At 68.9% G+C, this 54,531-nt stretch carries 71 protein-coding genes (2 of these 71 only partly in view); 6 read left to right on the top strand and 65 right to left on the bottom strand.

The window, feature by feature from the left end; all coding sequences use genetic code 11:
• The 3 genes in view from P3X83_RS29115 to P3X83_RS29105 are tightly spaced (each overlapping or abutting the next) and all read right to left on the bottom strand, a layout consistent with a single transcriptional unit that may run on beyond the window.
• Positions 1-613: the 5' portion of a CHAP domain-containing protein gene (locus P3X83_RS29115; RefSeq protein WP_277308456.1), read on the bottom strand. 113 nt of this gene lie to the left of the window's left edge; 613 of the gene's 726 nt are visible here — the first part of the coding sequence; its start codon is at positions 611-613; its stop codon lies off the left edge, out of view.
• Positions 594-839, bottom strand: a complete 246-nt coding sequence (locus tag P3X83_RS29110; protein ID WP_277308455.1) for a hypothetical protein — start codon at positions 837-839, stop codon at positions 594-596. Before P3X83_RS29110 ends, P3X83_RS29115 begins: the two co-directional genes overlap by 20 nt.
• Positions 836-961, bottom strand: a complete 126-nt coding sequence (locus P3X83_RS29105) for a hypothetical protein (protein ID WP_277308454.1) — start codon at positions 959-961, stop codon at positions 836-838. Before P3X83_RS29105 ends, P3X83_RS29110 begins: the two co-directional genes overlap by 4 nt.
• 222 nt (positions 962-1,183) lie before the next feature.
• On the opposite strand from P3X83_RS29105, the gene P3X83_RS29100 reads away from it, so the two are divergent.
• The gene (locus P3X83_RS29100; RefSeq protein WP_277308453.1) at positions 1,184-1,366 is read left to right on the top strand and encodes a hypothetical protein; all 183 of its coding nucleotides are present in this window, start codon (positions 1,184-1,186) and stop codon (positions 1,364-1,366) included.
• 1 nt (position 1,367) lies between these two features.
• Here the strand turns inward: P3X83_RS29100 and P3X83_RS29095 are convergent, their stop codons facing one another.
• From P3X83_RS29095 to P3X83_RS28910, 38 genes are all read right to left on the bottom strand, one after another.
• Positions 1,368-1,676: a hypothetical protein gene (locus tag P3X83_RS29095; protein WP_277308452.1), complete on the bottom strand. Its 309-nt coding sequence runs from the start codon at positions 1,674-1,676 to the stop codon at positions 1,368-1,370.
• Entirely contained in the window at positions 1,673-2,359 is a 687-nt protein-coding gene (locus tag P3X83_RS29090) for a hypothetical protein (RefSeq protein ID WP_277308451.1), read from the bottom strand. Before P3X83_RS29090 ends, P3X83_RS29095 begins: the two co-directional genes overlap by 4 nt.
• A 36-nt stretch (positions 2,360-2,395) precedes the next feature.
• Positions 2,396-5,191: a fibronectin type III domain-containing protein gene (locus P3X83_RS29085; protein WP_277308450.1), complete on the bottom strand. Its 2,796-nt coding sequence runs from the start codon at positions 5,189-5,191 to the stop codon at positions 2,396-2,398.
• Positions 5,166-5,342, bottom strand: coding sequence for a hypothetical protein (locus P3X83_RS29080; RefSeq protein ID WP_277308449.1), 177 nt, complete (start codon positions 5,340-5,342; stop codon positions 5,166-5,168). The genes P3X83_RS29085 and P3X83_RS29080 overlap by 26 nt, the downstream gene beginning before the upstream one ends.
• Positions 5,339-5,827, bottom strand: coding sequence for a hypothetical protein (locus tag P3X83_RS29075; RefSeq protein ID WP_277308448.1), 489 nt, complete (start codon positions 5,825-5,827; stop codon positions 5,339-5,341). The genes P3X83_RS29080 and P3X83_RS29075 overlap by 4 nt, the downstream gene beginning before the upstream one ends.
• Positions 5,828-5,840: 13 nt before the next feature.
• Positions 5,841-8,678: a fibronectin type III domain-containing protein gene (locus tag P3X83_RS29070; RefSeq protein WP_277308447.1), complete on the bottom strand. Its 2,838-nt coding sequence runs from the start codon at positions 8,676-8,678 to the stop codon at positions 5,841-5,843.
• 829 nt (positions 8,679-9,507) lie between these two features.
• Complete coding sequence (locus P3X83_RS29065) at positions 9,508-10,377, bottom strand: hypothetical protein (RefSeq protein ID WP_277308446.1); 870 nt, start codon at positions 10,375-10,377, stop codon at positions 9,508-9,510.
• Positions 10,377-12,461: a hypothetical protein gene (locus P3X83_RS29060; RefSeq protein WP_277308445.1), complete on the bottom strand. Its 2,085-nt coding sequence runs from the start codon at positions 12,459-12,461 to the stop codon at positions 10,377-10,379. The genes P3X83_RS29065 and P3X83_RS29060 overlap by 1 nt, the downstream gene beginning before the upstream one ends.
• Positions 12,462-12,506: 45 nt before the next feature.
• Entirely contained in the window at positions 12,507-14,489 is a 1,983-nt protein-coding gene (locus P3X83_RS29055; protein ID WP_277308444.1) for a hypothetical protein, read from the bottom strand.
• A gap of 6 nt (positions 14,490-14,495) precedes the next feature.
• A complete protein-coding gene (locus tag P3X83_RS29050) occupies positions 14,496-14,717 on the bottom strand; it encodes a hypothetical protein (protein ID WP_277308443.1) in 222 nt (73 codons plus the stop codon).
• Positions 14,718-14,773: 56 nt separating this feature from the next.
• Positions 14,774-15,163, bottom strand: coding sequence for a hypothetical protein (locus tag P3X83_RS29045; RefSeq protein ID WP_277308442.1), 390 nt, complete (start codon positions 15,161-15,163; stop codon positions 14,774-14,776).
• On the bottom strand, positions 15,163-15,633 hold the full coding sequence (locus P3X83_RS29040) for a phage tail tube protein (RefSeq protein WP_277308441.1): 471 nt from the start codon (positions 15,631-15,633) through the stop codon (positions 15,163-15,165). Before P3X83_RS29040 ends, P3X83_RS29045 begins: the two co-directional genes overlap by 1 nt.
• 70 nt (positions 15,634-15,703) lie before the next feature.
• Positions 15,704-16,147 (bottom strand): minor capsid protein, encoded by a 444-nt coding sequence (locus tag P3X83_RS29035; RefSeq protein ID WP_277308440.1) that lies wholly within the window; start codon positions 16,145-16,147, stop codon positions 15,704-15,706.
• 13 nt (positions 16,148-16,160) lie between these two features.
• A complete protein-coding gene (locus P3X83_RS29030; RefSeq protein WP_277308439.1) occupies positions 16,161-16,517 on the bottom strand; it encodes a hypothetical protein in 357 nt (118 codons plus the stop codon).
• Entirely contained in the window at positions 16,517-16,831 is a 315-nt protein-coding gene (locus P3X83_RS29025) for a hypothetical protein (protein WP_277308438.1), read from the bottom strand. The genes P3X83_RS29030 and P3X83_RS29025 overlap by 1 nt, the downstream gene beginning before the upstream one ends.
• A gap of 41 nt (positions 16,832-16,872) precedes the next feature.
• Positions 16,873-17,265: a hypothetical protein gene (locus P3X83_RS29020; RefSeq protein WP_277308437.1), complete on the bottom strand. Its 393-nt coding sequence runs from the start codon at positions 17,263-17,265 to the stop codon at positions 16,873-16,875.
• Between the two features lie 9 nt (positions 17,266-17,274).
• The gene (locus P3X83_RS29015; RefSeq protein ID WP_277308436.1) at positions 17,275-17,619 is read right to left on the bottom strand and encodes a hypothetical protein; all 345 of its coding nucleotides are present in this window, start codon (positions 17,617-17,619) and stop codon (positions 17,275-17,277) included.
• Positions 17,606-17,917, bottom strand: a complete 312-nt coding sequence (locus P3X83_RS29010) for a hypothetical protein (RefSeq protein ID WP_277308435.1) — start codon at positions 17,915-17,917, stop codon at positions 17,606-17,608. Before P3X83_RS29010 ends, P3X83_RS29015 begins: the two co-directional genes overlap by 14 nt.
• Positions 17,917-18,270 (bottom strand): hypothetical protein, encoded by a 354-nt coding sequence (locus P3X83_RS29005; protein ID WP_277308434.1) that lies wholly within the window; start codon positions 18,268-18,270, stop codon positions 17,917-17,919. Before P3X83_RS29005 ends, P3X83_RS29010 begins: the two co-directional genes overlap by 1 nt.
• Before the next feature lie 85 nt (positions 18,271-18,355).
• Positions 18,356-19,279: a P22 phage major capsid protein family protein gene (locus P3X83_RS29000; RefSeq protein WP_277308433.1), complete on the bottom strand. Its 924-nt coding sequence runs from the start codon at positions 19,277-19,279 to the stop codon at positions 18,356-18,358.
• Between the two features lie 10 nt (positions 19,280-19,289).
• Positions 19,290-20,060: a hypothetical protein gene (locus P3X83_RS28995; protein ID WP_277308432.1), complete on the bottom strand. Its 771-nt coding sequence runs from the start codon at positions 20,058-20,060 to the stop codon at positions 19,290-19,292.
• Positions 20,061-20,191: 131 nt separating this feature from the next.
• Positions 20,192-20,479, bottom strand: coding sequence for a hypothetical protein (locus P3X83_RS28990; RefSeq protein WP_277308431.1), 288 nt, complete (start codon positions 20,477-20,479; stop codon positions 20,192-20,194).
• Entirely contained in the window at positions 20,479-23,136 is a 2,658-nt protein-coding gene (locus tag P3X83_RS28985) for a phage minor capsid protein (protein ID WP_277308430.1), read from the bottom strand. Before P3X83_RS28985 ends, P3X83_RS28990 begins: the two co-directional genes overlap by 1 nt.
• A gap of 15 nt (positions 23,137-23,151) precedes the next feature.
• Positions 23,152-24,726: a phage portal protein gene (locus P3X83_RS28980; protein ID WP_277308429.1), complete on the bottom strand. Its 1,575-nt coding sequence runs from the start codon at positions 24,724-24,726 to the stop codon at positions 23,152-23,154.
• A 6-nt stretch (positions 24,727-24,732) separates the two neighbouring features.
• Complete coding sequence (locus P3X83_RS28975; protein WP_277308428.1) at positions 24,733-24,882, bottom strand: hypothetical protein; 150 nt, start codon at positions 24,880-24,882, stop codon at positions 24,733-24,735.
• Positions 24,879-25,169 carry a hypothetical protein gene (locus P3X83_RS28970; RefSeq protein ID WP_277308427.1) on the bottom strand — a complete coding sequence of 97 codons (291 nt, stop codon included), beginning with the start codon at positions 25,167-25,169 and terminating at the stop codon, positions 24,879-24,881. The genes P3X83_RS28975 and P3X83_RS28970 overlap by 4 nt, the downstream gene beginning before the upstream one ends.
• 11 nt (positions 25,170-25,180) lie before the next feature.
• Positions 25,181-25,957: a hypothetical protein gene (locus P3X83_RS28965; RefSeq protein WP_277308426.1), complete on the bottom strand. Its 777-nt coding sequence runs from the start codon at positions 25,955-25,957 to the stop codon at positions 25,181-25,183.
• 13 nt (positions 25,958-25,970) lie between these two features.
• Positions 25,971-27,074, bottom strand: a complete 1,104-nt coding sequence (locus tag P3X83_RS28960; RefSeq protein ID WP_277308425.1) for a hypothetical protein — start codon at positions 27,072-27,074, stop codon at positions 25,971-25,973.
• A 20-nt stretch (positions 27,075-27,094) separates the two neighbouring features.
• Positions 27,095-27,565: a hypothetical protein gene (locus tag P3X83_RS28955; RefSeq protein WP_277308424.1), complete on the bottom strand. Its 471-nt coding sequence runs from the start codon at positions 27,563-27,565 to the stop codon at positions 27,095-27,097.
• A 1-nt stretch (position 27,566) separates the two neighbouring features.
• Positions 27,567-28,037 (bottom strand): hypothetical protein, encoded by a 471-nt coding sequence (locus tag P3X83_RS28950; RefSeq protein WP_277308423.1) that lies wholly within the window; start codon positions 28,035-28,037, stop codon positions 27,567-27,569.
• Positions 28,038-28,234: 197 nt separating this feature from the next.
• Positions 28,235-29,596 (bottom strand): PBSX family phage terminase large subunit, encoded by a 1,362-nt coding sequence (locus tag P3X83_RS28945; protein ID WP_277308421.1) that lies wholly within the window; start codon positions 29,594-29,596, stop codon positions 28,235-28,237.
• Positions 29,593-30,084, bottom strand: coding sequence for a hypothetical protein (locus P3X83_RS28940; protein WP_277308420.1), 492 nt, complete (start codon positions 30,082-30,084; stop codon positions 29,593-29,595). The genes P3X83_RS28945 and P3X83_RS28940 overlap by 4 nt, the downstream gene beginning before the upstream one ends.
• A gap of 53 nt (positions 30,085-30,137) precedes the next feature.
• Positions 30,138-30,719 (bottom strand): GTP cyclohydrolase I, encoded by a 582-nt coding sequence (folE, locus tag P3X83_RS28935; protein ID WP_277308419.1) that lies wholly within the window; start codon positions 30,717-30,719, stop codon positions 30,138-30,140.
• Entirely contained in the window at positions 30,720-31,448 is a 729-nt protein-coding gene (locus P3X83_RS28930) for a 7-carboxy-7-deazaguanine synthase QueE (protein WP_277308418.1), read from the bottom strand.
• Complete coding sequence (locus P3X83_RS28925) at positions 31,436-31,861, bottom strand: 6-carboxytetrahydropterin synthase (RefSeq protein WP_277308417.1); 426 nt, start codon at positions 31,859-31,861, stop codon at positions 31,436-31,438. Before P3X83_RS28925 ends, P3X83_RS28930 begins: the two co-directional genes overlap by 13 nt.
• Positions 31,861-32,259 (bottom strand): hypothetical protein, encoded by a 399-nt coding sequence (locus P3X83_RS28920; protein WP_277308416.1) that lies wholly within the window; start codon positions 32,257-32,259, stop codon positions 31,861-31,863. Before P3X83_RS28920 ends, P3X83_RS28925 begins: the two co-directional genes overlap by 1 nt.
• A complete protein-coding gene (locus P3X83_RS28915) occupies positions 32,256-33,140 on the bottom strand; it encodes a hypothetical protein (protein ID WP_277308415.1) in 885 nt (294 codons plus the stop codon). Before P3X83_RS28915 ends, P3X83_RS28920 begins: the two co-directional genes overlap by 4 nt.
• Positions 33,137-33,739 (bottom strand): ParB N-terminal domain-containing protein, encoded by a 603-nt coding sequence (locus P3X83_RS28910; protein ID WP_277308414.1) that lies wholly within the window; start codon positions 33,737-33,739, stop codon positions 33,137-33,139. The genes P3X83_RS28915 and P3X83_RS28910 overlap by 4 nt, the downstream gene beginning before the upstream one ends.
• 238 nt (positions 33,740-33,977) lie before the next feature.
• Between P3X83_RS28910 and P3X83_RS28905 the strand changes: the two genes are divergently transcribed.
• Together P3X83_RS28905 and P3X83_RS28900 are read left to right on the top strand one after the other, a co-directional pair.
• Positions 33,978-34,778: a hypothetical protein gene (locus tag P3X83_RS28905; RefSeq protein ID WP_277308413.1), complete on the top strand. Its 801-nt coding sequence runs from the start codon at positions 33,978-33,980 to the stop codon at positions 34,776-34,778.
• A gap of 56 nt (positions 34,779-34,834) precedes the next feature.
• Entirely contained in the window at positions 34,835-35,245 is a 411-nt protein-coding gene (locus P3X83_RS28900) for a hypothetical protein (RefSeq protein ID WP_277308412.1), read from the top strand.
• 4 nt (positions 35,246-35,249) lie between these two features.
• On the opposite strand, the gene P3X83_RS28895 is transcribed toward P3X83_RS28900, so the two are convergent.
• Positions 35,250-35,468, bottom strand: a complete 219-nt coding sequence (locus P3X83_RS28895) for a hypothetical protein (RefSeq protein WP_277308411.1) — start codon at positions 35,466-35,468, stop codon at positions 35,250-35,252.
• Positions 35,469-35,541: 73 nt separating this feature from the next.
• Positions 35,542-36,096 (bottom strand): HNH endonuclease family protein, encoded by a 555-nt coding sequence (locus P3X83_RS28890; RefSeq protein WP_277308410.1) that lies wholly within the window; start codon positions 36,094-36,096, stop codon positions 35,542-35,544.
• Positions 36,097-36,472: 376 nt separating this feature from the next.
• Here P3X83_RS28890 and P3X83_RS28885 point away from each other — a divergent pair, with 376 nt between their 5' ends.
• Positions 36,473-36,784 carry a PadR family transcriptional regulator gene (locus tag P3X83_RS28885; protein WP_346742758.1) on the top strand — a complete coding sequence of 104 codons (312 nt, stop codon included), beginning with the start codon at positions 36,473-36,475 and terminating at the stop codon, positions 36,782-36,784.
• Between the two features lie 227 nt (positions 36,785-37,011).
• Complete coding sequence (locus tag P3X83_RS28880; RefSeq protein ID WP_277308409.1) at positions 37,012-37,689, top strand: hypothetical protein; 678 nt, start codon at positions 37,012-37,014, stop codon at positions 37,687-37,689.
• 55 nt (positions 37,690-37,744) lie between these two features.
• Here P3X83_RS28880 and P3X83_RS28875 read toward each other — a convergent pair whose 3' ends face one another.
• From P3X83_RS28875 to P3X83_RS28850, 6 genes are all read right to left on the bottom strand, one after another.
• Positions 37,745-38,008, bottom strand: coding sequence for a hypothetical protein (locus tag P3X83_RS28875; protein ID WP_277308408.1), 264 nt, complete (start codon positions 38,006-38,008; stop codon positions 37,745-37,747).
• 246 nt (positions 38,009-38,254) lie between these two features.
• A complete protein-coding gene (locus tag P3X83_RS28870; protein WP_277308407.1) occupies positions 38,255-38,668 on the bottom strand; it encodes a recombinase family protein in 414 nt (137 codons plus the stop codon).
• 43 nt (positions 38,669-38,711) lie between these two features.
• Positions 38,712-39,179 (bottom strand): hypothetical protein, encoded by a 468-nt coding sequence (locus P3X83_RS28865; protein WP_277308406.1) that lies wholly within the window; start codon positions 39,177-39,179, stop codon positions 38,712-38,714.
• Positions 39,180-39,338: 159 nt separating this feature from the next.
• Positions 39,339-39,740: a hypothetical protein gene (locus tag P3X83_RS28860; RefSeq protein ID WP_277308405.1), complete on the bottom strand. Its 402-nt coding sequence runs from the start codon at positions 39,738-39,740 to the stop codon at positions 39,339-39,341.
• An 80-nt stretch (positions 39,741-39,820) separates the two neighbouring features.
• Complete coding sequence (locus P3X83_RS28855; RefSeq protein ID WP_277308404.1) at positions 39,821-40,432, bottom strand: hypothetical protein; 612 nt, start codon at positions 40,430-40,432, stop codon at positions 39,821-39,823.
• Positions 40,433-40,500: 68 nt separating this feature from the next.
• Positions 40,501-41,124, bottom strand: coding sequence for a hypothetical protein (locus P3X83_RS28850; protein WP_277308403.1), 624 nt, complete (start codon positions 41,122-41,124; stop codon positions 40,501-40,503).
• A 139-nt stretch (positions 41,125-41,263) separates the two neighbouring features.
• Here P3X83_RS28850 and P3X83_RS28845 point away from each other — a divergent pair, with 139 nt between their 5' ends.
• Positions 41,264-41,509, top strand: a complete 246-nt coding sequence (locus P3X83_RS28845) for a hypothetical protein (RefSeq protein ID WP_277308402.1) — start codon at positions 41,264-41,266, stop codon at positions 41,507-41,509.
• Between the two features lie 1,182 nt (positions 41,510-42,691).
• Here P3X83_RS28845 and P3X83_RS28840 read toward each other — a convergent pair.
• From P3X83_RS28840 to P3X83_RS28765, 16 genes are all read right to left on the bottom strand, one after another.
• Entirely contained in the window at positions 42,692-43,150 is a 459-nt protein-coding gene (locus P3X83_RS28840; RefSeq protein ID WP_277308401.1) for a hypothetical protein, read from the bottom strand.
• A gap of 213 nt (positions 43,151-43,363) precedes the next feature.
• The gene (locus P3X83_RS28835; RefSeq protein ID WP_277308400.1) at positions 43,364-46,351 is read right to left on the bottom strand and encodes a YfjI family protein; all 2,988 of its coding nucleotides are present in this window, start codon (positions 46,349-46,351) and stop codon (positions 43,364-43,366) included.
• A gap of 194 nt (positions 46,352-46,545) precedes the next feature.
• Positions 46,546-46,962, bottom strand: a complete 417-nt coding sequence (locus tag P3X83_RS28830) for a hypothetical protein (RefSeq protein ID WP_277308399.1) — start codon at positions 46,960-46,962, stop codon at positions 46,546-46,548.
• Between the two features lie 92 nt (positions 46,963-47,054).
• The gene (locus P3X83_RS28825; protein WP_277308398.1) at positions 47,055-47,495 is read right to left on the bottom strand and encodes a hypothetical protein; all 441 of its coding nucleotides are present in this window, start codon (positions 47,493-47,495) and stop codon (positions 47,055-47,057) included.
• On the bottom strand, positions 47,492-48,652 hold the full coding sequence (locus tag P3X83_RS28820; protein WP_277308397.1) for a hypothetical protein: 1,161 nt from the start codon (positions 48,650-48,652) through the stop codon (positions 47,492-47,494). Before P3X83_RS28820 ends, P3X83_RS28825 begins: the two co-directional genes overlap by 4 nt.
• Positions 48,649-49,119 carry an SLOG family protein gene (locus P3X83_RS28815; RefSeq protein WP_277308396.1) on the bottom strand — a complete coding sequence of 157 codons (471 nt, stop codon included), beginning with the start codon at positions 49,117-49,119 and terminating at the stop codon, positions 48,649-48,651. The genes P3X83_RS28820 and P3X83_RS28815 overlap by 4 nt, the downstream gene beginning before the upstream one ends.
• The gene (locus tag P3X83_RS28810) at positions 49,112-49,831 is read right to left on the bottom strand and encodes a 3'-5' exoribonuclease (protein WP_277308395.1); all 720 of its coding nucleotides are present in this window, start codon (positions 49,829-49,831) and stop codon (positions 49,112-49,114) included. The genes P3X83_RS28815 and P3X83_RS28810 overlap by 8 nt, the downstream gene beginning before the upstream one ends.
• Before the next feature lie 3 nt (positions 49,832-49,834).
• Complete coding sequence (locus P3X83_RS28805; RefSeq protein WP_277308394.1) at positions 49,835-50,053, bottom strand: hypothetical protein; 219 nt, start codon at positions 50,051-50,053, stop codon at positions 49,835-49,837.
• The gene (gene dnaN, locus P3X83_RS28800; RefSeq protein WP_277308393.1) at positions 50,050-51,219 is read right to left on the bottom strand and encodes a DNA polymerase III subunit beta; all 1,170 of its coding nucleotides are present in this window, start codon (positions 51,217-51,219) and stop codon (positions 50,050-50,052) included. Before dnaN ends, P3X83_RS28805 begins: the two co-directional genes overlap by 4 nt.
• On the bottom strand, positions 51,216-51,575 hold the full coding sequence (locus P3X83_RS28795; protein ID WP_277308392.1) for a hypothetical protein: 360 nt from the start codon (positions 51,573-51,575) through the stop codon (positions 51,216-51,218). Before P3X83_RS28795 ends, dnaN begins: the two co-directional genes overlap by 4 nt.
• An 86-nt stretch (positions 51,576-51,661) precedes the next feature.
• Entirely contained in the window at positions 51,662-51,886 is a 225-nt protein-coding gene (locus P3X83_RS28790) for a helix-turn-helix domain-containing protein (RefSeq protein ID WP_277308391.1), read from the bottom strand.
• A 32-nt stretch (positions 51,887-51,918) separates the two neighbouring features.
• Complete coding sequence (locus P3X83_RS28785) at positions 51,919-52,191, bottom strand: hypothetical protein (protein WP_277308390.1); 273 nt, start codon at positions 52,189-52,191, stop codon at positions 51,919-51,921.
• 5 nt (positions 52,192-52,196) lie between these two features.
• The gene (locus tag P3X83_RS28780; RefSeq protein ID WP_277308389.1) at positions 52,197-52,613 is read right to left on the bottom strand and encodes a hypothetical protein; all 417 of its coding nucleotides are present in this window, start codon (positions 52,611-52,613) and stop codon (positions 52,197-52,199) included.
• 294 nt (positions 52,614-52,907) lie between these two features.
• Positions 52,908-53,717 (bottom strand): hypothetical protein, encoded by an 810-nt coding sequence (locus tag P3X83_RS28775; protein ID WP_277308388.1) that lies wholly within the window; start codon positions 53,715-53,717, stop codon positions 52,908-52,910.
• Entirely contained in the window at positions 53,714-54,163 is a 450-nt protein-coding gene (locus tag P3X83_RS28770) for a hypothetical protein (protein ID WP_277308387.1), read from the bottom strand. The genes P3X83_RS28775 and P3X83_RS28770 overlap by 4 nt, the downstream gene beginning before the upstream one ends.
• Before the next feature lie 43 nt (positions 54,164-54,206).
• On the bottom strand, positions 54,207-54,531 hold the 3' portion of the coding sequence (locus P3X83_RS28765; RefSeq protein WP_277308386.1) for a hypothetical protein. The gene runs 227 nt beyond the window's last position; 325 of the gene's 552 nt are visible here — the last part of the coding sequence; its start codon lies off the right edge, out of view; the stop codon is at positions 54,207-54,209.

Here is a 54,531-nt window from a genome sequence, read left to right as displayed (position 1 = left end):
GTGTGTCGTCGATGCCGTCGTTCAGGCCGTGGTCCCGCGCGTGCAGCAGGTAGAAGACGGTCTTGACGTCCCAGCCGGTCGCGCCCTTGTGCAGCGTCGGCAGCTTCTTCACGATCTGCTCCGTCCGGGACGGCGGCGCAACGGGCGCCGTGGCGGTGACGTAGGCGGGGTAGCCGAATCCGGCGATGGTGGTCTGGGAGCGGGCGCGGCGCATGACCTTGTTGGCGGTGTTGCCCTCGATGGTGATCACCGTTTCGCCGCGCACGGCCTCGACGAGGCCGACGTGGTCGATGGCCGCGATGTTGCGGCTGCCTGCCCAGTCGAAGAAGACGACGGCCCCGCGCTTGGGCGTGTGCCCCCACCGGCCGCGCTGCCTGAACCAGCTCGCATGCGATGGCGTGTAAGCGAAGTCCCCTACGTCGGCCAGCAGGCCCACCTGATCCGCGCACCAGGCCAGGAACATGTCGCACCACGGCTGCTTGGCCCACCAGTCGGGCTTGCCGTGCCGGTCTGCCCACCAGTCGCCGTACCGGGTCCAGCCGTCCTGGCGCTCGGCTCGGCCCAGTTCGCCGCGTGCCACGGTGAGCAGACGGTCAAGCGGCCCGGACGGCATCGTCTTCCTTCGGGTCGATCCAGACCACGCGGGTCGCCCCACCGTGGCCGTGAACGGCGATTGCGTCCTCGAAGCGATCCCAGTGCACGGTGGAGGGCCGGGGGCCGCGCCAGCGCACGGTCGCCGAGCCGTCCGGCCACAACACGCCATCGGTGACGTGGCCGGTGCCGGAGATCCCGCTGATATCGATGTCGCGTTGCAGGTAGAAGCGCCGGGCGAACCTCATGCCGCCTCGCTCTCGTCCTCGACCGCTGAGCCGGGCTCCTGCGGCAGGTCGTCCTGGCTCGGGTCGTCGCCGATCAGGCCCGCCCCGCCGTAGGGCAGGGGCGGTAGGTCGTCCTCGGGCATAGATGTCCTCCAAGGGGGTGGTGGGCAGGTCGAGCCACTCGGCGACGGTGAGCTTCAGAGCCGCTTCGGACACGTGGATGGGCAGCACGGCGGGCACCATGAGCACGCCGTCGCGAACGGGCAGTACCAAGCCCTTCAATCCGTCACCAGGGCGGATGACTCCCGTCGAGTCGTCGAGGGGGGATAATTGGAGGAGGTAGTCACTGACGATCGGGGGACGTCATGACCAAGAGCAGCAGCGGAAAAGGCGGCGGTGGCAAGGACGGTCGTTCGACGCCCATGACAGGCAAGGCCGCCTCGCGCGTGCAGAGCGCGGGAGACAAGAACCCGTCCGGTAAGACGGGGGCCAGCGGGTTCGGTCCGCAGGCCCAGTCGGCCGCAGCCAAGAACGGTGGCAAGAAGTAGGTCAGCTGCGCGTCAGGGAGATCAGCGCGATCACCACGCCGGCGATGGTCACCAGGACGCTGACGACGCCGACGATCTGCCGGGTGCGCTCGGCGAGCTGCGCTCGGGTGACCGTGTTGCGCTCCAGCTCGGCCAGCCGGTCGCGGGTCTCCTCAACTTCATGAGCAAGCTCGGCGTGGCGGCCGTCCACCTGATCAAGGCGTTGCAGGATCAGCGTGATGGAGCCATTGACCTTCTCGAAGCCGACCTCGACCAGGCTGCGCAGCTTCTCCAGCATCAGCTCCAGGTTGGGCGAGCGCTCCTCACTCACGCGGCCCATCCCTCCTGCTGGGCGGCCTTGACGGGGGACACGAACGTGGCCGGGGGCTTGGCCTGGAACGCCAACGACCCGCCGTGGTCGCTGGAGCGCTGCCAGTCCACGGCGAGCTTGCGACTGGCCACCCGCACCGGATCGAGCCTGGTCTGCGTGCGGATCGGGTCCAGGGGGTCGGCCGGTGCAACGCGGCGAGCCCCGACGAAGTCCAAGGCGCCCTGCCGGTCGGCACGCGCGATCGTCTTCAACCCCACGGCATGCTGCTTGACGTGACGGATCCGCTCCAGGTGCGCCGCCAGCCGGTCGGCGTCGGACACGCCGGGTGTCCAGCAGGTCGGTAGACCACGCGTCGCCTTCAGCACGGTGGCCGCTGCCGGGTCGTCCCAGGCCAGGGAGTCACTCGGGTCCGGGATGTAAGGCTCGTGCAAGATCACGTCCAGCAGCGTCTCCAGATCATCCGGGTCGATCCCGTACTCGGCGGCCCTCCATTCGAACGTGGAGTGCGGGAACATGTGGATCCCGTGGCCGCCATCGGCCGGGTTGACGAGGTAGACGCCCCACAGCGGCTCCGCGCCGTCCGGGCGGACCGGCTGGGCTGGGCGTGCCTGCACCTGCTCGGCGAGTGTGGTGTGGTTATAGGCCAGCTCCGTATCCCAGATGTTCAGGATGGTCGCGGGCATGTCGCCTCCCGTGTGCCGTCAGCGATAGGGCCTGCCTCAGTGGCGATGCGCCCACCAATAGAGGGCGAAGGAAGAGTTCGCGGCGAGGTTGACCTGGAAGCCGGTGACGGAGCTGTAGCTCACGGACCAGGCCCGTGGAGTGAAGGAGTTGCCACTGGTGTTGCCCGCGCCGCCGTCTCGCAGCGCAACGACCGGCCCCATGTTGGTGGCCATCGTCGGGCCGTAGCTCAATAAGCCCCAGTTCGGTGGCCCGCCTCCAGATACCGTGACCGATCCCGCATGGATCGCATCGCGGGAGTCGGCGAAGGAGAAGTCCCAGAACCGGCCCCGGATGTAATAGCGGCCATCTCCCTGACAGTGGATGTACGTCTCAGTGTTCGCGCCGCCGTTGTAGAAGCCGTACCTGCCGTAATCCTCGGCGATGTCGAGCACGCCGCCGTTGTCGCCGGAGCCGGACGCACCCCGGATGCGCAGCCTGATCAGACCTGCTGCCACCTGGAACTCGGCACGGGCCGAGCTGAACTGGTTGGTACCGCTGGTGATGAACGTGGTCGTCTCGCCGGGATACAGCCCGTCCACCGCGTACATGCGGGTGTAGTTGCTGGTGCCTGCCGGATAGAACCGCAGGTCGAGCGTGGAGCTGTCCAGCACGAAGCGCTGGCCGGTCGCAGAGCTGCGCACGACCGAGCCGGTAATCGTCTTGCCAGTGATCGCGGTGGCAGCGATGGCATCGGCGGTAACCGCGTTCGCGGCGATATTGCCCGCCGTCACGGCGGCGACGGCCAGGTGCCCGGCCTGGATGGCTCCGGCGGCGATGTTGTCGGTCTCGATCGCATTGGCCGCGACGTGCGCGGCTTGGACAGCATTGGCCTGGATCAAGGCACCGGTGATCGTGCCTGCGGTGATCTTCGCATCGGCCGGCAAAGACCCGTCAATGATGTGTGTCGCACCGTTGATCACCTGGCCGATGAGATCGGTGTCCACTAATGGGGCCGTGGCGATGGTCGCTGTGGTCGAGCGTGCCGATTCGTTGCCGGAGCGGTCGATCGCAGTGAAGGCAAACTCGCGGTCGGTCTCGTACGGCAAGCCCGGCACCACGATGGAGCCCGCGGCCGTCAGGTGGCCGATCTCGGCCCAGCCTGGGGCGAGCGGGTCCTGCATCCAGATGCGCAGCCGCTCCACGTCGGACGGCATCGGGATGGCGCTGGCGCCGAGCCCGTCCCAGGCGACGTGCACCACACTGAGTCGCGTGGTGAGTTGGGGTGTGGTCGGCACTGGCGGCGGGGTGGCGTCGTCCGGCACTGGCTCGATCGCCTGGGCGGAGAACTCGCCCTTGACCCCGTTGTTGGTCGCGCGGGCCTTGAACGCGTAGGTCCAGCCGACCACGAGGGGGCTGATGGTCGCCGTGGTGTCGGAGGCATCGGTCTGGGCGACCAGCATCCACAGCTCGCCGGCTTCGTTGCGGCGGGCGTAGACCTCGTAGCCGTCGATGTCGACGGCTACGCCGTTCACGTCGGCGGTCACGGGGGACCACGTCAGCGTCGCCTGCCCCCGCGCGTAGCCGTGCTCGTCCAGGTACGCCTGGGCGTCGGCGAGCAACCCCACCGGTGCGGCGGGCACCCGGCCTTCGGCCTCGGGGGAGGGCTCACCACCGCTTCCGCCGGTGGAGACGCCTCCGTCGAGGATGCCTGCGCTCCTGCGGGCGAGCTTGATGTCCCTTTCCAGGAACCGGTCATTCAAGAGCAGATTGCCGCCGAGCCTGCCGTCGCCGTCGCACGACAGGGTGATCTGGCGAATACGCACGTCCTGCATGCCCGCCTGGTCGCCGGGGGCGAGCACGTGGTCACCAGGCCGATAGCCGGTCAGCGGCAGCCAGCGCGAAGCATGGCTGATCACGAGCTGGCGGGTGAGCTGCACCTGTTCGCGACCTGCACGTTCCAGCGCGTGCTGGCCCAGCAGGGTGGCCGTGCCCTCATCGCTCACGCCGCCCTGGCTCTGGTAGGTCTCCCACCGTCCCCACGGCGCGGTCGCCGCCGGGTTGGTGACCTCGACCGACAAGCCGTTCTCTCCGGCGATCAAGATGGCGCTGGAGGCGTCCTCCAACGTGGCCTCGTCCGGTGCCGAGTCGATATCGCGGCCCAGGCGCAGATCGACAGGGGCGGGCCCACTCGCGAGATCGCGGCCGAGCACCGTGCCCTCGTTGTAGACCCGCAGCGTGCGGCCTTGCATCTCCCAGTCGATCACGCCCTGTTCGCTCAGGTTGATCAGCGCGGCGAGTAGATCGGTGCCGGGCTCCAAGGCGAGCGTGAGCGTGGCCGTCCATGGCTGGCCGCCGCTGTCCAAGGACGTGGTGAAGTCGATCGCCAGTCCCGGCACCGATCCCCTGGCCTGGCCTTCTGTGACGAGGGTTCGCAGGATCGCGCCGGGGCTGACGGCGTCGAACGGCCGCTTGCCCTCGACCATCGCGCCGTTGGGGTACAGCACGACCTTGCGCAACTGCCAGGCCCAGCCCGGCATGTCGAACGACCAGGCCCTCGCCGCGTCGGCGTCGTCGCCCGAGCGCTTGATGCGCAGGAACCGCGCGTTCGCGGGCTCGATCCACCCGCCGCCGATGGAGTACTCGACGGCCACCTCGCATGGCGCGGCCAGCCAGGAAGCGCCGGGCGCATGCCCCGAGTAGCCCAGCTTGAGCGAGGGGACGTCGCCGAGCGGAAGGGCCGCTTCCCACCCCAGGTGAGAGGTGAGCACACCGAGTCGCGCCCCGTTCGGCTCGTAGGCGGCCAGCCGCAGGCCGTACCGCATCGGCTCACCGGGAATGATCACCTGCGGCACCGCGTCCCCCGCCCTGTTCGTTGACGCGTGCTTGAAGCTGGTCCACGGCGGCGGACAGCACGGCGTTCTCGTAGGTCAGCGCATCGATGCGGCGGCGCAGCACGTTCACCACGGCGGTCAGGTCCACGTGCAGGTCGCCAGGCTGGGTCACGCGCCGCCTTCGTGTGCGGCCAGCAAGCCGTCGATCTCCACGCGCAGACCGGCGACCCGCACCGGGTCGATGCGCACGCTTTCGCGCAGCGCCCGCAACGGATCGGCGGGCGGGCTCGTGCGCCGAGCATGCGCACTGGTCTCCATCGGCTCGGTGATCACCTGGCCGTAGCGCTGGCGACATGCCTCGATCTGGTCGAGCAGGCGTGCGCGGGCACTCGGTGCGTCGCCTTCCAGTCGCACCTGCACATCCGGATCGCCTTCGGCGTACATCCAGGTCAGCAGCGGCTCATACAGCAGGGCCTCGATCACCTCATCGACATCTTTGAGCCCGTGCTCGGCGGCGCGGATCTCGAAGGCGACTTTCGGGATGCTCACCGCGACCGTGCCAGGGTGTTCGTGGCCGTCGCCGACCGGCTCGTACAGGATCGTCCATGTCTGCCCGTCGTCGTTGGCGCGCACGATGCGCCAGGCGCGCATGGCCATTCGTCCGTTCCTTTCAGGCCACGCCGTGCTGCCGCCAGATCCAGCAGTACAGCAAGGTGATGAAGGTGGTCCCGCCGCCGGTCAGGTGACTGCGCAGGGTGAAGCCGGTTGTGCTGGGTGAGGCCACATGGAAGATCAGGTTCGATGGGCTGGGATTGTCGGCGGTGATGACCAGCCGTGGCGTGGACTGAAGGGTGACGTTGAACGCCACGAAGTGCGAGGATGCGGGGGTCGTCAGATTGCGGGCGAACATCGCCAGCCCCGCGCCAGTGTCGTAATGGAAGGTGCCCCGGAACTGCGTGTAGCCCGTGCCGCTGGACAGTTCACTGCCTTTGGCGAACAGCCACCTGTTCAACCGGCCGCCGATGTCGTTGTAGCCGACCTCCAGCCGTTCGGGCTGGGCGAACATGTAGCCGCCGCCCGCCAGGCCGTCGCTGCTCTGCACCATGTGCATGCGCCACTCGTCGCCGCGCTGGATGACCTCGCTACGGCGGGTGCCGTCTGGGCTGGTGCCCGAGTACAGCCGGATCGCGGCGTCGGTGTCGGTCCAGATGCGGGCGTAGTTCACGCCGGATCCGGGATAGAACCTGACCTCCGGGTCGGCCGCGCCCGCCGGGTTGACCACGATGCGCCGGCCAATGGTGCCGGTGGCAAGCTGGCCGATGATGGTGACCGCGCCGGACGCTGATGAGATGGAGACGGTCTGCATGCCCCCGCCGTCGAAGGCCGCAAGACCGGTGTCGCGCAGCTCGACGCGTGCACCGGAGGGGTTGCCCGCGACCAGGCGGGTGGTGAGCGTCAGCACGGCTTCGAGCTTGGCCGCCGTCACGGCGTTCGCAGCGATGTGCGACGCCTCGACCGCTCCGGCAGCGATCTTCGACGCGGTGACCGCGTTCGCCACCAGGTTGCCGGTGGCGATCGAGGAGTTCGCGGCGTCCCCGAGCACGAGCGGCGCGGTGGCGATGGTCGCCGTCACCGATTGGGCCGAGGCATTGCCGCTGCGGTCGATGGCGGTGAAGGAGAACTCCCTGTCCTGCCCGTACGGCAAGCCCGGTACCACGATGCTTCCGGCCGCTTCCAAATAACCGATCTCCGACCAGCCCGGTGCGAGCGGGTCCTGCATCTCGACCACGACGCGGTGGAAGTCGGTCGGCATCGGGGCGGCCCCGGCGCCCATGCCGTCCCATTCGACATGCACCACGCCCAACCGGGTGGCGAGCACGGGCGCAGTGGGCACCGGCGGCGCGTCCGTGTCGTCGGGGACGGTCACCGCGACCGAGCCGGAGAACGGCCCGCGCTTGCCCAGGTTCACGGCGCGTACCTTGAACTGATACTGCTGGCCGATCACCAGGGGGCTGAAGGTGACGCTGAGGTCGTCGGCCTCGGTGACGGCAACAAGGAACCACAGCGCGCCGACCTCGTTGACGCGCATGAACAGCTCGTAGCCGCCCACGTCGAGTGCCACGCCGTTGACGTCAGCGGTCACCACGCCCCAGGCCGCGGTGATCTGGCCACGTGGGAAGCCGGCCTCGTCGATGTAGGGGGTCGGATCGACGATCAAACCGCCGGGCGCGGCGGGCGTGCGCGGCGCGGGTGCTTCGGGCGCGGGCTGCGCACCTGACCCGCCAGTGGCGGTCGAGCCGCCGACGATGCCCGAAGTGCGGCGGGCCAGCCGGATCTCGCGCTCCAGCAGGCGATCGTTCAGCACCAGGCTTCCGCCGAGCACGCCGCGCTGATCGCGGGTGAGCGTCATTTGACGCACACGCATGCTCGCCATGCCGCCCTCGCCGGGGGCGAGGATGCGGTCGCCTGGCCGGTAGTCCCGCCACGGCAGCCAGCGGGTGCCTGGTGTGATCGTGATACCGCAGGTGCGTTGCACCCGCTCCGCCCCAGCTCTGGCCAGGGCAGACTCGGCGAGCAGGGCGGCGGTGCCCGGATCGCTCACCCCGCCGTGCCCGATATAGGTTTCCCATCGTCCCCACGGCCCGTGCGCTGGCGAGGTGTACTCCTCGCGGAAGCCGTTGTCACCGACGACCAGGACCGCGCTGGCGCGATCTTCCAAGGTGCCGGTCTGCGGCGCCTCGACCACGTCGCGCCCGAGGCGCAGGTCCACCGGCGCGGGGACGGTGGCCAGGTCGCGGCCCAGTTCGGTGTCGGGGTTGAACACCTGGACCGTGCGACCGAGCGTGCGGAAATCGCACACGCCCTGCTCGTGCAGGTTGATCAGCACGGTCAGGGTGTCCATACCGGGCTGGTAGGAGATCGTGAGGATCTTCGCCCAGGGATCGCCGTTGCTGTCGATGGTCGGTGTGAAGTCCCACACCACACCGGGCACCGCTCCCCTGGTCTGCGCCTCGGACAGCATTGTTTGAAGGATCGCGCCTGGCGTGGCGCTCAGGAACGCGCGCTTGCCGCCCACCAGCGGCGCGTCACCGGGGTACAGGACGGCCTTGCGGAGCTGCCAGATCCAGCCCGGCAGCTCGAACCGGGAGACGGCAGCGCGGTCGGCTCCGTCTTTGCGGCGCTTGATCAGGAGGAATCGGCTATCGGGGGCCTCAGTCCAGGCGGCGCCGTCCTGCGACCACTCGACCGCCACCTCACAGGGCTCGGAGAGCAGGTCGCCGCCTGCGGCTATGCCGCTGGAGGTGAGCTTGAGGGCGGGCACATCGCCGAGCGGCCAGCCTGCCTCGAAGGCCAGGGGATGCGGCAGGGGGCCAAGGCGGTCACCGCTGGGCACGTGGACGGCAAGGCGCAGCTCGAACATGGCACCCCCATGGCGGAGCCGTTTCTTCGGGTCGTGCACAGGCTTCGCAAAGTGGATTAATCTGCACATAGTGACAGTTGCACGCAAGTCAATGCATTAAAAGCATTGATGTCGCTACGGCGCTAAAGTAGGACAAGTTACGCAGCCCTAGAATCCACGCTGGCGCACGAATATGCCGACCCGAATGTGAAGGGATGCGTCCGAGACTCCGCCCCGCAGAGCGGCGCTCAGGGCTTTACGTATTGTCGATCATGGTTGGCCTGTTGTTCTAGCGGCCGGCTTCGAGTAATTGCGCGGAAAAACTGGCCGGAGTCGCCATGAAGACCACGCCGGGAATCGCCGGGCTGTAAACTGAGGCGAGATTCGAGTGATACTCCGCTTTGTCGGTCGCCCGGGGGGCGACCGGTAACCGAGGTCGTTCTCTGGCTCCTCGCCCGAGGGGTCGGTCCGCCACGGGAAGGGGAGATATGGCCGAGTCGCCGGAGGACCTGAGTCGGGAGGAGTTGCTGTTGCTTATGCAACTGCTTCTTATGATCCTGGATTGGGTGTTCCGGAGCTAGGGCCGGGTGGCAGTGCCACCCGAACCCCAGTCCGCGCAGGACCCGCACGAGTTAGCAGCCATAGCGGGTCACAGACCTCCGGCGGTGTTCCACCGCCGGAGGTTTCCTGCTTAAGTACATGCTACAACCTAGTGGGACCCAGGGCTCACGGTTCTTATTTTTCGATCGTTTTTTTCGACTAGTTTTATAGTTCTCGGCATATCAGAAATTTTCGCTAATTATCTCTTCTCGAATCGTTGATATAGCTTCCGTCGTAGCCTATAAGTTGCCGGAACTGGTTGCTATCCACTCTGCAGATCGGCGGCTTGTTCTCTCTTCGGTACGTTGGGACGCAGCCGCACGGAGATAATCCCAGCTCAGAGGAATGATCGCCGCGCTCTGATCTCCAGCGCCGACGCAACGCTGGTTGAGCTGGCGGTTGAGGTGACCAGCACCGCCCGCGAGTGTGGATCCCCCAGCGCGACCGCCGACGTCAGGTGAAGCCACCGGAACGCGCTACCCGGCCCCGTCGCCTGGATCTCCCCCGTCACGTTGTCACCCGCCTCCAGGTCCCAGGTGTCGCTGTCCACAAGAGCGGCCCGCATGGCGGCACAGTCGATCAGCAGCCGCTCACCGGCAAGCACACCGGAGGCCCGCGAGATGGTGCCGCCGCTGGCCACGTCCTTCACGGACGGGTTCACCACAGGACCGGTGATCCGTACCAGCGCATCGACGATCGGCCCTGTTGAGCCCGCCAGTGGCGTCACCACCTGAGCGGCGGCGTTCGCGCTGCCCGCCCACGTGGCCGTCACCTCATCGCGCCACAGCACACCGGGGATGGTGAGCATGGCCGTGAACCGGGCTATGGCCGCACCGACGTTGACCTCGGGCTCGGAGACCGCCTCCACCATCACTTCGGCCACGCGGACGATCGCTCCCGCTTCGTACCGCAGGAGCATCAGCCGGTTTCGCTCCCCCAGCAGTGCGCCGAGCGCTTCCAGGTTGTGTTCCATCTGCTCGTGGCCGCCGTCCGCGCCTGCGGGGGTGCGGCCATAGACGGCACAGGCCAGCGGCAGTGTCGTGGTCTCCAGGTCCAGGCCGTAGACAGGGATCTGACCGTGGCGGCCGGGAACCACGACCGACACGGCGCGAACGCCCGGAAGGGGACGACGCTTGGTGCCGACCTTGAGCCGCCAGCAGCCCGCAGGGTGGGTCAGAGGCACGCCGTCGAGCGTGTACGTCGGCACTACAACACCCCCAGGAGTCCGGCATAGGCGAGGCCCCGATTGACGACTTCGCTGGTTGGCTCGGCCACCGGGTTGATCGTGGTGACCTGGATGTTCACCGGGCTGCCGCCCCGGCCTGCGCCGATGGCGGCCTGGCCGGTCGAGCCCAGATCGACGCCCAGCTCGGGTGCGAACGCGCCGCTCAGCCGGTGCGCGATGCGACGTGCGTCGGCGAGCACCCGCTTGGACTGACCGAGCATGCCGGTGCTCATGCCGAGCATCGTCTGACGGCCGATTTCCATGAACACCCTGCTGGGCGAGCTGATGCCGAGAGCCTGGCGCACCCAGTCGGGCATGATCGAGCGGAAGAAGTTGTAGATCACGTCGCGGAACCACAACTCGGCCGACTGGATGCCATGCCACAGTCCGTTCAGTAGCTCCCAGCCGAGATTGCCGACCACCGACAAGAAGCCGAGGATCGCGCGGCCGGCCGCGTCGAGTGCGCCGATGAAGTCGCCGCGCAGCAGCCGGGACACCGCCTCCACCAGGGCGGTGAGCGGAGGCAGCAGGTCGCGCACCAGCGTGATCAGCGGCGGCAGGATCGGCACGATCTGCGGCAGCAGGCCGGCGAAGCTCGTGATCAGTGATCCCAGGTGTGGTGCGAGCTGGATGAGCGCGTTCACCAGGTCGCCGCCGGTCTGCTGCACGATCTGCTGCACCGCATCGGCGAGCACGGTCGCCAGCAGAGCGGCGAGCTGGCCGACCACCGGGATCAGTGGAGAGATGGCGATCATGACGGCGCTGATCGCGTGGCCGAGTGGCACCAGCGCAGGGGCCAGGGCGATCACCGCCTGGCCGAGTGCCGCGAAGACGGCGCTCAGGCCGGGAAACAGGGCGGCCAGCGCCGGGACCAGCGCGTTGATGGCGTCGGTCAGGATGGGGCCGATCTGCACGGCCAGCGCTCCGATGAGCGGTGCGAGAGCGCCGATACCCGCACCGAGCGCGGCCAGGACCGGACCGAGCGCCCGCGCGGCCTGGGCCATTGCCACGAACACCGCCGTCAGCGCCCCCTGCCCGGCCGGGCTGTTCACCCAGGCGTTGAGCCGGTCGAGCACGATGCCGATCGCGCCGAGCGCATCGCCGCCCGCGCCGCGCATGGCGGTGAAGATCCCGCCGAGGATGCCCCACACGTCACGGGCGATGGCGGCGAGCTGCACGAACACCTGCACCGCGCCCCGCATCCATCCCAGTGCCCGCCCCGAGGTGACAGCGGCACTCAGCCATTCGCCGAACCGGGCGGCGACCTGAGCGACGGCGGGGGCGAGCGACGCGGCGAACAGAGCGCCCAAGGCGACGAGCCGAGCCAGGCCGCTGCCGAGCGGCACGATCGCCGCCGACAGGGAGTCGATGATCGAGCGAGTAGCGGCGAACACCGTGCCCACGGCGGAGACCGCCAGCGCGCTGCGAGCGAACTCCGCCGCTCGCGCCGCCGCCCGGCCGAGAGCGTCCGCGACGGCGGCCATGCCCGAGGTAAGCGGTCCCGCCAGCACCGCAGCGAGCGCCGTGAGGTGCCCGGCGAGCGGTGCGAACAGGGCTTCTTGAACGGTGACGCGGATCGCGCCGATGAGCGGCTTGAGCGCCCGCAGTTCCCACGCCGCCGATTGGGCGGCCGGGGACAACCGGGCGAGCGCTTCGCCGAACTTGACCAGGTCGTCGCCGAGCGCCGCCGCGATGGCGTCTTTCACGCCGATGAGTGCGAAGCTCAACGTGCTCAGGGCGACTGCGCCGACTGCCGCCACTCCGGGCAGTACGAGCAGTGCTCCGGCCAGTGGGGCGAGGGCCGCACCGAGCGACGTCACTCCGCTGATCGCTCCCGAGGCGGCGGCGCCGAGCACCGATACCCGAGCGGCGGCGGTGACCAGCGCGATGCCGTACCGCGAAAGATCGCCGAGCATCGAGCCGACCGATGTGGTCAGCCGGGAGGCGGTGCGCTCCAGGGTGTCGCCGTCGCGATTCAGGCTCTCCACGGCCTGGCGCAGGGCGTGCGTGAACTGCCGGTCGCGCAGGTCCAGGGTGACGAACAGCTCGCCCACATTGATCGCCACCGCACACCTCCGTGGGTCGTGCGGCAGCGGCGCAGGTCGGATGGCTTACAGGCCGAGCGCGGCGGCGTACTGCAAGCTGCGGTTCACCGTCGCGCTGGTCGCTTCGGCGCGCGGATAGTTGTTGGTGACGTTGACCGTGATCGGTCCACGGCCGCCCGGTTGCGCGCTCGCGCTCGGCGCGACCGGCAGGGCGCGGTGGGCGTAGGCGATCCCCGCCACCGCGTTGTCGAGCACGACCGGCTTGGCGCGCAGCTTGCTCGCCGCGCCGAGGAGCGGGCCGAGGAACTTCATCTGCCGCAGGGCGAGCTTGCGCAGGGTGGCGTCCTTCTGGCGGTCGAGGTAGCGGTCGACCAGGTCCCGGTCGATGCCCGAGCGGAAGGCGGCGGTCACGGCGTCACCGATCCGGCCCGCAGTGGCTAGGACCGCCCGCTCCTGGGCGAGCATCCCGGCACCAAAGCCCGCCATGGTCTGTTCGCCGATCGCGGCGAAGACGGTGGAGGGCGACTTGATGCCGAGCATGTCCTTGACCCAGTCGGGCAGCAGGTTGCCGAAGAACTCGCCGATCTTGCCGAGAAACCACGTGACCTTGCCCTTGATGCCCTCCCACAGGCCGGACAGCAGGTTCGTCCCCGCCTCGATGATCTTCATGAAGGCTTCCTTGACGACCTTGCCAGCGTTGCCGAAGGCGTCCTGCACGACCTTCAAAGCGCCTCGGAAATCGCCCTGGAACAGCTTCACAACGGCTTGGACCAAGGACAGCAACGGCGGCAGCAGGGCGGTGACGATCTGCACCAGGGGTGCGATGAACGGGGTGAGCGCGCCGACGACCTTGGAGAAGACCCCGGCCAGCATGGTCAAAATCGGTGTGAGCGCTTTGACCAGCGTCACCACGACGGGAAGCAGGCTAGTGATCAACTGGGAGATCGGCGGGAGGATCGGCAGCAGGGCCGTGATGACCTGGCCGAACACCTGCGCCAGCGCGCCAAGCACAGGCTGGAGCGCGACCAGGATCGGCTGGAGCGCTGCGGCCAGCGCCTGGACGATCTGCGTCAGCACGGGCATCAGCGCGCCAGCCAGGGTGGCGACGAGCTGAAGGATCGGCGGTACCAGCGGGATGATCGCCACGATGATCTGCGCGAACTGGCCGATGAGCTGGCCGATCAGTGGTCCGAGCTGCACGAGCACCGGTCCGAGCTGCGCGGACAGGGTCTGGCCCACGAGAGTCAGTCCTGTGGTGAGCGGCCCGACGACCTGCCCGGCGAGCTGCACGAACGCGGCGAGCAGCGGTCCGAGAGCGGCCAGAACCCCGCCGATGCCGGTCACCAGCGTGGCCAGTAGCCCGCTGTTGGCCGCCAACGCGGCCGAGATCGGGGCGAGGAACGTCGCGATCTGCCCGCCGAACGTGCCCAAGGAACCGGCGAGTTGGCCGAGCATGGGGGCGACCGCGCCGACGATGCCCTGGATGGCGGGCAGCAGCGGGGTGAGCATCTGCCCGAGCCCGCCGGTGAACTGGCCGATCAGCGGAGCGAGCTGGGTGAACATCCCCTGCAAGGCGGGCGCGACCTGCGCAGAGAAAATCGTCTTGAGCTGACCCGCCGCCGCGATGAGCGGCCCCTGAAACACGCTCGCCGCGTCGGCCAGGTCAGCCTGGACGCTCGACTTCAGCCCAGCGAACGCGGCCTTGACCTGCGGTGCGGACATCGCGGCCTGGATGCCGATCTTCGCGATGCCCGCCGTGATCCCGGCGAAGACGCCGGCCAGAACGCCACCGACCGCGACACCGGCCACGCCGATGCCCGATAGGAGTCCGGCGCTCTTGGTGCCCGCTGAGGCCAGGGAGGTCGCTGCGGATGCGGCCCCACCGGCGATGGCCGACGACATGCGACCGGCGGCCATTCCGGCACCGACCAGCGCCACCTGCACTCCGGTGGCCCGTACCTGGATTCCGGCGACGAGCTTGCCGAGTGGCCCGCTCGCCTGGTCACGGAGGGAGAACGTGGCGTACAACTCGCCGACGTTCAGCGCCATCGCCGCTCACCTCCGCAACCGGGGTCGGGACGGTCGCTGGCGTTCGGCGTCGGGGGCCAGAGCGCGGCAGACGCGGGTGTCGGCGCTCAGCAGGCCGAGGATGCGGGTGCGCAGCCAGCGCCAGGTGCGGGAGGTCAGCAGGCCGGGCTCGTCGAGGTCGATGCCGAATTCGGCATGCAGATCGGCCTCGACCAGCGCCCAGCGCTCCAGCAGCGCCGCCCAGGTCACCGACGAGCCGCCCGCGCGCGGGACGTCGTCGGCGTCGTACCAGTCGCGAAGCCCCGTCAGGTCGTCGAGCGGGCCGCCCGCGTCGCTGCCGGGGCCACGCCTTCCGGGCCGCGCTCCCAGTACGCCTGCGCCGCCTGCTCGTTGCCGATCACCCACATGAACGCGGTGATCCCGACGTGCTTGATGCGGGTCCAGGAGACGCCGTCAGCGATCAGCTCGTCGTAGACCGGCCCGAGCACGCGGCGGTACAGGTCGAGTTCGCGGGCGTCGTCCAGGTCGGCGTCCGGTGCCTGGTCGCCCTTCGCCGCCGCCTGGCCCGCCTCGGCGAGCCGCTGGCAGTACAGGCCCGTCTCGGCGGACGGCGGGGGGACGCGGTAGGTCTTGCCCGCGACCGGCAGCTCCAGACCGTCGTCGAAGAAGTCATCGAGATCGGCGAACGTGGCCATCAGGGCGCCGCCGGGTTGTCGATCGGCTCGGGCTTGCCCTGACCCAGCAGCTCGACCTCGAACGGCTCCAGGTCGGTCGTCTCGCCTCCGCCGCCGCTGTACTGCACGCCTGCGATGCCCTCGAACGCGTCGGGAGCACCATCGCGCCGGTACCACCTGACGTGCACCGACGCGCCCAGCCCGACGACCAGACCGGCCTGGCGCAAATACTCCTGTCCCGCGTCGGGAACGAAGCCGGCCGAAGAGGTGTCACGCTTGCGGCGGCCCTCGCATTCCAGGGTCCAGCTCCGCTGGGTGATGACCTCGCTGGCCCAGCCGTCGCTCTCGAAGTCGGCGTCGTCCTCGGTCTCGTTGTCGAGGGCGAACTCCATCGACGTCAGTCCCCGGACGGGCGTCCACACCGGAGCGCCCTCCGTACCGGTGTTGACCTCCAGAACCCAGTCCTTGGCGAGCAGGCTTCGCAGCGCCATGTGGTGCCTCCTTGCGACAGAGAAGCGCCGCAAGCCATTGCGCTTACGGCAGATGAAGGTCAGGCGGGATTCAGCGCCGATGCGAGCTGGGCCGCAGCACCGACAGCTCGTAGCTGTCGGCCCTCCCCCAGCGCCCGGAGGAGTCACGGTCGAGTGGCGCGACGATGCGGCGCTGCGCCTGGTACAGCCAGATTCCGGTCGGCAGCTCGACCTCGGACAGCCCGTGCAGCCGGTCGAAGACGGCGTCGGCGAGATCGTCGGTGAGACGCGGGTCGGTGCCACCGCGGATGCGGGCCTGGACCTGCATGACGCTGTCGGCCTGCGTGGCATGGTCACCCTCGCGGCCGGCGCCGTACACCGCGAGGCTGATCGCCCGGTCCGGGGACGGGGGCAGCCCGCCGATGGTCAGCGCCACCTGGCCGGAGGCGTAGTAGCCGTCCTCGTTCCAGTCGGCCACATCGTGGGCGGCCAGGAACTCGGCCAGGCCGGTCAGCAGGTCACGGGAGAACGCCACCACGCACCCCCGATCACTTGCGGAACGCCCGGCGCAGCTCGGCGGCCACCAGGGCGCGCATGACCTCGGCTTCCTCATGAGCCGGGTTTTCCAGGTACTTCCAAGTGCGGCCGGGGTCGTGGTCGAGTTCCTCGACTTCGTGCTGGTACACGGCGTACGGCGTCGAGTAGCTCACCACGCCTTGCAGTGCCGATTCGTCCACGCCCGCCCATGCCGTGTCGTGCAGGTCGTAGTTGTCCACGGGCACCCGGCCCTGTGAGACGGTGCGCAGATGCTCTACCGCCTTGGTGAGCCCGTGTACGGCTGCCCGCTTCGACTTCGCCTCCAGCGCGGCGGGCGAGAGCTTCGCGTCGAACCCGGACTTGGCCATCACTGGCACACCGCCTCGACATGATCCGGTGTCGGCAGGCCGCCACCGTCGCGCACGTAGGAGCCGATCACCGTGGTGCTGCGGCCGTTCACGGTGACGCGCGATCCCGCCGGGCACACCACGCCCGGCATCAGATACAAGGTCAGCTCGGAGACGACCTCGGACCCTTCGGCGTCGCGCACCATCTTTCGCTCGTCATCGGCGAGGCAAGGGTGCACGGCGGCGGGGCCGAACACCGGGCCATAGGCGCCGTCCCCCAGATAGGGCTCGATGATCACCCGGTGGCGCAGCAGCCAGGCAGGGAGCACCGTCACCGGACCACCTCCGCTCGATGTCGTCCGGTGGCCGGTCAGTGCTAGGCCGAGGCATCGATGATGGAGCCGGGCAACAGGCCGGCGGTGCGCAGGATCGACAGCGCGTCCTGTGCGTAGCGCTGAGCGCCCGTGCTCGTGGAGGCTTCCCGGTCCAGCTTGACCGAGCCGATCGACACGGACTTGAACGCACTGGCCACGCCATAGGGGTCGCCCACCGTGACCTGCCAGGCGGCCTGCGCGCAGGTGGCGCGCATCAGGGCTTCCCGCACGTCGTCTTCGACCGGCCGCCCGTCCTCATCGGTCGGGTACACCGCGCCCAGCAGCAGTTCGTCGATCCGCTCACTGGCGCGGGCCAGTTCCTGGTCGACGCCGGAGGGGGCGCTCTGCCCGGTGTAGGCGGTGTAGTCGGACGCGGTCGCGTAGACCAGTACCACGACGACCTCCTACGGCAGCTCGTACACGGCGACCGTGACGTCCGCCGTGGCGGTGTAGTCCAGCCACACCATGCCGTCACTACGCCGGTAGACGGCGGGCAGCGGGGGGATGAGCACATCTCCCGTGCTGGCCGGGATCACGTAGGCGCGGTCGGGCAGCGGCTGGCCGTCCACCTCACCTGGGATCTGGAAGGTGATGGTCCGCGAAGAGGCATTGGTGTTCTTGATCCGGATTTGCCGCTTGTCGGACCAGGTGAACATGTGGCCGTCCGCGTTCGCCGCGTTCGGCAGCGCGGCGGCCAGCGACAGCCCGGCGCGCGGCACGGGCGTGATGGTCAGCTCAGTGCGCGCCATCGCCGTCCTCCGCGTCGATGTTGTTGCACTCCTCGATCAGCGCGGGCTTGCTGAGGCTGAGCGCGTCGGCCTCGGCGATGCCACGCGCGATCGCGTACGTCACCCACTGCGGCTTGGAGGCGTTGTCGGCCGGGCGGAGCGGCTTGGTCGCGACCTGGACGGGCGGTGCACCCTCGGGCTGCGGCGGCGAGGCGATCAGCAGCCAGTTGTCCAGATGATCGAACCGCACCGACCGCTCGTCGAGTTCGATCGTCTGGCCGGTGCGGCCGTTGCGGTACACCCACTTGGTGGCGTTCATCAGTAGCTTGCGTCCTTGCGGATGTCGATCTGGATGGCAAGGTCGGTCGGGCTACCGGCGGCGCTGACCACCTCGGCCGTGAGCGTGTCGCCTTCGGCCAGGCGCAGCGCCGCCGGAGCGGCGAGGGTGCCCGACATCCAGGTGGCGGCGGAGCTGACCGACAGGTCGGCCGAGCACAGGTCGGTGCCGTTCTTCGCGGCGTTGATCACCGCGCCGCTGCCGCCGAGCCGGTAGGCGCGCACGGCGGTGACCCGGCAGGGCACGCTGGCCCGCCACAGCACGTGCACACTTGACGCGATGGCCGCGCCCTTGAGCGTGATGGTCTTCTCGGTGACGCGAGGCTTGTAGGCCATGTGAAGCAGTCCCCTTCTAGAGGCATGTGAAAGGGCCGCGAACAGACGTCCACGGCCCGAAGGACCTTGACGAAAGCGACAGTGCTTACGTCACATCGGGGCCCTTGACCAGTACCGCCCGGTGGGGGTCCAAGGTCTTGGTGCCGTAGAGGCAGTCGATCGAGATGATGTCCTGCTTGAGGTCGATGTCGTAATCCATGACCACGCGCAAAGAGAAGCCCTTGTAGTTGGCCACGGTGGCGCGGGCCGCGCCCTGCGGGAGCACCAGCGGACGCATGACCAGGCACAGGGCGGTCCTGTGGAACGCGACGCCCACCTCGGTGGTGCTGTTTCCGCTGGTCTGCGCGGGCACCTTGATGTTCTGGGTGCCGAACGCGTCGAATCCGAAGATCCGCCTGCCCAGCGACGCCTCGCGCAGGCCGTCCGTGGTGCCGGAGGTGTCCACCTGGTGGAACAGCGGGTCCGACAGCCAGTGCGCCTTGGTCTGCGGGCCGGTCACCAGGGACCGCTGCGACGGGGGCACGTTGCGCTCGTTGAGCACCCGGTCGGCGTCGATCGCGACCTGCGGCACGTCCCAGGCGTGGATGTTGGCGCCACCGACGACGCCGACCTCCTGCACGATGTCGTTGCGCAGTTCCAGAAGGTCCCGGTCGATCTTCTGGCTGATCGCCTCCATCGCCGGGTTGAGGAACTGGACACCGAAGTCTTCGACCTCCAGCGTCATCTCTTCGCTGGTCACCGTGAAGGAGACGTCGGCCAGGTGGTTCAGCGTGACGGGGATCGCGCCCTCAACGGCGTTCTGCACGTTGATGCCCTGGCTGCGGTCGTACTCGTCGGCGACGAAGACCGCGGGCTTCCTCACCGTCACGGTGTCGCCCTGCTTACCGGCGAACTCGGTGTCCAGGTCGCGGTGCACGAGCTGCGCCATCACGCAGGTCTCGTACAGGGTGGCGAGCGCCTGCTTGGCGATCAGATCGGGGGTGAGCAGCGTGTTGTTGCCCAAAGGCATTGCTTACCTCTTAGGTGGCTTCGGACTTCTTGCGCCTGCGGGCGCGGAAGTCATCGACGGTCATGGCCTCTTCGGGGCGTGCGCCGGTCCCGCCGGCGAAATCGCCTCCCGACTTCGCGGGCGGGCCTGCCGTCTGCGATGCCTTGAACTTGGGGTTGTCCTCCACCGCGCGCTTGATCACGTCGTCGATGGCTGCTGCGTCATCGGGGTCGAGTTCCCGGAGGTTGCGCAGAAAAGAGCGGCTGTCCAGCAGCGCATCGGGGTCCGCGCCGAACTTCGTCGAGGACCGGTGCACGGCCAGCTCAACGCGCACCCGGCGGTGCAGGTCGCGCTCGGCGTCGCGCTCCTGCTCCGTGGTCGCCTTCTCGCTGGTGAGCTTGTCGATCACCGTCTGCGGGTCTGGCGGCGTCTCTTCGGCCTCGGCCAGCCCCAAGGCGCGGGCGATCTGCTGCGCGACCTCCTGCTGCGCCGTGCGCACCAGGTCCTCGGCGGATGGGCCGGTCGGCTGCGACTCGACCTGCCTGCGCAGTTCGGAAAGCTGAGTGCGGTGCTCCGCCGCCTCGTTGCGCGTGTCCTTGATGAGCCGTTGCGCCCAGTTCGGCAGTTCGTCGACCCGCTTGGCGTCCGGGTTGACCACCTCGGGCTCCGGCGCGTTCACGGGCGGCACCTCGTTGGGCGGTGCGTCGCGTGCCGGTCCCTGCTCGGGCACGGTCTCGGAGCCACCGGCCTGCACATAGATGGGCCGGCCGTTCTTCCTGACGCCGATCAGCGCGCCCGGCACGGTCGGCAGAGACTCGTGAATCACGACAAGGCCCTCCTGGAGCCGGACATGAAAAGAACCCGCGCCTGGCGGGCTCGACTGCGGACATGAGAAAGGCCCGCACCGGGCGGGCCTGTGGAAGGAGGAAAGGTCTAGTAGAGGGTGTCGCCTGGGGTCTCACCAGGAGGCTCAGGCTGTGGCACCTGGGGCGGGTCGCCTGTGACCACCGGGGCCGCGATCACGCGCACCGCACGCAGAAAGATCGCCACCTCGTCATCGGGACCGGCCGGGGTGTAGTAGGGCCCGGTCGGTGTGAGCGGCTGTGGCTGCGCTAGTCCGACGATCATGTCCGGCCAGGTGTCGGCATCGGACGTCCAGTCCGATCCGTCATAGGCCACCCACCGTCCGGCGACCGTGCGCGAGTCCACCCGCCAGGCCATCACAGCACTCCCAGGACGCCGAGCATGAATCTCTCCAGGTCGAGATCGCCGAACTTGCGGTCACCCCGGCCGAACAGATCCTGCAACCCCATCTGGAAGATCTCCCATGACTGGCGAGCAGGATCCTGATCGTTGGGCGATTCGTAGGTCTTGCCGATGTAAGGCTCCGGCCAGTCGTCACGATAGGTCATCTCATGGCTGCCATATCCGCTGTAGGGATCGGCGGTGCGCATCTGAACGGGCTTTTCCAGGGTGCCGTCCTTGGTGGCACGGCGGCGCACCATCGTGAACTCCAGGTCACGCAGCCCCGGTACGTACGCCTCCATGCGGTGCCCCATCTCGTGCAGGAACACCTCCGCACTCGATGAGCTGAAGGCCCCGTTGCCGCTGCCCCCGCCGCCCTCGTCGAGTGCGATCAGGTCGTTCCGTTCACTGTGGAACGCCCGGCCATCAGCAGAAGTGGCGACATGCAGCCGGTTTCCCGCCGTGCGCCTGATCCAGTCGGACGGCAGGCTGGGCAAGATCTCCTCCAGCAGATCCGCCCAGTCGTCGCGTGCCTTCTTCACCCTCAGTCGGCGAAGCCGATCGCCTGACACCGCCTCGGCTTCCATCCGGCCGCCCATGCCGCGTACCCGGCCGAGCAGGTCGCGTACCAGGTCGGCCTCGCGTCGCCGAAGGTCTCGTCTCAACCCGCCGTGCGTGAGGGCGGCCTGGTCGCGATCGGCGACCAGGAGCCGATGCCGGTCGTACAGTTCGGCCAGCCGCTTATCGCGCCCCGCGCCGCTTTGCCGGGAGGTCTTCTCGATCTCCGTCTGGGTGGACTTGACCTGGTCGTCGAGGTCTCGGTGCCGCCGCTGCGCGGCGATCCGCTCACGTTCCAGTTCGCTGCGGCGGGCATCGCCACGCAGCAGCCGCATCAGGTCCTCGCGCAGCGCCTCGCCGGCCTCAAGGACCTGGTCCAGGTGGGCCTCATAGGTTTCCGGTGGCAGCAGTGCGCCGCTGCGATCCGTCCGGTAGCGGTACTCCCGTTCCGGGGCCGCGGTGTCGAGCAGGCGACGTTCGTAGTCGATCAGGTCCTCGCGCCGCTTGGTCGTGATGTCGTGATAGCGGCCCAGTTCGCGCCGAACCCTCTCGATGTCATCTCTAACGCGGGCGGTCTTGCGCTTGGCTTCCAGGTCGGTGAGCGTCTTCTGCGCCTTGCGGATGAGACGGTCGACCACCCGCTCGTCCGGCAGGAAGCTGGACCGGGCGTCCAGCCATTGCTCCCGGTCGACCGGCAAAGCCCGCCGGGCGGCGTTGATCCGGTCGGCGGTCTCCTGCGACACCGGCCCGCCCGCCCGGACCTGCGGTCGGGAGGCTCCGGGCGCGGGCTGCCGTCCCGCGTCCTCAGCCGTCCCCGGCCCCCGCCCGCTGTCTCGCGTGGGGACAGCGGGCGCGGGATCCGATGGACGCTGCGGTTCGGGTGCGGTGAACGGCTGGTCCAGTGGCGGTTCGTCGCGCCTCACCTGCTCGCGGTCGCGCTTACGGCGCAGGCCCGTCTCGGCCAGGTGCCGCTGAAGCCGTTCTTGCGCCTCCGTCGCCTTCTGGCGGGCGTACCGGCGGCTGCGCGCATCGGTGGCCACGATCTGCTTGCGCTTCCAGGCACGGACCTCCCGTTCCAGCCGCCGCTGCTTCTGCACGTCACCGTAGGTGGCGGTGGTCGGCGGGCGCGGCGCGGGCTTAGAGACGCCCGGCAGGTAGGCGCCGAAACCATGGGTGCAGCCGGGGTGGCCGAGCCCGCGGGCTCGGGCCTCGGCGACGGTGGCGCGTACGTCCACACGCACCACCTCGCCGTCGTTGACGGCGTGCTCCAGCTCCACCATGCCCGCTTCGCCGCGCTGGGCGAGGACCTCGCCCTCCCAGGGGCGGCACACGGTGCACGGGTAGACCGACGTGGACACCAACACCAGGTCCAGGCCCGCGTCGCGCAGCGTCGCCAGATGGCCGTCGCGTGCGGCACGGGCGGTCGCGGTCCGCGTCGCCATCTCGGCGTACTCCCGCAGTCCCCACGTGCGCCCGGCGCGGTCGGTGAAACTCTTCACGCCCTGCCCGGCGAAGCGCTGCAATGCCCGGCCGACCACCTGGCGGAAGGTGAGCGCACCGGTCAGCTCCGATCCGGCGACGAAGCCGACCACCTGACGGTAGATGTCGTCCACGCCGCGCAGCGCGCCGGTCTGCACCTCGCTGAGCACCTGGTCCAACTGGCGGGCCAGCTCGTTCACACCGGCACCGGGATTGACCAGTTCGGACGCGCCGAGCTTGCGGGCGTCGGTGAGCACCTTGGCGATCCGGTTGCGGGCCTTGGCATCGGCGAGCTGCGCCGCCACCTCGGCTTGCGCGGTGTTCGCACCGTCGGCGTAGGCATCGCGCACGGCCTTGGCCGCCGCGCGCTTGGCGTCGTTCAGCCGCCGAATGATCTTCGCCGCCTCTGTGCGGAGCTGCTGGACCTCGCCCAGCCGCCGGGTGGCCCACGTCTCGGTGTTCTCGACGTCGATGCCTCGCCGGGCTTGGCGGGCGATGGCCTCCAGCAGGTCCAGTTCGGCCTGCTCGTACATCTCGGCGATGCGCTTGGCCTGGTCGATGGCGGTCTCGATGGCCTGGGAGGCGCTTTCGGCCACATCGCCCCCCTGCCGCTATGCGGCGATGTCGTCGTCCCTGGCATCGGGCACGTAGGTCTCCGACAGCTCCGCCGGGTCGCTGACCGTGATCGTCATCTCTTCGCGCAGCTTGGTCACCTCGGCCCGCACCTGCGGGTCCTCCCATTCGGGATGCAGCATCCGCACCCGCGTCTCGACGGATGCGGCCTGGGCGCGGTTGAGCATGTCCAGGGTGCGGCTCAGCGCTTCGGGGTCGGGCATGACACCATCCGGCCACTCGATCCCAGCACGCTCGCTGACCACCTTCGTGCCGTAGACGCTGTGATCCACCGCCAGCAGGCACTCGGCGAGCCAGGCCAGGCAGGGCGTCCAGTAGCCGATCTTGCGCCCCCTGGTGGTGTAGCTCTTGTGCCTGCGCATGTGGATCTCAGTGGCGGTGGCGGCCTGGCCGCCGTTGTCGTCCTCGCCGAAGCTCTGCACCGCGTACCCGGCACCGCGCAGGATCTGCGCGGTCAGGCTCCGGGCCGTCTCCTTGTGCTCGGCGACGCGGATCTCGAACTGGCTGATCGTCAGCTCGGCCGCGCCCGACCCACCGGGCGGCGGCAGCATCGCCAGGCCGCTGTAGATCTCCCGGTCGGGGTCCCACAGCGCGCCGCGGCCTCGCCCTGCGTTTTGCAGGTAGACCTCGGGCACGATCACACGGCCCTTGCCCAATCTCAGATCGCGCATCCAGCTCGTCATGGTCTCGTCGAGAGCGTCCATGATCGGCTCGACGCCCGCGTAGTCGCTGCGGCCCAGGTGGGTGCCGCGCAGGGTCCGGTGCGGCCTCATGTTGGGCACGTAGCCGACCAGCAGCCCCTTGTCGTAGCCCGAGTCGAAGCCGCCGTCCTCACCGACCATCGCGGCGAAGCCCTCGGTCGCCGGGTGGTCGGTCAGCGGCACCTGCCGTCCCAGGTGATCGGCATCGCCCCGGTACAGGCCGTGGTAGACCCTGCCGACCTCGTGTCGCTCCAGATGGCGCCAGACTTCCTTGCCGTCCTCATGCACCACTCGCCAGAAGGTCACGGCCTTCAGGCGACCGGTGGAGAACTCCGGGATGCCGACGTCCGCCGGGAGCGCGTCCACGATCGGGTAGTCGTACATCTCGGTGTCCCAGCCCACCCTGAGATACACACCGCCGTAGGCGGCGGCCAGCTCGGCGGCCTCCAGCCAGATGCCGTACACCCCGGACTCGGCGAGGATCTTCTCCAGCCGCGCCTGGCCCTTCTTGCCGCTCACCCTCAAGGTGGGAGGTTCCGAAAAGAGCAGGTCGGCGCTGGTCGCCGCGATGTCTGAGGCGATCGGTACGTGGAGCTTCGTGCTGCGATTCTGCGTCGCGGGCGTCTTGGTGCCCCAGAACCAGCGGGTGGCGCGTTGCCACCAGCCGCCGCCCAGGTTCGGCCGGTCCCAGCCCTTGGGGTCCAGCCCGATGCCGGGCACGTTGCCGCCGCCGTACACCTCGGTCAGCCGCTCCGGGTCGCCCGCGTACCAGGCCCCATGGACGGCATACAGTCCCATCTCCGGCTTGATGTGCTTGGGCGGCCACTCCTGGTCGTGGTCAGGCAGCGGCATCGCCCATCACGCCCTTTCCCTCTCGCTCAGCAGGACGGCGATGTTGATCCACGAATCGGCCAGCGATTGCACGCGGTCCATCCGCGTCAGATCCAGCTCGATCTCGGCGTTGCGCAGCAGTCGCACCGCGTTGTCGAGGGCCTCGTCCACTGTCACGTGACCGGCACCAGTCCCGAAGCCAGCACCGGCCGCTCGACGGCACCGGTCACCCGCACCCACGCCATATGCGAACCTTTGGCCAGTTCCACCTCCCCGCCGGGGCCGATGAGGATCCGCGCGTCGGCACCGGATGCCCCCGCGTTGACCCAGGTGGCCGGGTGCCAGTCCTCCTCGGCCGGCTCCATGCCGGGAGCGGTGAAAGCGACCTCCACATCTTCCGCCCCGGACGCCCCCTCGACGCGGATGAACAGGTACGGGCGTGAGAGTGAGGAGATGGCCTCCACCGGGTCTCCCCTCAGGTCGTTGTCGGCGGCCAGGTGCGCCAGCGGATGCCGGGCGAACCGGCGTGCCAGATCGAGCGGAGCGGTCCCGCGCGGTAGGTCGTGAAGGGCGGGCTGGCTCGCAGAGGTGACGTGCGGCGCAGGATCGGCCGCACCGCGGCCGACTCGGTGACCAGCCCGAGTACGCCCACGAGCGGTGGGAGCGGCTCGATCGGCCGGACCTGACCCGCCTCGGCGACCGGCGCGACCGGGCGCACCTTGATCCGTACCGGGGAGGCGGCCATCCCGGCCTCGGTGACCACCGCCAGGCGCCCACCGTGTGCCGCACGGACGGCACTGATGGTGCCGCTCTCCAGAGGCAGGCCGAGCCGGAACGCCTTGACGGGCGTGATCGGGCGCGCGGCCCCGGTTTCAGAGACATGGCGGATCGCCGCCCAGCCGCGCAGCGGAAAGACCATGCCTTCTTCTGTGACCGGGCCCAACTGCCGCGTCTTGACCCGGCCGACCGATCCAAGGCTTCCGGTTTCGTCGACGGTGCCGAGCGTCCGCGTACGAGCGGTGCCAAGGGAGCCGAGGGTGGTTGTCTCGGCGGCCAGGCCGAGCACTCCGGCTTTGGTCGGCGTGGCTGGACGCGCTTGGCCGGTCCCGGTCACGAGGCCGAGGACGCGGATCTTGGTGCGGCCGACCGGGCGTGCGGTGCCGTTCTCGGTGGCGATGCCAAGACCGGGAGCGGTCGAGAGAGGGCGGGTGACGACAGGGTATGTGGGGATCGCCCGGCCTAGGCGTGCCATCGCCGCGATCCCCTCACCACGAGGCGGCCCGGTGGACCGCGCCGCTGTTCACTGCGCTTCTCGGTCGCCGAGTCACGTGGGTCGCCGCAGGGCCGAGCTTGGCATGGCCGACCGCCAGGTCGTCCAGGTACCAGATGAGGGCCGCTCCACGTCGGATGTGGAACTCGGCATCCCTCGGCTTGCCGCCGGGCCAGCTCCCGCTGGGGGATGTCACGAGGTCGTCGTGCTGGGCGGAGTCGGAGTCGAGGTAGGTGTAGACGGCCACCGTGCCGCTGCCGCCCGCCGCGATGTCGAACACGAACTCCACGCGTGCCCAGGCGTTGACCGGCAGTGCCACACCGGTGGTGACGCGCAGCGTGGTCGCCGATGCGGTGTAGACGGCGATCTTGCCCGCAGGCATGACCCACGCCGTGGCGACGATGCCGCTCGGCCCGATCAGCGCGAAGATCCTGCGGGAGCTGCCCTCGGTGCCGGTGCGGTACAGGTAGAGCCGCGCGCAGGTCAGCGTCCCCGGCGAGGTGATTCCGGTGAAGTCGATGTGGGTGTCCGAATCCGCCACGCCGCTGATCGCCGACAGCCCGGACGGGCCGTGCACGACCGCATCGCTGTACTGCGGGGATCCCACGATGTTGCCGAATGCGTCGCCGGAAGCAGCTCCGGAGTTCGCGGTGGTGATGGCACCGCCGTGGGTACCGCCGTCCAGGCTGTTCTGGTAGGGCGGCACGGTGAAGACCAGGTCATCGATCCAGGCGGCGTCATCGCCCGCCTCGTCAACGCCGTCCTTCTGGTAGCGGAAGGTGATCGTGGAGGCCCCGGCGACGCTGTAAGCGGGGGACAGCGTCCAGCCCACCTCTCCGGACGTGGCGAGTTGCTCCGTTGCACCGACGAGCATGCGGAAGTAGTCGTAGCCGGATTCGCTGCTGACGCGGTAGTAGAACCGCACCGACGTCGCGCCGGACGGGACCTGCACCACGGCGTCGGTCGTGCCGTTGCCACCGATCACCGCGCTGCGCAGCGACCAAGACCCCGTGCGGGCCTGGGTGGTGGAGCGAGTCCAGGTGCCGCTCAGCGTGACGGCAAGGGTCGCGTCCTCGAAGTCCTCCACGATGCCCGCCACTGGTGCTCACCTTCTGCGGGTCAGATTCGCTCGACCCACATCGACGCGGAGATGCTCACGGCGGCCGGGAAGGTTGCGCGCAGCACCCACCCCGCCGATGGGGCACAGTCGGGGCTGTCGCCCAGCGGCAGGTCGTAGATCACCGTGCTGCCATTCGGGCTCAGCGCCCAGGAGTCGAGCACGGTCAAGTCGGTCGGCTCGTTCGACCAGTTGACGCCGGCCGTAATGCCCGAGGCGATGGTTCGGCCGTAGACCTGCCGCGCCTGGATGCTGACCGAGTTGGTGCCGGGCGGGTTGGCAGTGAAGTCGGCGAGACAGAGATGCACGTCACCGGGCGCACCGCTGGCGGATGTGCCGTACAGGCCGACGCGGAGCTTCTTGACCTCCAGTCCGAAGCTGGCGCCGGAGCGCACGCCGAGGATGGACTTCTCGGTCGCGGCGGCCAGGCCGACCGGCGCGAGCATCACCACGGAGTAGCCGCACTTGGCCACGTCACACCGCCCGGAAGAAGCCGCTGAGATCGACCTGGGCCACGACGTTGGAGCCGTCCGGGATGATCGGGAAGTCGTGGCTGGTCATGGGGATGACGGCGGAGTCGGGTGAGGCGGTGGCCGGGCGGTAGCAGATGAGGACCTTCGACCAGTTGCTCCCGGCCTGGACATTGAGCCACGTCTGGTCGGAGATCGCGATGCTGGCCCAGTCATTGGCGTCGTCAGGGGCGGGGACGGCCAGGTCAGCGGCGCCCAGCACCTTTCTGGCGTAGCCGGTGTTGCTCGCCTCGTCCGTGCTGCCCGACAGCACGTCGGCGAGGGTGTCCTTGTCGCGCAACACCGCGTCGCTCTCCACGCCGGTCGCGGCCAGAACGACGACGAGCAGCGCACTGGTAGCGGGGTCACCGGCCTTGACCCGCCGGTACAGCTCCACGGCCCGGCCCTTGGCGATGTTGAACTGGAAGTCGGCCACGCGAGCCCCCTGGGTCACGGGTTGAGTGCCAGCGGCACGAAGATCGGAAATAGGGCACGGCCCGGCCCGCGCTGCCCCTCAAACACCGCGAGCCGGGCCGTGCGGGCTCGACGCGCACCGGGGAAGAATGCGCGGAGCGGCCCGCCCCGTCCGCAGGAAGGGGCGGGGGTCAGTCGGCGCAGGCGATAGCGCTTACATCAGGAGTAGCCGTCCGTCACCGGCTCCAGCATCGGCTGCCAGGCCGCCTGAGTGGTGCGCAGCAGATACCGTCCGGCGTCCAGCGCGTGGTCGTCCAGCTTGACGGGCGCGTCCTCGCCGCGCTCGACCTTCTTGTCGTCCCAGCCATAGCCGCCGATCTCCCCCAGCCACCCGGCGCATGAACGATGCACCCGCAGCAGATCTGCGGAGATCAGACTGGCGACGGTTCTGATGCCGTCCAGCACCTTGTTGTCGGCCATCACGGGTGCGAACCCGTCGCGATGCAACTGGGTGATGAAGGAGGCGGCGGACGGGTCCACCACCATCCAATCGGGCGCGACCCCGGAGGTGCCGGGACCGTAGGCGTTCGGAATGCGCCGCAGCCACTCCCCCAGCGCCTTGCTGTACTCGGCGTCGGTCAGCTGACGACGCTGCTCGCGGCTGTCCCAGCGCCACTCGTTGGTGAAGTAGATCCGCCGCTGGTCCTGCGCGTCCGGCACGCTGACCCCGGCGAGCAGGGCATTGAAAGGGTTGCTCGTGCCGTAGTCGATGCCCACGCCGAGCCACTTCTGCATGGGAGGCAGCTCATCGACGACGTGCCTGTCCGGATCCCAGGTGTCGTAGATGGCACCCTCGGCCATGACCCATTCGCCCCTGATGAAGCGTCGATACCACAGCCCCGTGTACTCCCTCTTCAGGTTCTCCACATAGGTGGGATCCAAGGCGGGGTTGTCGGTCAGCTCGAAGTGGAAGTACCGCAGGTCAAGCTCGTGCTGGCGCAGGATGAAGCGCTTGCGCAGCCAATGCGTCGGCGAGTCGGGGTTGCAGGTGGCGAAGATCTGCGCCCCCGGCGTGCTGCACCGGGCCAGGAGCTGGTCCCAGAACGATTCCGGCAGCAGGGTCGCCTCATCGACGTACGCGCCGCTGCACGTCATACCTCTCAAGCGAGCTTCGGCGCGGGTGTCGTTGGCGCTGATGATCTCCACGCGACGCCCCAAGATGTTGCAGGTGGGAGCACCTCGGTTGTAGAAGATCCGCCGTGCCACCGGCCCGGTCAGCGTCGGATCCATCAGCGGATCCATGACGTTTCTGGCGATCGTGTCGGCGGTCTTGCCCGCGATCACCAGGTGGCCGGTGCGCCGGGGAGCCGCGGCCACGTACATCAGCCACCGCAGCAGGCTGGCGATCGTCTTGCCGCTGCGCACCGCGCCGGACCAGATCACCAGACGCGACGTGGCGTTGGCAATCGACGACTCCTGCTTGGGCGACAGCCGGATCACCTGGCCCTGCGGCCTGGCCACCGCCTTGGCCCGAGCGCCCGCACCTCCGCCGCCCTGCGGCCGGGAGACGGTTCCGGTCACGACGGCCCGCGCTCTGCGGGTTCGCGCGCCTCGATCGCCGCCACGTCCAGCACCTCGGCGGAGGCGACCGGCTCGGTATGGCGGGCCTGAAGGGAGGACAGCAGCGTGCCGAGCAGGCTCGCGATGTCGCCGTCCGCGATGCCCTGACGGTTGAGCTGGTCGAGGCCCAGCAGTGTGGCGTGCCGCCAGATCAGCGACTCGGCCCGCTCGACCGCCTTCAGGTCACCGTTGAGCACCTTCGGCCAGATCGCCTGCAAGGCGCGCTCCAGCCGGTCGACGGTGAGCTGAAGCATTTCCTCCGACGCGAGTTCCTCGGCCGCCTTGGACTGCTGCAAGGCCCGGCGGATGTCCACCGATACGGCCTTGAAAGAGCTGTATCCCAGCGTCTCGGCGATCACGTCGAGCTTGACGCCGGCGATGCGCATCTGCATGGCCTTCTTGCGCCGCTCGGAGACCTCGGCGCTCTTGGCTTGACGACGAGAACCCATGAAGAACCTCCGTGAGGGGGCGAAGGCGAAGGAAGGGGAAGAGAGCGGGAGGATCAGTGGTCGCGGGCGACGGCGAGGAACTCTGAGCGGTGCGCGCCGTACTCCAGCGTCCCGGCCAGGGACACGGTCGTCGTCACGGCCTCGTGCTGGTTGACGCCCCGCACCGTCATGCACGAGTGGGTAGCGCGGATGACCACCCCGGCGCCCAGCGCGGGCAGCCCGCGATGGATCGTCTCGGCGATCTGCCGCCCGAGCCGCTCTTGAAGCTGGAGCCGTCGCGCGAACACCTGCACCAGTCGCGGCAGCTTGGACAGCCCCAGCAGCCGCCCTTCGGCGGGCAGGTAGCCGACCGTGGCGGTGCCGTACACCGGCAACAGGTGGTGCTCACACAGGCTCGCGAAACGGATGGCCTCGACGCTCACCAGCCCGTGCGTGTGCTCGTCGGTGAACACCCGCTCCAGATGTTCGGCCGGGTCCATCGCGTACCCCGCCGTCATCTCCTGCCAGGCACGGACGAATCGTGCGGGGGTGTCTTCGATCACCGGCCGGTGCGGGTCGATGCCGGAGAATCGCAGCAGCGTCCGCACGGCCTGGCGGGCGTCGTCCGCCGTAGGGGCGGGGTCATGGTCGACCACTCAGCGCCCCCGTTCATCGTTCCAGGCCAGCACATGCAGCCGCGCGGTGAGATTGAAACCCGCCGCGATCGCGGGATCGGCGATCTGCCGTAGGTGGGCGGTCGTCGTCTCGGCGGTGACGCCTTCCGGCATCACCCAGACGTGCGCCGGGTCGATCGCGTGGCGCTCGGCGACGTCGGCCAGCTCGGCGACGTCGGCGGCATCACGGCACACCGCCTTGAAGCAGGCGAGCCCCCGTGCGGCCGAACGGCCGAAGAAGCCGAGCGTCTGCGGCACGATCCGCCGGGACGCGGGCTCACCGCTGCTCGCGAGCTTGAGCCCGACGTTGAACCGTGAGACGCCCGCCGCCGTGGTCGCCGAGGGGAGGCAGGTGCCGTTCGTCTCGACCTCGACCTCGACGTCCCATAGCAGCCGCAGCAGGTCGCCGAACGCCGGGTAGTGCTGCTGGAGCAGCGGCTCCCCGCCAGTGATCACCACGAGCGGCACGTTCATCTCTGCGATGCGGTCGGCGATGTCGGCGGCGGCGACCCTGGACAGCTCGGTGCGCAGGTCGAAGCGGCGGCCGTCCCAGGTGTAGGGGGTATCGCACCAGGCGCAGCCGAGGTTGCAGCCACCCAGCCGCACGAACGCGGCACGCCGGCCGCTGGAGGGGCCCTCGCCCTGAACGGTCGGGCCGAACACCTCGCTGACCACCAGGCCCTCGACGGCCGCGCCGGTCACGCCACCCACGAGGCCCCGTTCGTCTCCGTCTCGGCCACGTCCACCCGGATCACCTGGGCGTCCGCGACATGTGGTACCGATCCCAGCAGCTCGTGCGCCACCTCGCCGATGAGCCGGGCCACCGACTCCACGGTGGGCCACCAGCCCGCCGAGGAGAACACCTTGCCGTGTTCAGCGAGTACGGCGGCGAGCGGGTCGTCTCCGCCCAGCATCACGCCGTGATCGAGCCGTTCGTCGATCCACGCGCGCAGCAGGGCCTTGAACGCGCCGAACTCCACCACCATCCCGGCCGCGTCCAACGACGGGGCGGCCACCGTGACCGCGACGCGCCAAGAGTGGCCGTGCAGGCTGGTGCACTTGCCCGGCAGGTGCGGCAGCCGATGCGCGGCCTCGAAGGTGTGCCGCACGGTGATCTCGTGCATCAGGTGCGGCCCTCCTGGCGTTCGACGGTGTAGCGCGTCCAGCCCGCGTCGTGGCCGATGTCGTCGAAGACGCCAAGTACGTCCAGATCGATCCGCCGTAGCCGATACCGTCCGCCGTAGGGCTCCCACGAGGGGTGCGTCCAGCCGTCGAGGTGGGCGAAGATCCGGTCGGCCACGTCCTCGTTGGTGGCGTCGCGAAAGGTCGTGCGGGTGAGGGTGTGCAGGTGCTCCAGCAGCGCCCGGTTGGTCGTCTCGAAGGAGGGGTAGCCGTGCGCGCCGGTCACCTCGTAGGTGACGTACACCCGGCCGGAGTGGAAATGCCCCCGCAGCCTCATCGCGACATTGACGTTGGAGAAGAAGATCAGCATGGGGCCGACCCGTACCGTGCGCAGCATCACGCCGCCGTTACCTCCTCCGGTTCGATGTCGGCCTGTGCGGCGAGCAGCAGGGTGCGAACTTGGGTGTCCACCAGGTGCAGTCGCGTTCCCTGCCCTCGCCGCGCGGGGTTCAGCCCATACACGGGCGGCGTCACCTGGTGGCGCTTACGCAGCCAGGCCGCGTACAGCGCCGTCGAACGCGCCATGAGCCGGATCAGCAGCGGCCGGTTCGACGCGTCCCCGTGCAGCACCTGCTCCGGGCTCGCGTCGTAGAACAGCTCCAGCAGTCGGCGGTGCCGCAGCGCGGAGTGCCCGTCGAGGTAGAACGTCGTGTCGCGGGCCGTGCGCGGATCGAACAGCCGTAGCCGCCCGAACCGGTAGCCCACGCCCAGGGTGCCGGAGGAGTCCGCGGAGTACAGCGGAAGGTTGTCCAGCACGGCGCGGCTGGAGATCCCCCAGCCGTGGAACCGCATCGCGGGCAGATGGCGCCGCGCGTAGGCGAGCATACGGGCCGCCCACCGGATCCCGGCCGCGTCCCCGGTAGTCAGGCCACCGCCCAGGCCGACGAAGTCCACCCCCTGCTCGCCATAGGCGTGCAGCCAGCGGTTCGGGGTGCCCACGTGCAGGGTCGGCACCGTCGCCAGCCCTCGCGTTCGCAACTCATGCCAGTTGCGCCAGGTGGCCTGCGGATCCCCGAGCACGTCGAGGCACGCGCACCAGGCCAGATGAGGCTGCCAGCGCCGTACCCAGCCCGCGTACTCGTTCAGGCCGATCTTCACGCCCTGGGTGTAGGCCGAATACGCGCCGGAGTCGCCGATCATGTTCAGCCGGCCGCAGCTCACCAGCCGTTCCATCTGGTCGTCCGAGCGCAGGTAGTGGTAGGACACCAGCGCGTCGATCACGCGGCGTCCCGCTGTCCCGCGTCGTCCCACTGCCACTCAACGCCCAGCAGTTCGGCGAGCACCTGCGCTGGTTCGCGCCCCGACGTCGCCTCCTTCCAGGCGGCGTTGACCGGGCGGGGAGCGGTCAGCCGCACCGCGACCCAGCCGTCCCGTGTTGTGGGCTCCCCCAGCATCTCGACGACCTCGTCCAGGTCCGGCACCGCGACGAGCCGTGTCACGTCGGCGAGGTCGCCGTCGCTGTAGCCGGTGCCCGCGAGATCGTCCAGGCTCGCCAGCAGGGCGGCCAGCGCTTCGGGGTCTTCATAACCAAGGGCGGCGGTGCGGTTGTCGGCCAGCAGGATGCGCCTGGCGCGCTCGTCGTCCACGTCAATCAGTACGCACGGCACTTCGGCCAGTCCGCGCGCCATCGCGCCACGCCAGCGGTGCTCACCGGCGATGATCCGCATGCGGCTGCGCTGTACCAGCACTGCGCCGAAGAAGCCGTTCTCGTCGATGGACTCGCCGATCACCTCGACATCGCCCCGGTGCGGGTTGTTGGGGTGCGGCTCCAGCTCCGCCACCGCCACGAGCCGGTAGGTCTGGGAGGCGAGGTGGGCCACGGCGACCACCCCGCTTCATGAAGATTGTCGCAGACGTGACGAAGTCCGCCGGGTGCATGCCTGCGGCGGCCTGAGTGCTGACGTGCGGGTCATAGCAATCCCACACTGGCGATCATGCTACGCATGGTTGTCAAGTTCATGCAACCGCTGCTCAGGCGGGGCCGGAAGAGCATGCGACGCACCGCGCCCAAACCACTACGCTGATGTCCGGAATCGCCTACGCAGCAGGGAATACGGCATGATCCAGGGCAACATGGGATACCTCTATCCCCTGTTCAGTATCGCTGAGTCCTTGGTGGACGATGAAGATCAGGAACACCTAGGGTTCGGCCTTGGTGAGATCGACGAATACAGCCAGCTGGACGTAGACGATCAAGGTATGAACGGCATGAAGGTCTCAACAGTCGTCATCCATGCAATTGGGGCTGCCGTTGACCACGTTCTGGCTCTCAGCCTTCTCGTAAAAAGAGCTGGCATGATAACCAATGCAGGACCATGGACGTTACTGCGCGGAGCGATGGAGCCCGCCGCCCTTGCGGTGTGGGTACTGAACGGCGCGAGCCGCGACGTCCGCCGCGAGCGCGCCCTCCGCGTCTGGCGTCAGGACATGGAGGATCGCGGCAAGTGGGAAGACGACATTTCATTTGTGGTCACACCGCCTGCCAAGAGAGGAGCGACACGCGCTGGCGAGATCGTCTCACATGCAACGTCGATGAAGTTGCGGGCGAATCAAGTCGCGACACGCCTGAACTATTCGGATCTAGTCGTCCACGCAGCCGAGATCATTGGGCTCAACAAGAACGTCATCCGGGCGCATTGGCGAGCCAGCTCAGGGTTCGCCCACGGCCGGTCATGGACTTCAATCCGGCTCAGCTCTGCGGATTCGGCGCGACGGACGCGCGATGGTGTTGAGTTCTCTATGAGTTTGGCAGAGGCAGAGCATCGTAAACTCGCCGAGGCAACAACGGCATTTCTTGCTCGCGCTCTCGACGACTATGCCGCCGCCGCTCACGGGCCGGGCGCGGCGCCGACGCCCTGACCTTTTCAGCAGCCGCCACCCGTCCATACACTTCGCGTATGCGCTCACCCCGTCCCATGGACGCGTTGGAGCGCATGCTGGAAGGCGTTGCCGCGCGCATCCCCCGCGACCAGCTTGACGAGTTGCGCATGCTTGCCCCCATCGGCGTGTTCTTGATCGCCCTCACGGTGCTTGGCCGCTTCGTCTGCCCCTGGGCGATCGCGGCACTGCCTGGCAGCCCGCCTACGGTGCCGCTGCTGTTCGGTGCTCCGCTGTCGGCGGCTGAGGCGGTCGTGTGGGGGGCGATCGGCGCCGGGGCGGTGGTGCTTTCGCTGGTCCTGGGCGTGCTGTGCTGGACCGATGACGAGGAGCACGCCCTGTCTCTATGCGCGGGAGCGCGTCCCTATCGAGGGCCGAGCTTTCCGGTCGAGAACCAACAGCGCCTGCCCTTGGCCAGCGACGTGGGGGACACGGGCACCTACCCGTGAACGGTCAATCGGTCTCGCCTCGGTAGTGCCACAGCGTTTGGTCGGCGGGCGGTGGGTCTGGATCGTAGATCACCTTCTGCATCTGCCCAGGCACGACCATGTACGTGCCTGGGTTCGGACCAATGCTCTGGTTCGGCAGCACCATGCCGTCCAGCGGGCCGGCGAACAGTCTCACTGTCGCATTGGCCATGGCGTCACCCGGAACGTGCTCGGCGGGGATCACGTGAGCCTCCGTGAGATGGACTGTCCGTCAACCGGTAGGCCCGCTGGACGGGCGAGCGCGGTGTACTGCCGGGTCAGACTTGATCGGCGCGGGTGAACGTCAGCTCGACGTCCGGACAGTCCGCGGTGAGGCCGGTGATCGCCTGCTTCTCGGCGGGGTCGGCGGTAAGACCCCAGCGCAGTTTCACCGTCACCCACTCGCCCAGGTAGCGGCAGTGGACGTCCTGACGGGGCGGCAGCCATTCGGCCGGGTCCTGGTCGCCCTTGCCCTGATTGATCCTGTCGGTCACCACGACCAGGGCGACCGGCTCGTCCAGGTCGTTGGCGTAGCGCTTGCGCCGGTCGTCGGTCCACGCCGATGCCCCTGAGTCCCAGGCTTCGGCGAGGGGCACCATGTGATCGATGTCGAGATCATCGGTGTCGGTCCAGGTGGCGTCGTCGTAGTAGCTGTACCAACTACCACCGGTTACCCGGCAGCGCGGGGCTATCTGCGGCGGCTCGACCGCTTCCTCGATCAGCACTTCGTGGCGGGTGTTGCAGCCATCCCGGTCGGCGTCGATCCAGTGCCGGAACCGGTCGCGGCTGTAGCCGTCTCTGTTTCCTTCACCGGCCACGGGCAGGGAGGCCACGGCCTGGTGGAGCAGGATCGTCTCGGGCGCGGCGGGGGCTGCGAGGGCGGGGACGGTCAGGCCGCCGACGACAGGGCCGTCACGGTGGCGGTCAGGAGGAGGTGGGGGGTGGAGGAAGGCATGCGAACCCTTCTGATTACGTTCTGTCGTCAGTTCTGACGGAACGTAGCAGTGGGTGGGCGGTCCGTCACTCCCGGCGCAGTGACGCCTTCATCACCACGTGGCTCCCATGGGAAGGTCTGGGTCGAGTGCAGAGGGGACATTGATCGACGGTGTTGCGGGGTGTCGCCGCAACATCTGCTGGTAGTGCACGCCGCACGCCGCCCGCCCGCTAGTATCGTACTCGACATAGGTCGTACTCGCTACCGGAGGATGGATGGCTCCGATCCGACTAACCGCGCCCACGCGCGACGTGCTCAGTGTGCTCATGCAGGCCGCCGCCGAGGGTGCGCCCACCTACGGGCTCCAGATCTGCCAGGTCACCGGCCACGGGTCCGGCACCGTCTACCCCATCTTGCGCCGCTTGGAGGGCATCGGGTGGGTGCGCTCCTATTGGGACGAGAGTGAGGCGTCGGGGCCGCGCAGGCGTCTGGTGGAGATGACGGCTGAAGGGCGGGGGGCGGCGGCTAGTGCACTGGCCGGTCGAAGCATCAAGGGCGGTGGGTTGGGATGGCGGCCAGTGGAATGAGAATTGAAAGCTGGCTAATCGATGGCAAGGAATATCCGCCTAGCGAAGCTCACCTAGAGGACGTTGTCGAGTGCGCCATCCGATCCGCACTTAATTCCGCAGCTCTCGACCCTGAATCTCCTGCCGTGGAGGCGAATGGCTGGTCATACACTAGCCCTACAACAAAAGCGACAATAATTGCGTCCGAACTGGCCGGCACAAAAATACGTGTCACTATCCCTGTGGGTGTGGTCGATGTCAAGGGGGCGCGAGCTTGCGTCTTCTTTCCTGGCGATAGTCAGATCGCATGCTGGATTGCTGGCGAGTGGAAGCATGGATGGCCATCCGGTAGATCTATTGCATTCCCGAATAGGGAAGGGATATTCCAGCACCTCTTGTCGGCGCAACCTTTTAGTGACGCCGGCAAAAACCTATCTATCGCCATTCCTATCGGTGAATCGGTTGCAGTCGTTCCGTCCGACCGTGCACGTCCGGCAAGCTGGCTGACCGAATTGGCGGCAGTTGTCGCCGCCGAGCAAGACGCTGGTGAAGCATGGCGCCGGGACCTCATAGAACTCGCCAGCACAGCCCCCCGCCGGGAAGTCATCCAGTACGCGCTCGGGCTGGTCTGGGCCGGAGTGAGGTCCAGGGCTGCCTGGTGTACCCGCCGCGCGGCAGCACCCCTGCGCCTCTTCTTGTGCTGGACCCTGCGCTCCCAGGCCCGCACCTGGACCCCGCTCTTCGCCATCCTGCTGTGGGGCGGGCTGGAGACGGTCTGGGACACCGGGCTCGGCGCGGCCATCGTGCTCGTGCTTACGGCAGGGTTCGGCTTTTATGCCCTGGTGGAGTGGGCCCGCGAGCGTTTCGGGGTTCAGGTCGGTTCACGTGAACGGGCGAAAGCTTCGGATGGAGACGACTCTTTGTAACGTGGCAGAGCTGCGCAATCGGTACGTGGACGTGTTTAGGTGGCAGGAAAGTGGCCTACAACATCTCCGGCCCGTGCAGCGGAAATAGGACTCCCTTGTCCATTCCCCTCTCGAACACCTCGCTCCTGATGCTCTGCAATGCGGCCACCACCGCCTCTGCTCCTGAACGGAAAACGGGGGCTGAAACGGCGTCGGATGCGATGAACTGGAAAATGGCGATGAACCCTGCGGTGACACTCAGCAGTCCCATCCAAGAGACGCGCCCGTGTTGCGGGTCAGGGCGGTTTATGGTGCGCAGTGCTTCCGTATTGACGTCCACGGCTTGACGTAAGCCTTCGATTCTCTGAGATGCTCCCTGGAGCTTTCGGTAAACTCCGAGCACTGTCGCTAATATGCAGATGATCGCGAAGATCAGGACACATCCGCCCCGCCGTCTTGAGCGTTTCACGTAGGCATTATGGCGTGTCCACGGTCGGCGCGGAGTCGTTTCGGCCCTTATACGCCGAGGTGCGCCAGGTCCGTGACGCGCTTCGCCGATGATGGACGTCGCGCGCCTGGCCCGCTCTCATGCCGCTGTGACGCCCTTCGTATCGCGACCACCCAGCTCCGGCACGTGCTTGTAGATCGTGGAGCGGCTCACGCCCAGCAGCTTCGCAATGCTGGACACCGTGGCGTCGGGCGCGGTCAGCAGATGGCGGGCGTGACTCACCTGCTCGGGGGTGAGCGCGGGCGGCCGTCCCAGCCGCTTACCGCTGGCTCGCGCGGCGGCCAGCCCTTCGCGGGTGCCCTCGACGATCAGCTCGCGGATGAACTCCGCCAGGGCGGCGAAGACGTGGAACACCAGCCGCCCGCCGGGCGTGGTGGTGTCGAGCGCCTCGTGCAGCGATCGCAACCCCACCTCGCGCCGCCACAGGCGCCGGCCACGATTTCTACACGCACATGGCCCGCGCGGAGATCGTTTGGCATCGTCGTCGATCATGTCGAGAAACGGTCGTTTTGCGACATGCCCTTCCCTGCAGCCCTTACAGCTCCTCGCGAATACGCTCCTTACTCGTGAATCGATCAAAAATGGCCTGCATCTCGGCATCGGTGTAGGCAAGTGGAACGTTCACGACAGTAATCGACTGACGCAAAGCATCCTCTGCGGGGCTGCGCACCGTCGGCTTGTCCCCGGACCTGTCAACCATCACCTCGGGCACACGTTCCGGCGCGATACGCGCCAGACGCCACCCCAGCTCGGCCGCGCGCCTCACCAGCTCATCTACCTCGGCGGCATCCGGCTGCGCGGGCAACTCCGCCAGCTCCCCCTCCACCGCCTCCCGCGCCTGCTTGGCCTCGGCAAGCTCCAGCGCGAGCCCGGCGCCCTCGACGCGCTTGAGCCGCCCGAACGCGGCGCTCAGCGGGCGGCGCAGCACGACGACCGCGACCACGAGCGCGACGGGCCAGGCGAGGCTGCCGACGAGGGCGGCGATGAACTGGAGGGTGGACATGCATCAAGCATGGCAGTGGGGCGAGGGCGGGGGTGGAGGGTCGGGGGAAGGGGGTGGGTGCGGGCTGGCGCAGCCGCCGGCGGGGGTGGGGTACCCCCGGACGCGGAAGCGCCGCCCCGCTGGATGCGAGACGGCGCTGCGAATGTGGGCTACGTGCGACTATCCGCCGAAGAATCGGCGCAAGTCCTCATCCTCACGTAACCGCCGGACGATGACCTCGGCCAGCGCGGCGGACTGAAGATCGAGGGCGACCTCCAGCATGAGGCCAAGCAAGGCCGCGTCCTCCGCCCCTTCCGGCGCGGTGCGGATCACGTCACGGAGTAGCGTGACTGCTGATGCCGCGAACATGCGGAGGACCGGATCCTTGAGGGACATGGCGACCGCGCGTGTGGTCGCCATGGCCGCGCCGTCGTAGACCACGCTCAGCCCGCCGTCGTGGACGGTCATCGTCATGTCGGGAGGAGTGATCCCGAGGGTGATCAGCGTGACATGGAGTGCGCTGATCGCGGCCTCCGCGCGGTCGGCGCGTGCCCTCCAGTCCGGGCGGTCGTTCCTGCTCATGATCTTGATCCTTTGGTCTCTTCGGGTGGGACGATTCGGGTGGGGACGGGCCGCGCTCCGCAGAGCGCGGCCCGGTAGTGCTAGATCTCCAGCGCGAGGCCCAGCCGCTGGATGGCGGCCTTGATCTCCGCCTCCGGCCACTCCTCACGCAGGGTCGTGACGAACGGTCCGTAGGGACGGCCCTGCTTCTGGCGCTTCACGATCTCCCTGAGATCCCGCTCCAGGTCCTTGGCGCGGGCCTCTGCCGCCTTGCGCTCGGCGGCGGTGGCCAGTTCGGCGGCCTTGGCCTGCGGGTCGTCGGCGTCGATCAGCTTGCGCAGCTCCGCGAGCTGGAGAACGCGCGTGGCCAGCGCACTTTCGGACGGCACGCCGAGACGCCACGCGCCGTCATCGGCACGCGTCGCGATCCTGCGGCCGTCCGGGTAGGTGGCCACGATGTCGCCGGGGTAGTCGCCCTGCGGGGCGGCGATCACGCCGGACCCCGGACGGGTCTTGTCGCCCAGGCCGTCAGTGGCCGCGTAGGAGGCGGCCTCGCCGATGGTGGGGTTCTTCTCGCAGAGGAGCTGCCAGCCCTTCTCCGGGCGGGCGGTGCCGTCCTCCCGCGTGGTGAGCCACGCGAGGATGGCCGACAGCACGGCTTTGACGTCGGGGCGCGCGGTCTGCGCCTTGGCCTTGGCGGGGGTTCCAGCCATGATCATGATCCTTTTCGGGTGGGGTGGCCCGCCGCCCTGTTGCGGCGGGCCGGGTGGAGGCGGATGGGCTAGCAGATCTGGCAGGTAGTCGGGTGCTGCGGCGGCTTGCGCTTGCGCTTGTGCTTACGCCACACGATCCAGGCGACGATGCCGCCCACGAGGAGCACCCCCGACAGGGCCGCCGGGAAGGTCCAGGGCACGTCGCCGGGCGCGGCGAGCCCCGTCGTGGACGGTGACGGCCGGGCCGTACTGTCCGCCGTGGGCAGTGCCACAACGGGCGTCATGGTCGGCGCGGTGGCCGTGGGCGGAACCGAGCCGAACGACGCGAGCGGGGGGATGCCCACGCTCGGCACCGGCGCGGGCGGGGCCATGGGCAGGGTGGCCGCCACCGTCTGGGTGACGGTGGGGGCGGGCGTGGGCGGGGCCGTCGTGGTGACGATGGCTGTCGCCGTGGCCGTGCGGCTCACGGTCGCGGTGGTCGTCGCCGTGACGGTGGCCGAGGCCGTCGTCGTGGTGATCGCGGTGGCCGTGGCCGTGGCCGTGCGCGTAACGAACTCCGTCACGGTCACGGTGGGAGCGGGCGGCGTGGGCGGCGTCGGGCCGACCAGCCAAAGCCCTGCGGGTGCGCAGGGCACGCACGTGAGCACGGCGGCAAGCAAGCCGCGCGCGACGCGTGCACTCAGACCGATCATCGGTCCTCCTATCGGGTGGGTGCGACGCGCTGTGTAGCGCGTCTCACCTGGTTATCGGGGATATGGGAAGTGACGTTACATCCCATGAGATCACGAGTTGGTAACGTCATGTAACGCGACATCCGGTAGCCTTCCGCCCATGACACCCGAACAGCAGGAGACGCTCGCGCAGTTGCGCACGGCGGCGGAAGAAGTCGAAGCGGGCAAGCGGGCCCAGCGGCGACGGCGGGAGCTGGTCGCGCAGGCCCGGCGGCTCCGCATCGCACAGCGCGACGTCGAAGCGGCGGCCCAAATTGGTCGCAAAGCGATCAACGAAATCGAGCGGGAAGCAGGCTTTGCGCCGCGCCTTCCGGGGGGCGGCTTCCCTGAAAGCGGCAGTAGTTGAATCGTCAACTAAATTTGTGACTCGGCCACGCAAAAACAGCCGGACAGTCACCCCTCCAGTGTGATGATCTTGCCTGTGCGCGCTTCTGAGCGTTTTTGATCACGCTTGGGTGTTGGCGCTCCCGACACCTCCCAGAACCCGCAGGTCACGCTCTCGGTGTCGCTAGGGGGTGTCTGGGTCGAACGCAGAGCATCGGTTTGCGTCACCCTGCGCGCAGCGAGCTTTGAGAGCCGCGCTGCGCGTCTCTCGGTGCACACTCAGCCCCTATCCCCCATTCGCCCACATTCGGCTCTCAGTGACGCTCTGAGCGCTCGCTAGCGGGGTTGTGAGCGCAAGCCTGAGCGCTTACGTCAACTCGCGATGGGCAGGCAGCCCGGCCGCGTCGGCGGAGCATCGCCAACCCGCTCGACGTGACGCTCTGTAGAACCTGCACGCCTATCCGGTATCTCCGGTATTTCCGGTACCTGGTGCATCTGGAGGAGGATGCTTGCAGATACTCCGCGTAAGGGTATCCGGTATATTATTACTTATAGTAATAATGATCTTGAAATAGCTTATGATCTAGAGAAACACCGAACATGCCGGCGACACGCACTGTGACCATGCGGTTCCCCCTTATCCGGTATGTCGCGGACCCTATCCGGTATGTCGGCCCCCTTATCCGGTACATCACAGACGGTAGTTGCAGGTCCTCTCCCCCACCGCACTGGCCCGGTCTCGTTTTGACCTGCGTCCGTACAGACACACACGAAGGCATACCGGAAATACCGAAGATACCGGATAGTGCCATTTTCCCAGGTCAGACACTATTTGCTATCCGGTATGTCGAGGTGCCGCACATACCGGAGATACCGGATAGCAAGCAGAGCATGCGCGCGCATGTAAATACTCGGCGTGGTCGGGACGCGCGCCGCGCAGGACGCCACCCCAAGCCGTGCTTCGCCGCGTCGGCTATGCATGACTTTCAGGGATGGGTCTCGGGGCCACGCGTGGTCGTGGCGCTCAGCGAATCGCTCGCGCCGCCGTGGCCGTAAGGCGGGCCGCTGCTGTTGTGAGACCTCAAGGAGCGCTTGTGCATGACTTCGCCATGAGGAGAATGCCAAAAAGCGGGGCCAGAAACGTGGCCCCGCTTCCCTTGGCGATGTGGAACGGATTCGCTGATGTCTGCGCCTTTGCTAGGTGTCAGCAACCGGTCGGTATGCAGATGACCCATTCGCGCAGGACGCCGTTCTCGTACAGGTCCACATAGACTCGACCTGCTCCTCCGGGGACGTTGGCGGACATGGTAAACCCGTGCCCGACGGTTCCGTTGCAGGCGCTTCGTTCCTCCCTCGACAGAATGGTGTTGTTCCCTGCGGGCGGATATACGGTGTACACGACGTCGCGGCAGCCGGAGGCGGCCCGAAGCTCGCCGCCGACCTGGACCGACCGGTTGTACCAGATCAAGTTGCCTTTTACGTAGGAATTTCCGTACTGGACGTTGTAGGCCGTCTGCGGGTAGCCGTGAGACTGTGCAGTTGCGGCCGATGGTGCAGCGAGAACGGCCAGCAGCATTAGACATGAGCCGACCAGCAGCATGATTTTGCGCATGATGTCTGCCTTCTGATCGAGTGGCGATGCATTACGAGTGTCGCCACCCACCGTTGTGATACTCAACCAGCTCCTCCGTTCCAATTTGTGCGAATCTGGTCGTGGTGACGTTCCTCCAGGTCAAACGGGTCGGTCGAGTGATATGGAACAGAACGGACCACTCCTGCCGGCGCTTCGAGCGCCGTCGCTTTACATGTGCGACTTCGATAGCAGAAATCCTTGTACTTTCGGTCAGCGGTGCATTTGCACGTCTCGCCAGCGCAGCTACGTGCCCGCCACCCGTGGCCGGTGCACATCCGGGTGCGGCACGTACACCGCATCGGTCAGCCGCCGCCCATCGGAGCCCCGCCGCGCCACCGTGGCCAGCCATCCGGTCTGCGCGAGCACTGTCAGCGCCGCGCGCACCGCGCCCGCGCCGCCCTCCTTCACCCACGCGCGTCCGCGCAGTGCGGTGCGGGCGCCATCGGCGGTGAACTCGCGCACGCCCTTGCGGCGGATCCAGTCCAGCACGTGGGCGGCCTGCTGTCCTATCGCCCCGGCGGGCAGCCCCGGCGCCGCACCGACCGCACCGCCGTCCGCCGCCCGGCCGAACACCGCCTGGGCGTGCGGGATGGCCCAGTCGGCCACCTCCAGGGCATGGCGCATGGTGGCCTCGCTCACCGGTGTGCGGGGGTCTGCTCCGGCCGCCAGATGCAGCAGCGCGGCCAGCCGGTAGGCGACGCCCTCCAGCTTCTTGGCCCACCCCTTGATCGGTGCCAGGTCGCCGCTGTCGGGGTCCACGCGGCCTTCCAGTTCGATACGCCAGGCCAGGTGAAGTTCCTCGGCCTCGGCCGCCACGCTCATGTGCACCGGTTCGGCGGGCCGTCCCTGCTCGTCGCAGGCGCGGCCGGTGGGCAGCAGCGTGCGGTGCACGGAGAACACCGTGGTGCGCCACATCTCTCGCAGATGCTGGGGCACCTGCGGCGGAGCCTTGTCGCGGTGGCCGGCCAGGCTCTCGGGCGCGGCGAACAGGAACCGGTTGAGCAGCCCACGATCGGACAAGGCGGCGCTGGCCAGGGCGTCGTTCACCACCACGGGCTGCACGGCCAGGCTGATGCTCAAGGAGGGCCGTTCCACCTCGAACGGGTCGCGGGTGATGCGCTCCAGCCGGTACGGCTCGGAGGAGTCGTAGGCGGTGAGCACCAGCTCGATGTTGGGAACCCCCTTGCTGTAGCGCCCCGACAGGTTGCCGAGCAGTCCACCTTCTGCACTGATCACGCCGATGTGGCCGCCGGTGCGGTGCATGATCTTGCCGAGCACCTCCGGTGTGACGTCGCCGGCGAGTAGTTGCGGGCGCGGCGGGGCGGTGGTGTCGGCGATCTCGGCCTTGAGCGAGTCGAGGTCGGCCATCAGGTTGTCGCGTTGGCCGCCGTGCGCGTCCGCGATCTTCGCCACCAGGCGGTCCTTGGTGCGCACGGCGATCTCGTGCTGCTCGGCCCGCTCGCCGAACTCGGCGTCCCATGCAGAGCGCAGCGTGGTCTCCAGTTCGTACACCGGTGCTACGATCATGCTGACGGCGGGGCTCTTGCCCTCTCCGGAGTCAGCGAGGGCCGCCAGGTACAGGTTGAGGGTGTTCTCCTTCCATTGGCCGCTGATGGTGGCGTGGTTGCCCGCGAGCACCGCGAGCACGCCGAGAATGGCCAGCGCGGTGATGTCGACCGAGATCTGCATGTAGGTCGCCACCGCTTCGGCGAACTTGCCGATATCGCCCGGCAGGCTGCCGACCGGGAAGACGGGCAGCACCACAGGGCGGGCGTCGGTGCCGGGCGCACTCCACGGCAGCGCGCGCAGGGCCTCGCGGGTGGCGAACACGCCACGGGCGATGGCGCTCTCGTCGGCGGCGGTCATGGCCTGACGCACGTCGTGTTGCCCGCCGTTCTGCTGAGCCTGGCGCTCGTGGCCGCCTGCCATCTGTCGCGCGTGCGGTGTCGCACGCGGCCGGGCGTCCTGCGGCCAGGGCGCCTCGCGCCAGTCGCCGGTGTCACCCTGGCGCGGGGATGGGGCGCAGCGTGCGGCGATGTGCTCCAGCACGCGCGCGGGCAGGGTCGCGGTGGGCGAGCCTTCGGGCGCGTGCCCGGTGGCGGCGTCCAGCAGGTCGCGTGCGGCGGCGCGTTCATCGCCGCCGTGGTGCAGGTGCGCGAAGGTGCGGCCCATGGTGAGTCGGTGGCCGGCGCCCACGGGCAAGGGCGTGGACTCCGAATGGTTCACCAGCACCGGCGTGCCGTCGAGCCCGCACCGCACCGAGTACTCCGAGGCGGCCGAGGAACCGGCGTACTTCCACAACTCGGCTCCGTTGCCCTCCGAGCGCACGAAGGTGAACCCGGCAGGCGTCAGCAGGTCGGCCCACGTCGCGGTTTCGGCGAGGGCATCGAACGGTCCCACAGGTCCCTCGGCCGGGCGGGGCACCCGCTGCGCACGGGCGTGCGGCGGCGTCCGGGGCATCGGTGGCTTGCCGCGCTGAGGCGCGGTCTTGGGCAGTTCACTGGCCTCAAGCCCGATCTGGTGCAGTGCGGCCTCCAGGTCGGCGAGCAGATAGAGGGTGCCGGTGGATCGCTCCTCCAGCACCCGGCAGGGGCGGGCCAGGCCCTCCTTGCGGTTGATCGTGCCGGGGATGCGCAGCACGCGCGAAAGGTCGCCCACTCCTTCGCCGTAGTGGTGCCGGAGCCGCTTCGCGGCGGCGTCCAGCGCGTGCTGCCAGTGCGCCGACAGGGCGCTCAACGTCGCGAAGGTCTCGGCGGTGACGGTGGCTGGCTCGGCGAGCAGCCACCAGGGATACAGGCCGCCGCCGCTGTGGATCCATAGTGTCGGCTCGGGCAGTCCGGCTTCGGCGACCAGGCGCATGGCGGTTTCGCCGTCTGGGGGCAAGGGCAGGACGGTCGCCTTGTGACCGGGTCCGGCGATGTCGATGTCGGCCCACAGGCCGGGCAGCGACAGCGAAGCGTCCGCGCCGCCCCGCTTGCCGCGCCCCGGTGCGGTGGCCAGGGTGGTGACGCGGGCGTAGATGCCTTCGCGGCTGCGCTGGTCGAGCCAGTCGATGTAGCCCACCGCGCTGTCGATGCCGCTTTCGTCGGTGGCGAAGCACCGCCCGGCCCACGTTCCGGTGGCGCAGATGTTGATCAGTCCGGGGTGGCCGCCGTGCAGGCGCCTCAGCCATTCGCGGGCGGCCTCCAGGTCGGCGCGCAGCCGCACCTGGCGCGGGGCGGCGGAGCTCATCAGAGCCGCCCGCAGCGGTGCGCGGTCAGGGATCGGGTGTGGTCGACGGTGGGTGTTGCCGGGGTGTCGCTCACGGCCGTCCGCGTGGCGCGGGTGGTGCCCGTGGATCTGGTGGGACCGGGGACGGCGCGAAGGTTCAACGTCGTGTCACTTCCTCGTGGTGAGCCGGGGAACGGGCGTGGCGGGGCCGCTGGTCAGCCGGAGGCGGGCCGGTCGATGGCGTCTTCGGCGCGGAGCGCGGCGGCGCAGTCCAGGCAGTGCGGGGTGCCGCACGGGCCGTAGCGCTCGTGCGGCCATCCGCAGCGGACGCAGCGGCCGGACAGCGGGTGACCGATGGGCACGGTCACGGGGTGCAGCGTCCAGGCTGGCGGCAGGGTGTAGGGAGCGGCCGGTGGTGATGGGGCGAGCCCGGCCATGGTGCGTGGCGTGTGCGCGGCGCACCGCCAGCCGATCGGGTAGCGGCGCACCGCCTCGCGGACACGGCAGTGGCGGTGGGCAGGGGCGAGCCAGAAGCCGCAGACGGAACCGGCCCGGACGTCGGCGTCGCCTGGGGAGGGAGGCGGTGCGTCGTCCGGGCCGGTGGCGGCGGTGGCGGCGGGGTGATCTGCCATGGACCCTCCCTCGTCTCGTGCGTGCGTCAGGTGTCGTCACGCCTGTTGAGGGAGGCCCGACGCCTCTACCGTAATACCGAAAGCGCTAGTGCTTACATGGCCTCCGACGGGCCGCCGTGGTCCGCAACGGTGGGGCTGATCATCTCCTTGCAGGGGCCGCACACGGCGTAGATCAGCGTCAGCACACCGCCGGTGTTCACCAGGCCGTAGAAGCCCTCCGGTCCTTCCGCGCCGCAACGCTCGCAGGGCGCGACGGGGTTGACGAGCATGAAGAAGCCCATGCAACCGCGGCACAGCAGGGCTCCGGACAGCGAGGTGAAGCCCCACAACGGCTGCGGGTGCTCCAGGTGCAGGCAGCCACGAGGTTTGTCGAGGTGGTCGCGCAGGAACTGCTCGCATTTGTCGGCCACCCATGGTGGTACACCCGGCCGCACCCTGCTCGCTGGGGTGTCCAGGGAGCGGATCATCTGGCGGCTCTGGGCGATGGCGGCGGCGAGCTGGTCGGCCAGGTGGATGTCGTAGGGCTCGCTCATGTCGTGCCTCCGGTGATGGACGTGAACAAGGTGTTGATCGCGGACAGTTCGGCTTTGGCCGCGTCGCGTTCCTCGATGGCGTCGGCGAGCAGCGCGAGCGCCTGGTCGCGCTCGCCGATGGCGTCGGCGCGCTCGGCTTCGGCGGTCTTCGCCCGCCGCTCGGCGTCGCTGATGCGCTGCTCGACGGCCTTGAGCAGGTTCAGCGCGTTACCTGGGCCGCCTGCGCCGTTCACGACGGCGGTCGCAGGTGCGGGCGGTGGGGCTGGCGGAGCCGCCTGGCGGGCCAGCGCCGCAGGGGTGGGGGCGGGCTTCTTTCTATCGCCACGTCGGCTGATGGTGAGTCCTCCGTCATTCCACGTCTCGGCCAGCCACCAGATCGGAGGGCGGCTGTTGCGTGATTGGCAGCGGGTGTGGCCGCTCTGTTCCAGGTAGAGGCTGACCTGCTGGCGGTGGTAGTCGTCCCACTCGGGGGCCACCGCCCGCATCAGGGAGGACATCGCGCCTTCCCAGAGCACGCCCATGACGCCGGCGTTGGCGCCCGGTTCGTCACCTTGCTCACGGGCCTGCTCACGCAGCAGTTCGTACAGGGTGCGTGCGTCGGCGGCGATGTCAGGGCGTGCCTGAACGTGAGCGGCGTCGCGGATGCGCGGCACGGGGGCCTCCAGGGATGATGCTGGCGTCGTCTCGGGTGGGGTGACGGGTGGGGCGAGTTCGGGCGGCGCGGGCACACGCCGGGCGGTCATGACCAGGGCGGTCACCTCGGCCTCGTGGGTGAGCAGAACGGCGGCCATCGGTTCCAGTTCCGGCGGGCCGGTCAGGTGCAGCAGCCCGCCGCGCACGTCGGCGTGGCCGCCGCCTTCCAGGTAGCGCAGCAGCAGCGTGGCCACGCTGTGCCCCTCGATGCCGACCTGCTGCTCGCGCTGGGTGGGATCGCCGACCGCTGCGCGCATGGGCGCCGGGGCGTCGACCCCGCCTTCTTTGACGTGACGGATGGTCGTCTTGGCGTTGGCCAGCCCCCGGCCGATCGCCCGTCCGGGGATGTAGCGGAAGAAGCCGGTGACGGGATTGGTGATCTTCCAGCGATCGCCCATCTCCTCGCAGATCAGCTTGAGATCGCGCGCCTCCTTGATGAGCTTCCTGACGTCCTTGGCGCTCATCGTGGCCACCGCCGCACCGGTATGCCCATTCGCTGTGCCAGGTCAGCGGTATAACTTGCGCCATGCGAGCCGTGCGGCCCGGACGTTCGGCAGCGCGGCTTCGCGCACGGGTCGATGAAGGCCAGCACCTCGCCGATGCCGGTCTGGGTCATCGCGGTGTCGCGGTAGATCCCGGCGGCCGGGCACCAGGTGCTGCCATCGGAGCGGGTACGCCGGTGGCCGGGACGACAGGCCGGAACGCAGGGAGCGTCCCAATCGGCTGCGTGACGCTCGATGATCAGCCCGCCGCCCCATGCGATGGCGATGCGATCGGCCATCGCGTCGGCCCCCGTGGGACAGTGACCGTGCACGATGGTGACATGCTGCGGGCCGCGCGCCGCGACGACCGACGCGATGGCCTCGCGCACGGCGGTCTCATCGCGCCACGTTCGGCTGCCAGTGACGAGCACGCGATAGCGCTCAGCCATGGTCGGCCTCCCGATCCGCCTCGTGGCCGAAGTCCGGCGAGGCGGTGAACAGGGCGGCCCGTATCTGCGTGGTGGCGTCCGCATCCAGCGCCGTCTGATCGCCCACGATCCGCTCGACGAGCCGCAGGGTGGCGTGCTGCCATGCGGCCAGCGCGTCGAACCGATCGAGGTACAGATGCACCTCGCGGTTGTGCCGGGCGTCCGCCAAGGCATGGTGTTCTCCCTCGCGCTGGCGGGGAAGGCTCGCCCGGTCCAGCAGGCCCGCCGCCTCCAACCGCTCGATCTCCTGCTGAAGATCGTTCGTGCGCCACGGGATGCCCTGCGGCGCGCTGGTGAGCGGGCCCCAGAGCTGGGTCAGCGCTACATGGTCATGGGCGCTGTAGTTGGCCCACAGACGCGGCCTGGGGGTCGCCAGGATGAGGTCGCGCGTCTCGTTGGCGATCACCTGGCGCGGCTTGACGGCGCTGTTCTTTCGGTCGATCTGAAAGGAGGCCCACCCGGTGAAGGCGGCTCGGCCGATCGGCCCGGCCAGGGGCAACTGGGACACCACGTTGTCAGGCAGCCAGTGGTGCTGGGCGATGGCGTTCCAGGGCGCGTCGGCGTTGACCGCGTAGTATTCGCGGCCGTCCTCGCACACCAGGCCGATGGAGATCAGATGGATCGCCCGGCCGGTGTCGAGGAACTCCGTGTCGTACCAGATCCTGTTCTTCATGGGTCAGCTCCTGGTCGTGATGGCGTAGGCGGCGACGCCGTGGATGCGCCACGGCGTGTTGCGGGCGAGATGCCAGTAGCCGCCGCAGGGGTAGGCGCGCATGTTCGTGCCCGGGTACAACCGGCGCGCTGCGGCGCGAGCGGCGCGGCGGCTGGGATACCGCACCTTCGTGCAGGCCGGGCAGCGGCCGACGTGACGGCTGGCGGGGTCGCGGGCGGTCATTCGTCGCCCATCCTGAGCGGCATGACGATGCATCGGTAGGCGGGCTCGTCTTCCTGCGTGCGCACGTCGCCGAGCAGCAGAGTCGGCTTGGCGGGCGCCGCCATGCCGAGCCGCACGCGAGCCGATCCGGGGCGGTACTTCTCGGCGGCGGCGGCCTGGAGCGCCACCAGCAGGTGGTCCGGCTGGTAGGTGACGGTGATCGGCTCGCCCTCCAGTTGGGCGTCCACCAGTTCGTCGGCGGCCCCCTCGCTGTGGTGGCCCGCGCTGACCATCACCGTCTCCTCGGTGAACGACAGGCGGACCGGTGACTTCTCCCCCGCCACCAGGCCGACCCGCCTGACGGCGTCGATCACCGGCCTGACCTCGAAGGCGGCCCACCTGGTCGCGGTGGCGCCGAACTTCTCGAAGTGAGCCTTGTAGTCGATGAACTGCTCCTCCATCAGGCGCGAAGTCAGTATGCGCTGCCCGATGGGCGCCTCCACGCTCACCGACACCAGCCCGGCCGCCGCTGGGTCGTGACCGATTTCCAGCACACCGGACGGCATGCGCTTGACCTCCTCGCGCAGCCGCCGGGCCGGGACGAGCAGTGCCCCCGTCGCGTCGCAGGCGGGCGTCCAGACCGGGCGGGTGATCTCACGCCGGGCGAGCCGGTAGCGGTCGGTCGCCGCCAACGTCATCCGGTCCTTCTCCAGGTCGATGAGCATGCCGGTGAGCATCGGCAGCGCGTCGTCCTTGGACGTCGCCGGGGCTATCTGGGCGAGGGCCTGTGTGAAGGCCTCGCTCTCGATGGTGCCGAGCAGGGGTGGCGTCTCAGGAAGGTCGGGGAAGTCCTCCAGCGGCATCAGCGGCAGCCGGACGGCGACCCGGCCACAGGTCAGCTCCGCCATCGTCGCGTCGGTACTGATCACCACTTCGTCGCCGGGCAGTTTGGCGCAGATCTCGGCCAGCACCCGGCCGGGCACCAGCACCGAGCCTTCGTCGGCCACATGGGCCTGCACTTCGCAGCGCATCGAGATCTCGTAGTCGTACGCCTCGGCGGCGAGCCGGCCACCGGTGGCGCGCAAGGCGATGCCGGACAACACGGGCACCGGCGAGCGCTTGGGGATGGCGCGGGCGGCGAAGGCGATGCCATCGGCCAGGCCCTTCGTGGGAACGGTCAGTTTCACAGCAGATCTCCGATCGGGTGGATGGTGTGCACGGGCCTGGCCCGCAGGCCGGGCGGGACGATCTCCACGATGGGCACGCACCGGTGGTCGGCGGCCCAGTCCACGGCGTCCGCCTCGGTGCGGGGCCGTGGGGCCTCGGCGAACCAGTGCTGTGGCTCCTCGGCGTGTGGCTCGTCCTCCTGCTCGCCGTTCATGGATTCGCCGCAGTTCTCGCAGACGGCGTCCCAGGAGGGCGGGGAGAAGACGGTGCGGTACAGCGCGGCGTCGTACCGTTCAAGGCAGGGGCGGCATACGAGCCCTCGCCGGGGGTCTAGCCAGCCCGCCCCCTGGGCTGGCTCGGCTTCGGCACCGAGCAAGTGCGCACAGTCGGGATGGAGATGACCGATGGGCCCGGATGGGTACCAGGGGCGGATCCAGTCGGCCATCGCGCTGACGGTGGCGTTCACGCCGCCGACTGGATGGGGGCTCGGGGCGGCGTCGCCCCCGCTCGGCGGTCGAATTCCTCGACGACCGCCTTCGCGATCCGGTAGGACCGCCCGATCCGGATGGCCGGGACGTCCCCCGACTGCACCGCCCGGTAGACGGTCATCTTCGACAGGCCGAACCGTTCGGCGAACTCGGCGACCGTGACATAAGCGTGAGTGCTTACGTCAGCGTGCTTGGTCATGGCTGCTCTCCTTCGATGAGGTGGGACGGAAATCACGTGCGCCTGCTGCGCCTGCTCTTGTCGGCCAGATAGAAGATCGTGATGGGCCATGCCGCACCCCAGCAGAGGCTTACGATCATGCGCAGCGCCAGCACGGCGAGCAGCGTCGCGCCTCCCGCGCGCTCCCAGGCGCACAGCACGGCCGCCGGTAGGCTGCGGCCGGTCCGGTAGGCCACGGTTCGCGGCCATAAGGCAACGGCGGTGGTGGCGCCCAGCAGGGCCCACATGAGGCCTACGCCGAGCAGGGCGGGCAGGGCGATGGTCACGGTGATCAGGGAGTCCTTTCGGAGTTGACGGGCGGGTCGGTGAGGGTCCAGCGGGTCACTGTGGTCCCGCCGTTCAACCTCTCGTGCACGCGGCGCACCAGGCCGCGCGCTTCCAGCCGCTCCAGGGCGCGGCGGTAGGTGCCATAGCAGTTGTAGGCTCCGGCATCCGCGCGGACGATCTTCCAGAGTCCCCAGGGCTGGCGGGCGAGAGCGAGCTGGCGCAGCAGCCGGGCCTCGATGGCCGCTCGCCGCCTCGCCACCCGCTCTGCATAGGACGGCAGCCCTTCCTGTCGCCGCCGCAGTGCCTCGTATCGTTCGACCGTGCGCCGGGTGACACCAAGCCGCCGCGCGATCGCGTCAAAATCGGTGCTGCCGGTTCGGGCGATCAAGTAGTCCGTCAGATCGGTAGGGCGTCGCCCCATGAATCCTCCGTTCGAGTGGTTCGGGCTGCGCCGTCGCGGTCGATGGCGCAGCCGGGATTGGCGTAGCGAGGTGGGACTGGGCTTGACTGGTCGTCACGGCCCGGCAGGGCGGGAGTCCGGCCCGGAAAGGCTTGTCGGTGAGGGGCAGCAGGGCGCGAGGTTGGGACGGCCCGAAACGGGAAGTCGTCGTGGCTCGGAGCTGGCATGGGCAGAAGCGGCGAAGGCAAGGCGAGTCGTTCTGGAGTGGCTAGCCGTATCTGGTGCACGGCGTCGCGGGAACCGCCATCGGGCACCTCAGCAGCGGTCGAACGTCATCAGCTCGAACCGGCCGTCGCCGCGGGCGCGATCCGATCCGAGGCCGATCTGCTCGGCCGCCTGCCAGATGCGACCCCATGCCGTCCAAGGCAGGAAGTCGTCGCGCACCCTCAACGTGAACTCGATGGTGGGCTCAAGCACTACCTCGACGCGGGCGATGGCGCTGACTTTGCCCTGGGGCGTCATGACCCGCTTGATGCGCTCCTCGGTGAGCACCCGGCCACCGATGTCCTGGGGATCCCGCACACCCAGGCCGACCAGGATCTCCTCGACGAAGACCCGTTCGACCAGGGTGTTCTGCGCTCCCTTGGGGAACCCGCTGGGCAATGGCAGCCCGGTGTCGCTGGGGCGATCCAGCCGCCTGCGTGGCGTGCTGCCGTCTCTGGGCTTCTTCGGCGGCGGCTTGCCGTCCCATTCCAGGCCGGGGTAGGCCGAGTTGGTGGCCTCCTTGATCATCGCTTTGATGATGCGGCCCTCCACCGCCAGTTCGCCGGAGGTGACGATGCGCTTGAAGCCGTTGATCGACGGTGCGGCCTCGGTCTGCATAATTGCTTCGGCCAGCTCGTCCGGGCCGGGCTGGCGGTCGGCGAACCGCGCCATGAGGGTCTCGTCCACCAGGTGCTGAAGCTCGGCGTCGCCGAGCTGCATGCGGGCCTTGAGCCACCCCTTGATGACGCTCTTGCTGCTGGGGATGCCGCCCACGATGCGGTCGATGATGCGTAGCCGTATCCGGTAGGTGGCGAACTGGTCGGTCACGCCGTGGGGCTCGAACACCTGAAGGGCGGTCACTGCTCGCTCACCTCCCCCCGGATGACCGGCTTGGAGAGCGGGCCCGCCGACCTGCCGGATGTCAGCGCCTCATAGGCGCCCTTCCAGCGATCACGATCGGCCTTGTACTGGTCGGCGCGATTCTCCGCTTCGGTGATGCGGGCACGAGCGGCGTCGACGACCTGCTCAGCGCTCGCGGTGCCTTCCAGTTCCTCTCGGGCGCGGCGGAGCTGATGGCGGGCTCGGCCGTATCGGGCGACCGCATTCGTGACGTTGGTGGCGGCCTGGACTCCCCGGTAGAGGTTGAACAACTCCCGGTTCGTCGTGGTCTCCGGGTCGAGTGTCCGCCCGATCACGGCCTCGATGTCGGCGCGCAGGCCGGGGTCGTTCCTGATCATGGTGACGACTTCGTCGAACTCCTCGGGTGGCACCGCCTGGGGAGGCGAACCGTTCTGTTTGGATGACACGGGCTGTCCTTTTCGGGTGGGACGGGTGGGACCTTCGGGTGGGTCAGGTGAGTGCGTGCACCGCGCCCGGCCAGGCGATGGAGCCGAGCGCTCGGCGGTGGGTTTCGGGCAGGTTCACCAGGGGGTGGCTGAGCCGGTCGCGGCCAGCGGCCATGAGGATCACGGCGTCGGCTCGGTTGCTGTTGCGTCCGGCCTGCCAGATGGGGAAATGATGGGCGACGGCGTCGATCACCTCGCGCTTGCGAGCGTCGCCCAAGCCGGTGGCGTACGTCTTGAGCACGCTGGGAGGGCAGATCGCGATCGGGATGGACCGGCCGAACACGATCGCCGCGTACAGGTCCCACCACAGATGGGCGCGATCGAACGCA

This window comes from Spongiactinospora sp. TRM90649 (genome assembly GCF_029382225.1).
Taxonomy (GTDB): Bacteria; Actinomycetota; Actinomycetes; order Streptosporangiales; family Streptosporangiaceae; genus Spongiactinospora.
The sequence above is the reverse complement of the archived record's forward strand: the minus strand, read 5'-3'. Positions and strand labels throughout refer to the sequence as shown.

Coding starts and splice junctions, on each gene's coding strand:
- P3X83_RS29110 (WP_277308455.1), bottom strand. CDS start 839: ATGAGGTTCGCCCGGCGCTTCTACCTGCAACGCGACATCGATATCAGC.
- P3X83_RS29105 (WP_277308454.1), bottom strand. CDS start 961: ATGCCCGAGGACGACCTACCGCCCCTGCCCTACGGCGGGGCGGGCCTG.
- P3X83_RS29100 (WP_277308453.1), top strand. CDS start 1,184: ATGACCAAGAGCAGCAGCGGAAAAGGCGGCGGTGGCAAGGACGGTCGT.
- P3X83_RS29090 (WP_277308451.1), bottom strand. CDS start 2,359: ATGCCCGCGACCATCCTGAACATCTGGGATACGGAGCTGGCCTATAAC.
- P3X83_RS29075 (WP_277308448.1), bottom strand. CDS start 5,827: ATGGCCATGCGCGCCTGGCGCATCGTGCGCGCCAACGACGACGGGCAG.
- P3X83_RS29055 (WP_277308444.1), bottom strand. CDS start 14,489: ATGGCGCTGAACGTCGGCGAGTTGTACGCCACGTTCTCCCTCCGTGAC.
- P3X83_RS29045 (WP_277308442.1), bottom strand. CDS start 15,163: ATGGCCACGTTCGCCGATCTCGATGACTTCTTCGACGACGGTCTGGAG.
- P3X83_RS29040 (WP_277308441.1), bottom strand. CDS start 15,633: ATGGCGCTGCGAAGCCTGCTCGCCAAGGACTGGGTTCTGGAGGTCAAC.
- P3X83_RS29030 (WP_277308439.1), bottom strand. CDS start 16,517: ATGGCCAAGTCCGGGTTCGACGCGAAGCTCTCGCCCGCCGCGCTGGAG.
- P3X83_RS29015 (WP_277308436.1), bottom strand. CDS start 17,619: ATGGCGCGCACTGAGCTGACCATCACGCCCGTGCCGCGCGCCGGGCTG.
- P3X83_RS29010 (WP_277308435.1), bottom strand. CDS start 17,917: ATGAACGCCACCAAGTGGGTGTACCGCAACGGCCGCACCGGCCAGACG.
- P3X83_RS29005 (WP_277308434.1), bottom strand. CDS start 18,270: ATGGCCTACAAGCCTCGCGTCACCGAGAAGACCATCACGCTCAAGGGC.
- P3X83_RS29000 (WP_277308433.1), bottom strand. CDS start 19,279: ATGCCTTTGGGCAACAACACGCTGCTCACCCCCGATCTGATCGCCAAG.
- P3X83_RS28990 (WP_277308431.1), bottom strand. CDS start 20,479: ATGGCCTGGCGGGTGGACTCGCGCACGGTCGCCGGACGGTGGGTGGCC.
- P3X83_RS28980 (WP_277308429.1), bottom strand. CDS start 24,726: ATGCCGCTGCCTGACCACGACCAGGAGTGGCCGCCCAAGCACATCAAG.
- P3X83_RS28965 (WP_277308426.1), bottom strand. CDS start 25,957: ATGGCACGCCTAGGCCGGGCGATCCCCACATACCCTGTCGTCACCCGC.
- P3X83_RS28940 (WP_277308420.1), bottom strand. CDS start 30,084: ATGGGTTCTCGTCGTCAAGCCAAGAGCGCCGAGGTCTCCGAGCGGCGC.
- P3X83_RS28925 (WP_277308417.1), bottom strand. CDS start 31,861: ATGCACGAGATCACCGTGCGGCACACCTTCGAGGCCGCGCATCGGCTG.
- P3X83_RS28905 (WP_277308413.1), top strand. CDS start 33,978: ATGATCCAGGGCAACATGGGATACCTCTATCCCCTGTTCAGTATCGCT.
- P3X83_RS28900 (WP_277308412.1), top strand. CDS start 34,835: ATGGACGCGTTGGAGCGCATGCTGGAAGGCGTTGCCGCGCGCATCCCC.
- P3X83_RS28885 (WP_346742758.1), top strand. CDS start 36,473: ATGGCTCCGATCCGACTAACCGCGCCCACGCGCGACGTGCTCAGTGTG.
- P3X83_RS28870 (WP_277308407.1), bottom strand. CDS start 38,668: ATGATCGACGACGATGCCAAACGATCTCCGCGCGGGCCATGTGCGTGT.
- P3X83_RS28865 (WP_277308406.1), bottom strand. CDS start 39,179: ATGTCCACCCTCCAGTTCATCGCCGCCCTCGTCGGCAGCCTCGCCTGG.
- P3X83_RS28860 (WP_277308405.1), bottom strand. CDS start 39,740: ATGAGCAGGAACGACCGCCCGGACTGGAGGGCACGCGCCGACCGCGCG.
- P3X83_RS28855 (WP_277308404.1), bottom strand. CDS start 40,432: ATGGCTGGAACCCCCGCCAAGGCCAAGGCGCAGACCGCGCGCCCCGAC.
- P3X83_RS28850 (WP_277308403.1), bottom strand. CDS start 41,124: ATGATCGGTCTGAGTGCACGCGTCGCGCGCGGCTTGCTTGCCGCCGTG.
- P3X83_RS28845 (WP_277308402.1), top strand. CDS start 41,264: ATGACACCCGAACAGCAGGAGACGCTCGCGCAGTTGCGCACGGCGGCG.
- P3X83_RS28835 (WP_277308400.1), bottom strand. CDS start 46,351: ATGAGCTCCGCCGCCCCGCGCCAGGTGCGGCTGCGCGCCGACCTGGAG.
- P3X83_RS28830 (WP_277308399.1), bottom strand. CDS start 46,962: ATGGCAGATCACCCCGCCGCCACCGCCGCCACCGGCCCGGACGACGCA.
- P3X83_RS28825 (WP_277308398.1), bottom strand. CDS start 47,495: ATGAGCGAGCCCTACGACATCCACCTGGCCGACCAGCTCGCCGCCGCC.
- P3X83_RS28820 (WP_277308397.1), bottom strand. CDS start 48,652: ATGAGCGCCAAGGACGTCAGGAAGCTCATCAAGGAGGCGCGCGATCTC.
- P3X83_RS28815 (WP_277308396.1), bottom strand. CDS start 49,119: ATGGCTGAGCGCTATCGCGTGCTCGTCACTGGCAGCCGAACGTGGCGC.
- P3X83_RS28810 (WP_277308395.1), bottom strand. CDS start 49,831: ATGAAGAACAGGATCTGGTACGACACGGAGTTCCTCGACACCGGCCGG.
- P3X83_RS28805 (WP_277308394.1), bottom strand. CDS start 50,053: ATGACCGCCCGCGACCCCGCCAGCCGTCACGTCGGCCGCTGCCCGGCC.
- P3X83_RS28790 (WP_277308391.1), bottom strand. CDS start 51,886: ATGACCAAGCACGCTGACGTAAGCACTCACGCTTATGTCACGGTCGCC.
- P3X83_RS28780 (WP_277308389.1), bottom strand. CDS start 52,613: ATGGGGCGACGCCCTACCGATCTGACGGACTACTTGATCGCCCGAACC.